Origin of the sequence: Parapedobacter sp. GCM10030251, assembly GCF_042666505.1 — a bacterium.
In the GTDB taxonomy this organism is placed as follows: Bacteria; Bacteroidota; Bacteroidia; order Sphingobacteriales; family Sphingobacteriaceae; genus Parapedobacter.
On record NZ_JBHTDN010000008.1, the window covers coordinates 1 to 57,671 of the forward strand.

The window sequence follows — 57,671 nt, forward strand, 5'->3', positions numbered from 1 at the left end:
CTTCCCATCCCGAACAGAGCAGTTAAGCCCGCCAGAGCCGATGGTATTGCCGTAACAGGCGTGAGAGTAGGTCGGTGCCGGATTTTATAAGAAGCCCCGTTGCAGAATGCAGCGGGGCTTTCTTTTTGGGGACAAACAAACACCTGAGATTGTCTCGCCTTTTTTAAATACGGAATTTATTTTTGGATTATTAGGGGACAACGTATGCGCCGCGGTTGTGGCGTAAATGGCGTAGACTTATGCACAAGAGGCTTGGATTATTGGTAATCAAATGATACCTTTAAGGATGGTTTTACCTAGACGTGTTCGGTCAGGAAATTCGAAGTGACAATAACGAGTATGAATCATAAAAAATGCCTTTTTTTGTTTGGGACTGCAGGGGTGCTGACGGTTGCCTGTATGGATGCAGGAAAACAAGAGACTGGGCAGAAGAGTGAAGTTGATAGAGATAGTGCGGTAACCTGCGTGGCACATGGAATTCCTTCGCGTGCTGCGGCTATAGCGGAATCCAAAATAGCGCATAGCTTTCTAGGGTCGGATGATGCGCCGATGGTTTATATCAAAGGCAGGACTTTTCAAATGGGGACGGATGATTTTGAGGACGCCCGTCCGGTGCATGAGGTAACCGTAGATGGCTTTTGGATGGATGAACATGAGGTAACCAACGCACAGTTCTCTCGTTTCGTGTCGGCTACGGGTTATCAGACTGTTGCAGAACGGCCCCTGGATCCGAAGGATTTTCCTAATGTACCGTTGGACGCACTTCAACCTGGTTCAGCCGTATTTACACCGCCGAATCATGCTGTGGGGTTAGGTAACCATCTACAATGGTGGCAATATGTGATTGGGGCCAATTGGCGGCAGCCTGAGGGACCCGGAAGCAGTATCAAAGGGCGCGAGAATGAGCCGGTGGTGCATATTGCATATGAGGATGCGGCTGCTTTTGCTAAATGGGCGGGAAAGCGGCTTCCTACGGAAGCGGAATGGGAGTTGGCCGCACGCGGTGGAGCTTCTAACAGCAAGTATTATTGGGGCGATGAGCTGAAGCCCAAGGGCAGGTGGGCGGCAAATGTTTACCAAGGCGATTTTCCGGTCCGGGACATTGCCGAAGATGGATATAGCGGTGTAGCTCCGGTTAAATCTTATTCTCCAAACGCCTTTGGCCTATATGACATGGATGGCAATGTATGGGAGTGGTGCTCGGATTACTACCGACCGGATTATTATAAAGGCAGTCCGAAGAAGAACCCTAAGGGACCAACTGATAGCTACGATCCAATGGAGCCGGGTGCTGTCAAACGTGTACAGCGCGGTGGATCGTTTCTTTGCAACGAGCAATATTGCGAGCGGTATGTAGCAGGTAGCAGAGGAAAAGGAGAAATAAGTAGCGGAAGTAACAACCTTGGCTTTCGGTGTGTGAGTGATGACCCCCCACCCACAAACTAGTGGCTATTATCACAAGAAGTAGGAGCACCTGAGGGACAGGCACTCCATACTTAACCCGATTGTAAACCTATGAAGAGAAACTTTAAAGCGCTGTTTCGAAGAATTGCTTGATCCGTTGAAAATCATGATGTAATTCCAGTACAGAACCAAACACGAGCAGTACAGGACCCGTGTTGTCAATTCCTTTTTCGTCGGCTACTTCGACAATGGTGTTAACTAAGCCGATGGCGATCTTCTCATTACCCATTGAGCCGTTTTGGATAACGGCTGCGGGCAATCCTCCCTTTCCAATTTCCTGATAGATAGCAACAATATCTGGTAATCTGTCAAATCCAAGCAGTACAACGACTGTGGCTTTGCTGCGAGCGGCGTCGTGCAGTTCAAGCGAGAGATTGCCCTTACTATCGGTGCCGGACAGAATCCATACACTCTCACTTGAGCCTTTATGCGTTACGGGAATGCCTTGTAACCCCGGAACGGATATCGCACTCGAGATACCGGGGACGATCGCCGTTTCGATACTGTAGGAAGCAGCATAGTTTAGCTCTTCATAGCCACGTCCAAAAACGAATAAATCACCTCCTTTGAGCCGGACTACATGACCGAAGTTCAGCGCGTAATCAACCATCAATTGATTGACGACGTCCTGCGAAAAATTCTCGTCGCCCGAAGGGTTGCCGACGTAGACTTTAATGGATTCTTGTGGCGCGTAATCTAGTAGGCGTTCATCCACCAACGCGTCGTATAAAATGACATTGGCTGTTCTTAGCGCCTTTACACCTTTTACGCTAATTAAGTCCGGATCTCCCGGGCCGGCACCCACTAACGTGATCTTGGGATCGACATATTGCTTTTCGGTTACTACTGACATGCGTTTCTTTTTTATGATAAATTAAAGCCGCGGCGATAATCGCATCGACGGGCTTGCCGGCAACCGACTAACCAAGGGAGTTCAAGGGCGTTGATAAACCCTTGTGTTCCCGCATCGTCGTTGCTTTCACAAAGCAAATATATATAAAGTCTATTAATTAAGTAGATTAAATTTTTTTAAATGACAGATTTTATTATAAATAATTGATAAATAAGGTATTAAAATCTGGTGTACACTGCCCACTGCCACACATGTGTCACGGCGTGCGGCGTAGAATTCCTCAAGAGGAATTGGTGCAGATACCCGGTTTCAAAATCATACCTTTCCGAAAATCGAAAGCCGAGGGATGCGTACGCGCGGTTTCGATCGAACCACTTTCCGTTAGTTGCATTTGCGTTTTGGATGTTAAAAAAGAGTTCGTTTTGGAGCGACACAAAGAGTCCTCGGCGGAAAGAGGGGGTTGAATGGGAGCTGAGCGGAACGATGCCCCGAATAAAATACCTTGCCCGTTGAGCGAATGCGGTTTCATCAGGTCGTTCAAGGAAGCGTTGTTCAAGCCGAAATCGGTGTTGGACCGGGACACCGAACAACGTTCCTCCAATGATGTATTGCTGCCAAATGCGGTGCTCGGTTAACCTGCGGGCGTTTGTCGCTAATTCGTGGGTTGCCAAAGTGGCGGCGTATCCCAAAGCTGCGGTATGGCGTTCCTTAACGTAATAATTGATGCCTGGACGGATAAGAAGCATTGAATAGTTACCCCAGTCAGTGCCTGCTCGAAACTGAATATCGTGATTCATGCCCCACTTTTCGCTAAATTTAACGTTATTGAACCATGCAAACCAGCTGTTGAAAGTCTGTTCTTGAGCAATAGCTGGTTGGGTAATAAAAGACAATGAAGCAACGGCTAAAACCAATCGGATGAAATGTGCGGAGTGGAAAAAAGGCATATTTTTGACGTGTATTATTTAGTACGGCGCTAAAATAATGTAAAAGAGCTAAAAATACAGAGGAATTGAAAAAAGGACCTTTCCACCGATAACGGAAAGGTCCTTCTTAGACGGCTATCCAGAGCTTGCGAAACGGTAACTAGTGACTTAGGTCAAAGCGATCTAAGTTCATAACTTTGTTCCATGCTGCAATAAAGTCGTTCACAAATTTTTCTCCCGCATCTGAACTTCCGTATACTTCAGCAATCGCCCTGAGTTCTGAATTTGATCCGAAGACAAGGTCTGCGCGGGTGGCCGTCCATTTCCGTTCACCGGTGGTACGATCCAGACCTTCGAATAATTCCCGATATTCATCCATTGCTTTCCAAACGGTACGCATATCAAGTAAGTTTACAAAAAAGTCATTGGTAAGTGTTTCGGGGCGGTGGGTCAATATTCCATGCGGGGTATTGTTAAAATTGGTATTCAATACACGCATACCGCCGACAAGAACGGTTAATTCCGGAGCTGTCAACGTTAACAATTGGGCCTTATCAATGAGCAATTCTTCGGTAGAGATGCTGTATCGCGTCTTCAGGAAATTGCGGAAGCCATCGGCCACAGGTTCTAAAACTGCAAATGACTCCACATCTGTCTGCTCTTGGGATGCATCCATACGGCCTGGACTGAAAGGAACCGCTACATGGTGCCCCGCATCTCTTGCCGCCTTTTCGACTCCTGCACATCCCGCTAAGATAAGCAGGTCTGCGAGGGAAACACGTTTTCCGCGGGATTGCTTGGCATTAAATTTTTGTTGGATATCTTCGAGTATAGCCAAGACATTGGCCAGTTGCGACGGATTGTTTACCTCCCAGTCTTTTTGGGGGGCTAAGCGAATGCGTGCACCGTTTGCGCCGCCTCGTTTATCAGAGCCCCGGAACGTAGATGCCGACGCCCAAGCGGCGGCAATGAACTGGGATATTGGCAATCCAGAATCCAGTATATCGGCTTTCAACCCGGCGATGTCCCGATCGTCGATTAACGCATGATCTACCACGGGAATAGGATCCTGCCAGATCAGTTCTTCTTTGGGTACATCGGGACCGAGGTAGCGTGTTTTGGGCCCCATGTCGCGGTGCGTTAATTTGAACCAGGCGCGAGCGAAGGCATCTGCGAACTCATCGGGATTTTCGAAGAATCGACGGGATATTTTTTCATAAATCGGATCAAATCGCAAGGCAAGATCGGTCGTAAGCATGGTGGGTAAATGCCGTTTAGATGGGTCGTGCGCATCGGGGATGATGGCATTGGCACCTTTGGCGACCCATTGATGTGCGCCAGCCGGGCTTTTCGTCAGTTCCCATTCATAGCCAAATAGGTTCCAAAAAAAGTTCGTGCTCCACTTTGTGGGGGTAGTCGACCAGGTAACTTCCAAGCCACTGGTAATGGTATCGCCGCCTTTGCCCGTACCGTAACGGCTTCTCCAGCCCAGTCCCTGCTCTTCAATATCCGCACCTTCTGGCTCGGCACCCACGAGTGATGTATCTCCGGCACCATGCGTTTTTCCGAACGTATGGCCACCGGCAATGAGTGCAACGGTTTCTTCATCATTCATTGCCATACGTTTAAAAGTTTCGCGAATGTCTACGGCTGCTGCCAGGGGGTCCGGATTGCCATCAGGGCCTTCTGGATTGACATAAATGAGCCCCATTTGCACGGCAGCCAGCGGATTCTCCAAATTGCGGCTATGGATATCCCCATCTGCCGTATCATCGGATACTAACACCGCACCTTCTTTCTTGATACCCTCCGAGCCATGAGCGTACCGCTCATCGCCTCCTAGCCAGGTCTTCTCAGAGCCCCAATAGATGTCCTCGTCGGGTTCCCAGGTATCCTCGCGCCCGCCGGCGAAACCAAACGTTTTGAACCCCATGGATTCAAGCGCAACATTGCCCGCTAGGATAAGCAGGTCCGCCCATGAAATCTTCCGCCCGTATTTCTGTTTAACAGGCCATAAGAGTCTGCGTGCTTTGTCAAGACTCACGTTGTCGGGCCAGCTGTTGAGCGGCGCGAATCGCTGCTGGCCCCGGCCTGCACCGCCCCGACCATCGCCTATCCGGTACGTACCTGCGCTGTGCCAAGCCATTCTTATAAAAAGCGGTCCATAATGGCCGAAGTCAGCGGGCCACCAATCCTGGGAATCGGTCATCAGCTCGTGAAGATCTTGCTTCACGGCCGCCAAGTCGAGGCTGTTAAACTCTTGGGCGTAATTGAAGGATTCGCCCATTGGATTAGCTGTTGGTGAATGCTGCCGCAGCATGTTTATTCTCAAATGATTTGGCCACCAATCACGGTTTTTTGTTCCCCGGCTTCCAGCTTGAGCCTTAATGGGTTGTTGGGATGTCGATTTACCGGAGAATGGGCATTTACCCAGGTCGTTTGCATTGCTTTCCATGACGTACGTTTTTAGGGTTTTAATTCATTGTCTTACTTCGGGTTATCAAATATATAAGGATTATCTGGAAGGAATAAATCATTAATACCGATAGACCATAGTTTGAATCGATAGTTGGTATTGTGAATATAAGTATTTTTTATTTCCATTCGTTCCTTTTAGCCATATACTAAGTTATTTTTGCAAGCGTGGAGCGACTAGCGGGAAACATCCTATCTTTATTGTCAATTTAGTCCGCTATTCTTATGACATTCGACTATATAACCAGACTGAAATTTTTGAGCGTGCTGGCCGCGATAGGCTTTATTGCATGCGATTCCATCGATAATTCGAAAGAGGATGGCCCCAGTCCTTACGGACCGATACCTACAGAGGCTCAGTTGAACTGGCATGAGCTGGAAATGTACTGTTTGATTCATTTTACACCCACTACCTTTCAGAACAAGGAATGGGGTTTTGGCGATGCCCCGGCTGATTTATTCAATCCGGGACATTTTGACGCCAATCAGATTGCCGCAGCTGCGAAAGCCGGAGGCTTCAATGGTTTGATATCAGTGGCCAAGCATCACGACGGCTACTGTTTGTGGCCAACGAAAACGACGGATTACAACATCTCCCAAAGTTCATGGCGTGGTGGAAAGGGCGATATGGTAAGGGAATTTATGGAAGCTGCGCATAGGCAAGGGATGCAGTTCGGTGTATATGTGTCTGCTTGGGATCGAAATTTCCCCAGCTATGGTGCTCCGGAGTATGCAGACGCATATCGGGAGCAGTTGCGCGAATTATACAGCGATTACGGGCCTCTGTTTGTGAGCTGGCACGACGGAGCGAACGGCGGCGATGGATACTATGGAGGGGCAAATGAAACTCGCCGTATCGATCGGGCTACTTATTATGAATGGGAGGAAAAAACTTGGCCAATCACGCGGAAAATGCAGCCCACGGCAGTAATTTTCAGCGATGTTGGCCCGGATATACGTTGGGTAGGGAACGAAAAAGGGATCGCCGCGGAAACCTCTTGGGCTACATTTACCCCGGTGGCGCCCGACGGTAGTAATCCTGCGCCTGGCCACATCGACGACCGGTTTTTAGGCAGTGGGCAGCGGGACGGTAAGTATTGGATTCCTGCTGAATGTGACGTACCACAACGTCCGGGATGGTTTTACCATCCAGAGCAGGACAACGAGGTAAAGACACCCGATCAGTTGTTCGATCTTTATCTTAAAAGCGTAGGCCGGGGGGCTGCGTTCAACTTAGGATTGGCTCCCAATATGGACGGATTGCTGCATCCAAATGACGTCGCTTCGCTGAGAGGGTTTGGTGAAAAATTGCGTAAAACGTTTGCTGAAAATTTTGCTTCCGGCGCGTCACTTGACGCCTCCAACATACGCAAAGGCAATCAGGGGGATTTTGGTCCGGCCAACCTATTGGATGATGACCGTTACAGCTACTGGGCAACTGACGATGACATAACCCAGCCCGAACTGGTGGTGAAATTGAAGGACGAGGCTACTTTTGATCTTATTCGTCTGCGTGAAAATATCAAATTGGGACAGCGCTTAGACAGCGTCTGGGTGGATGTATGGAAGGACGGGTCCTGGCAACCCCTAGCCAAGGCGACCAGCATTGGTTCTAGCCGGCTTATTCCGTTAAATGAACCCGTTACTGCGAAGCAACTGCGATTGCGATTGTTTGCTCCGGTTGCGGTGGCGCTCAGCGACTTTGGCTTGTTTAAGGAAGCAACCGTAGAATTTGCAACGCAGCGCACTGAACGAAGCGCCTTAAATCCATCGGAATGGAATATTGTTGACAATTCATTGAATGGGGGAGACCCGGCTTTGGCGTGGGACGGCGACGCAAAAACCCATTGGGTTACTGACGCAGTGGATTTGCCGAGTCGTTTCAGCATTGACTTGGGCAACCTGCATTCGCTCACGGGCTTGGGCTATCTGCCACGGCAGGATGGGAAGAAGACGGGTTTGATAAACCGCTATGTTTTTGAGATAAGCGTAGACGGAAGCCAATGGATAACCGCAGCCAGCGGGGAGTTTGCTAATATCGCAGCCAATCCGATTTTGCAACATGTGGATTTTGGCAAACCTGTGCAAGCGCGCTATTTTCGGTTCACGGCGGAAGCTGTGGCCAACACACCAAACAATCGATCGGTCGTGTCGATAGCGGAGTTTGAGATATACGGTAGTAAATAAGGTGAAAATCTGTTAGAATTGGGCGGCTATAAGCCGCCCAATAGATTCTTCCAACCTACGCGGTCGGCAATGATTTTTTCCAAGTCCGCTGCAGCAATCCGTTCCTGTTCCATGCTGTCGCGATGACGGAGTGTCACCGTATCGTCTTCAAGTGATTGGTAATCGACCGTAATACAAAACGGCGTACCGATGGCATCCTGCCGGCGGTAGCGTTTTCCGATCGAATCTTTCTCGTCATACTGTACGTTGTAATCTATTTTGAGCCGGTTGAGTATTTCTCTGGCTTTGTCTGGTAGACCATCTTTTTTCGTCAACGGTAGGATCGCCGCCTTCACCGGAGCCAACGACGGATGGAAGTGCAGCACCGATCGCGAATCTTGCTTGTCGGCCGTACTGAGATCCTGCTCTTCAAATGAATTACATAATACGGTAAGAAAAAGCCTGTCCAAGCCAATGGACGTTTCTATCACGTAAGGCACGTAATTCTGGTTGATTTCGGGATCGAAATACTGCATTTTTTTGCCCGAATATTTCTGGTGCTGGCTAAGGTCAAAATCTGTACGCGAGTGGATTCCTTCCACTTCTTTGAACCCAAACGGGAATTCGTATTCGATATCTACTGCTGCATTGGCGTAGTGAGCAAGCTTGACGTGGTCGTGGAAACGGTATTTTTTTGGATCGCCGCCAACAGCGAGGTGCCATTTCAGGCGGGTTTCTTTCCATTGGTTATACCAATCGAGTTCCGTGCCGGGCCGTACGAAAAATTGCATTTCCATTTGCTCAAATTCACGCATGCGCATGATAAATTGACGGGCAATGACCTCATTACGGAATGCTTTTCCGATCTGGGCAATCCCAAAAGGAACTTTCATCCGTCCGCTTTTTTGGACATTCAGAAAATTGACAAAGATGCCTTGTGCCGTTTCAGGCCGCAGGTATACCGTCTCCGCATCTTCAGCCGATGCTCCCATTTGGGTGGAAAACATCAAATTAAACTGCCTTACATCGGTCCAGTTTTTCGTGCCTGAGATGGGGCAAACGATGTTGTGTACTTCAATGAGTGCTTTAACTTTGGGAAGATCGTCGGCATTGAGTGCATCATCGAGATCGGCCTGCAGCTGTTGCGCTTCTTTAGCATTGCCGTCCGCTTCATAGCGCGCGATCCTATCTTCAATGAGTTGGTCGGCCCGGTAACGCTTTTTCGAATCCTTATTGTCTATCATCGGATCGTTGAAACCATCTACGTGGCCAGAAGCCTTCCAAGTAGTGGGATGCATGAAAATCGCGGCGTCAATGCCTACAATATTCTCATGCAACTGAACCATGGCTTTCCACCAATATGTTTTCAGGTTATTTTTGAGCTCGGACCCCAACTGTCCGTAGTCGTACACGGCACTCAAACCATCGTATATCTCGCTTGACGGAAATACGAAGCCGTACTCCTTTGCGTGTGAAATTACATTTTTGAAGAAATCGTCTGTCTGCTTACTCATAAGACGGCAAACTTAGATAAAATGTTCGTATTCGCGAAATACCTTCATTGAACAAAATGCCTGTAGCTTACCCTTTTTATTTCTGTTGGGCAGCGTAGTCTATTAAAGCAAACAGATATTGGACGGCGTTATCATAGCCTTCTGGTGTTTGGGCCACAAACTCTCCGGTCACGGTATTGCCTTTAATGCCATTTGATCGGAAATAAAAATCGCCGAGGTTACCGAAGATTTTGTGAAAAGCGATATAATTGTCAAGGGTCCGCAACTGTTCTTCAGGAATGTCTTCGGAGAGCTTTTTGGTACTCAATAGTCCTGCAAACCGGTTTTTAGTTAGTAGCGCCCGGTGGGCTTTATTAATGGATCCTTGTATCCGGTTGTCTCTTACGTTTTCCATTTCTTCCTTAGAGGTGCCTAAAAATATAATGTTATCTTTTCGGTATAAATACAAGTCGAAAGGTAATGTCGGTTCTTCGACGCGATAGAGGCCCCTGTCGCCACTCAGCAGCATTTTTTGTTCAAAGTAGTTGACAAAACGGTTATACAGACTAGCATTGTCCGATGAGAACATAGCGAGGAAATCGGGAATCGTTTCCATTCTGGTTTTTTCGACTTCCGTGTAGTTATAATCCTCGTCGTATTCGTAATCTGTATACGTCACCTCTTTCTCAGCAATGCCGTTTAATACGAATAAGCCATCCCCCTTAGCTACGCTGGCGATCGCTTCTTCGTCTAGAAGCAAAGAAACTATTTCGGCTCCCAGTGAAATTTCGTTTTCATATTGAGCAAATATTTTGCCGTAGGTATCATTCATCAATTTGGGCAGTTCTTCCAGGTAGGCCTTGCTATCCATAGCAAAACCAAAGAACCCGACCGCTTTATCACTATCCAGGTATTTCAGGAATTTGCGATTAAGTTTCGGTCGGTATATGCGTTTGAAGCTGCGAGCAAGGTTATCTGATACCTCCATTTCCGTACCCAATTTAAACCCTTCGCCATCGGCATAAAGGCCGGCATACACGCTGCCATAATAGCGGAATAATTTGCCGTCTCCACGCATGCCAAATAAGTCGGGCAACAAGGTGCTGTAAATAGCTTCCAGGTTGGAAAGCCAACCCGTCATCAACGCGTCTTTCTTTACGCTGCGGAGATAGGACCGATTGCTGAGGATGCTTTGATCGGCAGGGTGATTAAAAATGGACGCGGTATATTCACGTGCCCATACACCGGCCAGCGAATCTTTAATCCGGACATTTTTGGAATAAAAATCTTCATACGATGCAGCTTCTTCTGCATAAGCCGTTGTGTCTGTCCACCAGTCGGTTTCAGAATCAATTTCCGCAGGCTCATCTTCATATGCGACATCCGTCGCCACAGAATCTACGACAACCTCCGCGGCGTCCTCGGCTTCTGCGATGGCCTCCGTAGCTCCTTTAGGGTATTCTTCCAGGGTAGCCACAGGGGGAGCGGGGATGGTTTCGTCGACAACGGCGGTGTCGGATTCATCGAAATAATTTTCATAATCGTCGTAGGTAATGCCATATCGTTCTGCCACTTCTTCATTTTCAAAGTAGCTGTTTACCGGCGAACCCGTTGAAATACACAACACGCGATTATCCCACGCAAACGTCACCGGATCGTCGTCCAATAATTTGGTAAACCATTGTAGGGGGCCTTGTTGTTCAGTCTCTTCGGCTGCCGTAAAAATCCGTTCGAAGGCCGATACGTCCGAAAGAGGAATTGCTACCGTAAAGTGCGTTACGCTATCTGTTTTCGTGGTCCAGAAATAGCTCGAACTATTTAAATCGAATCCGTAGTCCGCAACGCTGGTGATTTCGGAAGCACCTATTTTTTCTCCCAGATCTACCAACGCTTTTCCGATCGTTGACTGGTCAAAATCCTTCACATGGGTGAGTTTGAAGAATTGCCCGGTTTGGATGTTTACAACGGCGAAGGCATCGTGCGGTATTTTAGTGGCAAGGTCCTGCGCGCTGAGCGTTGATGTTATCAGTGAGGCAAAGGCAATTGAAAGGAGTCTATTCATGGATCAATTTGCTAATTTAATTTGATTTGTTATGTTTCTTTTTCCGCTAATCAGATCGAGTACGGGGCTTTGGATCATAACCGCCGTCTTCGATGCAGCCAATTTTGCCGATGGATTGCTTTGTGAAAGCACGGCGCGGTCAAACCGGTAAATACTGGTATAGGTAGCGGTATTAAATATTTCTTTATCGGTATCTTTCAGTTTTTCAAATTCGGCCTTTGCCCTCGGTTCATAGACATACGTCCGGTTAAATGTCCGGCTCGTTTTATTGTATGTATAGGATGATTGATTGGAAGGCGTGATTTTCATTTCCGCAAATAGCTTGTTTGCGATTGTATTCAGATCTTCCACGTTGCTGAATGAAAAGCGAACGGTTGCTACAAATTTATCAAAATCAAGTGTGTGAGATACATTGGATATACCGGGGATCTTTTTTAGCTCCGCGGATAGTTCAATTAAATGGTTCCGGATATCAGTCTTGGAGGGTACCTTATATCCATTGACGCTGTCCACTAACATAATCGACGCAAGTTTGGATCTGCTTTGACTGAGATTTGCGGTAAATACCGCTGTGCCAGAACCATCTTTCTTGACGGTTATGTCTTCAATAAGCTGGAAGCAAGAAGTAAACAAGAGCAGGCAAGGGATCCATAGAATCAATCGAATTTTCATGTTTTACATACGTGAGCGCCCTTATGTGCGGGACTCGCCGCAAAGATAGGGATTGAACACCCATTTGTAAATCCCTTTTTTCAGGTATTTCCCTTCGTCGTTTTCCGTACGTTGTTAGGGCGACGGAAGCTCCTCGTCGGTTAAATTCAATTGCTTTTTGTTGGCTTCGTAAATGCGTACGGTAATGAGAAAGTAAGAAAGCAGCAGTGGGCCGTAGACCAGACCCATCACACCAAACAGCGGAATCCCGATGATGACACCCACTACCGTAATAATGGGATGAATGTCACCTACTTTTTTCGCAATGATCAAGCGAAGGATGTTATCAATGTTGATGACTACAACGAAACCATATACCAGCAACCCAATGGCTGCAAAATTATCTTCTTGGGTAAACGCATAGATGGCTGCGGGAACAAAAATAAGTGGAGGCCCCAAAAGGGGTACAAAGGCCAATATCGCACAGATGACTCCCCAAAATAAGGCATCATCAAAACCGAAAATCCAAAAGCCCAGTGATAAGGCGCCTCCTTGGACCAGAGCAATGAAGGTTTGTCCGATGACGTTAGAATAAGTAATATTGCGTAGCTCATGGCCAAATTTGATCGCATTCTCTATGCGGAAGGGTGAATAGCGGAGCAATCCGCGTTCAAATCCCCTAAAGTTGATAAATATGAAATACAGGAGAAAATACATAACGATGATATCCAGGAACAAGCCCGCTGCTCCGCTGACTAATGAAGTAAGGAGGCCGCCGAAGTAGGAGGCGCTTTTCTCCAGTTGTTCTTGCAGCAAGTCAGGTTTACCCAGTTTGTCACCCGCATATTCATTGATGGTATTGACCGTATTCTTTATCCATTCGGGATTTTTAACCAATTCTACGATTTTATTGGTCAACATGGTGCCTATTCCCAAAAACGGCAATACGATAATCAGAAATGAAATAACGATAATACATACGGCAGCGAGTGGCCTGCGCCATTTGAGACGTTCTACCAGCCAAATGTTCAGCGGGCGGAATATGGTGTACATAACCATCGTACCTAATAGCGCACCAATGATTCCCCGTACTGCATAGGCTATTACTGCACCTAATAGTAGTAATAGCACCAGGGTGATGATGTTACGCTCTTTTGGGGTGAATATCGAGTAGGACATACGTCATGCCGATTAATTTGGTTTACGACAAAACGTGGAACTAGAAATTTGGTTTTCGTTTTTCCAAAAAAGCACGTACGCCTTCTCTAAAATCGGGGGTTTGAAAACACTGGCCAAAAAGCGTAATCTCCGTTTCAAATCCAGGTTTAACGATGCCAAGACTGGCATTTACGGCCTTAATGGCTGCCGACACAGCGGTGCGCGACCGCGAAGCGATGCGTAGAAGAATGCCTTCCGCTCTAGCAATGAGTTCAAGCGGTTGAACAACATGATTTACAAGCCCGCATTCAAGCGCTTCACTGGCCGAAATCATATCCCCGGTTAAAATTATTTCCAGCGCCCGTCCTCGTCCAACCAGTTGTGTTAACCGTTGCGTGCCGCCATACCCCGGTATCAAACCCAGTGAGACTTCCGGTAAGCCCAATTTGGCGTTCGCTACGGCAATCCGCATGTGGCAGGCCAATGCCAGTTCAAGACCTCCGCCCAGCGCATAACCGTTAATGGCCGCTATAATCGGTTTATCGGCTTCGTGCATGAGATCGAAAACACGGGTTTGCCCTTCGTATGCCAATGCATAGCCCTGTTCGGCATTAAAATTGGAAAATTCGGAAATATCCGCACCGGCCACAAAAGCTTTGTCACCTGCACCAGCTAACACGATGCCGAAGACGGTATCGGCAGCCAAGGCGTCACTGAGCGCGTTATGTAGTTCAGCCAGTGTCTGTTTATTGAGCGCATTCAACTTGTCCGGACGGTTAATGACGATATGCCGGATACGATCTCTATCAGTGACGATTAAATTTTGGTAAGCCATGGTATATATCTTAATTCGTTAAAAATCTACCTTCAAGCTAAATCGTATGCCGCCCTTATCAATATTGGGATGATTAAGGTACGATAATCTTCGAACATACTCGATCCGCAATACATTGAGAATATTCTCGATGCCGGCGCTTGCTTCCATATAGGGTTTTCGTTCGAGGGTAAATGTGGTCGGATTGCCCTGTTGGTCTCTTGGCAACAGGAATACGTTTGGGTTATCGCCCGGCCTGTTTTCGGGCCTAACATTTCCGTATAGGAGTTTGAATCCGGTGACTTCGCGAATCTTCAATTTTTTGAGTAACGGGATCTTGTTGAAGAAGAAGCCATGGGGGCGGTATTCCGCGGCCAGCTTAATATACTGATCGCTGACGAATTCAAGGTTGTTCAATAGCGCATAGGAATCAGGAGCCAGCATATAGGTTTTACTGGCATTGGGTATATCCAACAGCGGGAACGGTACCGTCCCGAAGATATAACCGGTTCCGAACGTTACATCCGCCAGACCGAGCTGCGAAAGAAAAACACGTTTGAAGATGTCCAGCCGCAGGGCATGATAGCTATATTCGCTGCCGAACACACCGTTTACGCCTAAATTATACCGTAGATTGAATACCGGATACTCGTTGATAATGGGAGAACGCTCTAAATTCCGCTGGAAAAATTCCTCGTTAGGTGCCCAGCGGAGGTCCACTCCTATTTCTGACGTCTGCAGCGCTTTCAATGTATCCTGACCGGTTTGACCCGCTATAAAAAATAACTTTGCCGCTGGCGCTTGCCGTTGCGACGAAAAGAAAGTTTGGAGCGTGACGTGATTGCCAAATTCGACAACATGATTTATCTTAAATTGGTTGTGATAGGACCATTTATCCTGATCGCCGCTGCGGAAGGATCGAGAGAAGCTGTCGCCATTGCGGAAACCCAATAATTGGCCCGGTTCCCGGGCGTCCTGTTGATAGGTAATGTGCAGGTAGTGTGCGGGATATTCTCCGATACGCTTGCCATTCAGTGTATGGGCGACGCCCGTAAAAAATTTAAAGCGATCATCCCGAAATCCATAAGCACCGTAGGCCTCTGCATACAGTTTTTCCGAAAATTGGCGTGTCGTTCGACCGCTTAACCGGATGCGGCTGCCTTCCAAATCATTGAAACTGTACGAGTATTCCAACGGGCCGAATTCGATAGGGCCAGCATTGATATAGGATTGAGCCACGAGATACCCGACGCGCAATGTGCGTCTGAACGACTTATTATGCTGCAGGCTATCCAGGTTGATGTAGGTCTTTGTTTCGGCTTCGGTGAGTGGCAATGGGCGCTCATTTTTCCATTGATTTTCTGTTTGTTGTGTGGCATCGGCCAGTTTTATAAGTTGTTGGCCGGAGAAGGTACTCGCCGGGATTGCCGTATCCGTATTGTAATTGCTGTAGACGAGCGTCCGCTGTCCAAAAGCACCTCGTTTACCTTCAAACAATCCGAAATTGATCTTTACGTCCGAATGGGCAAGAAGGTAAACTCCGTTATTATGGCGGTGGAAGCGCAGGGAAACGGTCACGTCATTCACCCAATTAAGATTGGCCTGATGGTCTATCCAAATGTCTGCACGGCGTATTCCGTAATTGCCGTCTAATGTTACCTGCAGTTTGCCAGAAAACAGACGGTCCTCATTGTTTCGGGGTACAAAGGTCAATTCGACGAATTTTCCTTCCGCGTTGGATATGGTGTCGGTAATGAAAAATTTATAGAATAAGGGGGCAGCATCGGCCGTGGGACTGAGAAACGGCTTATTCAGAATTAAAATGTTGTTTTCATAAATGTCCACATCGCTGTGGAGGAACTTAAAATATGTCTCGATGTTTTCGTTATTTATATAACGTTTATCGAGTTCGGTTTTTTTATTGGCCGTTACAATCGTTTTTTCAGCTTTTGGGTGAAGCCGTCGATACCGATGGGACAGATTTTCTTCCAGGTAAATGGGCAACAGAGAACGTCCGGGCACGAGTGTCGTGTCTATGTTTTCAAACGCAAATCGGTATCCGCGGGTAAGTGCATTATTTGTAATGAATTTGGGGACGTCGCTGATTGCCATCATGATCTTTTCGTACACTTCAAACGAAGCATAATCGAAACGCGAAAGGCGATTCGCTTTTTTGTGTTCGATAACTTTTCTGATCAATTCGACTGCGGGATTGTCACGGTTGCGGTAACGTCCTTTTTCGCTGATTGTTACTTCATCCAGTATCTGCGCATCCTCCTCAAGTTCAACATCGATCGTCAACGGCGTCCCTTGCGGAAGCGATTTAAAAACGGGTTTATAGCCCAAGGCATTGAATTGTATTTGGGTGGCTGAACCAGTAAAAGTTAGTATATAACGACCTGAACTATCCGTAGATGTACCCTGAGATGTGTTGGGGAGGAATATACTGACACCGGGAATGCCCTCGCCGGTGGAGGCGTCGGTGACCGTCCCTTGGATGGTTGTTTGTGCAAAGGCGACGGTGAGCGAAAAGACGATAAGTTCCGCCGTAGCCAGTAATCTTATTAAATCCGCAAATCGCATATTCATAAAACCGCTCCGTCTATATTAACGTATACAACCGCACACAAGATACAATTGTTGCACATAATCCCAAAATGGGATACATATAACAGGCTCCCCACTTAAATAAGGGGGCGTTGGAGAGGTGTGGAAAGGACTTATCCGACCTTAACGGGCCTTTGCCTCTGATTTGTTAGCCGCTTCCCATTCCCGCTGGATGCGTCCACCTTCGGGATCGCCGTCGAAATCGTGGGATAAGTTAGATTCCCGGGTCTGCGAAAAGGGCACGATTTGGCTGATATAATCTTCGTGGTGTCCGGGCTTGCTGTAGTCGTAGGGCCAGCGGTAGACCGTCGGCAGCTCTTTTGGCCAATTGCCATGTAGGTGTTCCACAGGGGTGGTCCACTCCAACGTGTTTGACTGCCATGGATTGCCGTCGGTTTTTTTCCCCCGAAAAGCTGAGTAAACATAGTTGAACAGGAACGCAAGTTGTGCGAACCCCGCGATGATAGCAGCCCAGGAGATGAATTTATTGACGGAGAGCCAGCGCTCCATGAACGAAAATTCCGTAAATGCATAGTACCTTCTTGGGACTCCGTCGATGCCCATAAAGTGCATGGGAAAAAATACGAGGTATGCACATATAAAGGTCATCCAGAAATGCAGATAGCCGAGCTTTTCGTTCATCATTCGCCCGTACATTTTCGGGAACCAGTGATAGACGCCTGCAAGCATACCAAAAACGGAAGCGCATCCCATAACCAGGTGGAAGTGTGCCACGACAAAATAGGAGTCGTGTAAACCGATGTCCAGCGAAGAGTTCCCTAGGTAGATGCCTGTTAATCCTCCGGAAACCAAAAAAGACACGAAACCGATGGCAAACAGCATAGGCGGTGTAAACCGTATGTTGCCCCGCCAAAGAGTAGCCAGGTAGTTGAATGTTTTTATTGCCGACGGCACGGCAATGATTAACGTCGTGACCATGAAAACTCCTCCGAGGAAAGGATTCATTCCCGATACAAACATGTGGTGGCCCCATACCAGGAATGACAGGACCACAATCCCTATCAGCGAATAGACCATGGCATGGTAACCAAAGATCGGTTTCCGGGAATGCGTAGACATTACTTCCGAAACAATACCGAAGGCGGGGAGAATAGCAATATACACTTCAGGATGTCCCAGAAACCAGAAGAGATGCTCCCAAAGAATAGGGCTTCCCCCTTCATTTGGCATGATCTGCCCCTGAATAACTAAATCGCTGAGGTAAAAACTGGTACCGAAGCTTCGATCGAAGATCAGTAACACCAAACCAGCCACAAGTACAGGGAATGTGAGCAATCCTAGAACCGCCGTCAGGAAAAGCCCCCATACAGTAAGTGGCATTTTCCATAAATCCATTCCCTTGGTACGAAGGTTGAGCACCGTACTGATGTAGTTGATGGAGCCCAGTACGGACGAAATCACAAACAGGAATACGCTGATGAGCCACATGGTCATCCCCAGTCCGGATCCGGGTATCGCCTTGGGGATTGCCGACAGCGGCGGGTAAACCGTCCACCCCGCACTTGCCGGTCCGCTTTCTACAAAGAAGGATGCGATGAGTACTCCGCACGAAGCAAAAAACGACCAATAAGAGAGCATGTTCATAAAAGGAGATGCCATATCCCGAGCGCCGATTTGCAAGGGAATAAGCAAGTTGGCGAACGTGCTGCTGAGCCCTGCTGTCAATACAAAGAAAACCATTATCGTACCGTGTATGGTCACCAAGGCGAGGTAAAAATCCGGCCGGATACGTCCGCCTTCCGCCCATTTACCAAGAAAGACTTCCAGTATCGGAAAGTTTCCGTCAGGCCATCCGAGCTGGATCCTAAACAAGAGGGAAAGGAGCAGCGCAATGAATGCCATTGCGATCGAAGTAACCAAAAACTGCTTTGCGATCATTTTATGATCGCGGCTGAATACGTATTGGGAGAAGAAACTCTCCCGATGGCCGGAATCCCGGTCATGGGTAATCGTGATACCCGAATGAACTGAGTTTACCATAGCAATTAAATTTATGTTTAGCGATCGTCGGCGAAGGGGTTTCCCAAACCGAGCGGTTAACCAAAGCTAAGTATGCTATTTATACCACCGGGTGATTTGGATGAAATGATTTCATATCATCCATCAATAACTCGATGAACGCGGGAGTCTCCCTTTCACGAGAATCCGTAGGCGTTGCTTACCGGGCAGCAGGCTTCGGCTGATTTCCCTATTATCGCGGGTATGACGCAGATAACAACCTAAAATTTCTTTGTAGGTAACTATTCCGGTCATCTCTTCCGGCCGTGTATCCGAAGTAACGATTAGGAAGGGACTGGTACTTTTTGCCAGCAGTTCAGCAGCCCTGCCGAGATGATCTGATTCCGAAATAGTAAGGATATCCCGTTTGGCGAGGGAGGCAACGGGGGCCTCCAAATCCGCATCTATGGCGAAAATTTCTGGTACCGAAAGCACTCCTATAGGCGCGTTATTTTCGACTGAAAAGGTGACGAATCTGTGTTCGGAATGTGAAGCCCGATAGATTTTTCTGATTTCTCCAATGGTTTTCTGCGCAGCCTCCGGAATCACAAAAAGTTGTTTCATTACGCGGCGGACGGTGGTTTGCCTAAGAAGATCCGGCTCGTAAACTTCTGGTGTGGTAACTCCCCGGCGGGCGATTTTTTCGGTCATGATCGTATTTCTCATGAAGAAGAAGGAAATCAGGTAAGATCCCGTACATGCAGCGAGTAGCGGTACCAGGGCGCTAGACTGCGAGGTGGCCTCCAAAGCAAATAGAATACTGGTGAGATAGGCCCGTGATGCGCCCGCAAACATAGCCGCCATACCGATGAGGGCAGCCATTGATAAACTGACATTGGCACCGGGAAAAATGGATGTAGAAGCGATGCCCGCAATGGCTCCGCAGGCTCCTCCGATGGTCAACAGCGGAGCGAGCGTTCCACCCGACGTGCCACTTCCGAGGGCGATACACCAGGAAACAAATTTCAGCAACGCGAGGGGAATAAGGATGGCTAGCGACATGCTTCCGGAAAGTACGTTGGTTATGTTTTGGTATCCAACGCCCAGTGTGTACGGTGCAAAGTAGCCGACCAGCCCAACCGCTAGTCCGCCCAATGCAGGCCACCACATCCAATGTATCGGCAGTTTCTCAAACAAATCTTCTACATAATATACCGCCTTGGTCAAGCCAACGGAAGCCACACCAATCAGCACGCCTATTAAACTATACACTAACAAAGCGGAGTTGGAAGCTGCTGAAAGAATGGGCATCGGAAATACCGGGCCGGCCTCAAAAAGGAAATAATGCCCGGCCGCCCCGGTGATGCACGCCAATGCTACCGGCAAAATGGTTCGTGCCGAAAACTCAAATAGGAGTAGTTCTACTGCAAGGAAAATCGCCGCAACAGGCGTTCCAAAGATCGCAGACATGCCGGCAGTTGCCCCTGCCGCCAATAATGCTTTCCTTTCCCGGGGAGTTACCCGCAGGAATTGCCCAAGCGTGGAGCCAAATGCTCCTCCTGTTGCAATGATAGGACCTTCCGCGCCGAATGGCCCTCCCGTGCCAATGGCGATCGCCGACGAAATGGGTTTCAGTAACGTAGTTTTGGGCCTGATTCGGCTTTGATTTACCAAAATCTGTTCCATCGCTTCCGGTATTCCGTGGCCACGGATGGCCTTTGAGCCATACAACGCCATGAGGCCGACGATAACTCCCCCTATAGCCGGAATGATAAGTACCCACAATCCAAGTTGGTTGTCTGCCGGATCTTGGAAATCCAGTTTGAAATTTCCAAAGAATGAAAGATTCGTAACCAAGTGAATAAACGCTATTAGCAAGCGTGCAATCAGACTGACCGCCGCACCGATTCCCACGGCCAATAGGCATATCCAAACCAATCTTTTGGCCGAAAGACTGAATCCGGTCTTTCTATTGGTTTTATCCGTAGCATTAAAATCATCCAATGTTGGGGATATCGGAATGCTGTTTTTGATATGCCGACTGCTCATAAAAAGGCGGAAGTGTGTGCTTGCAAAAATACAAAATATATTTCAAATAATATTTTTTAACATTATTGACTTGATAAAGTATTGTTTTATATTGCTTGTAATATATTATAAAGTTTTGACAAGACGGAAGTGGCTTCACGGAAAATTTGTACTATTGTGTCAGAATGAACAATAAAGAGAGCGATGTCCCCTGCAATCTCCGCGATTGCCTTTTATGTAGGTTATGTCTTCCCGATTGGATTCCCGCCGTGGAAATCCATAGGAAAAACTTTCTGTTAAAAAAGGGGCAAAGAGTTTTTCGTGAAGGGGAACCCGTAACCGGCATTTATTTTGTTTATTCCGGCGTCGCTAAAATCCATAAGAAGTGGGGGCTGGAAAAGGAGTTGATTATCCGCTTCGCGGGGGCGGGTGACATTATGGGCCATCTTGGGTTAGGAAAAGAAGCCCGATACCCCGTTTCCGCGACAGCGGTGGAAAGCACGAAAGTTTGTTACCTGGATATGGATTTTTTTGAAAGCACCCTCCGGGTCAATTCGAATCTAACCTATACGCTGATGCGTTTCCTCGCTGATGAACTTCAGGAATCCCACCGTGGTATGCGTAATCTTGCCCACATGTCGGTTAAAGCACGAACTGCACAGTCGCTGGTTTCGTTGAAAAAGCAATTCGGCACAAAGCCTAATGGAGCAATCGCCGCTATTATCAGTCGCCAGGATATTGCCTCCTTTGCCGGAACCACTTATGAGACGCTTTTTAAGATGCTGAACGAACTCACCGTTGAAGGGTGCATCCGATTGGATGGAAAAAGCATTACGATTCTCAACGAGGACAAGTTACGCGCCATCATCCAGATAGACAGTCAATGACAAACTTGTGAGGGGATTTGATTTGTCGGCGGTTTATGGCTGTTTTTGTATTCCTGTTGTCTTTCGATCTTAATTGTCACCACGTTTGATGGCCCTGAATAATAGAATAATGCTTAAACCAAAGGGAATCGAACGATATCGACACAAACCAGACCAGAAGCAAAAAATTTGTAGCCCATAGGGGAATCGAACCCCTCTTTCCAGAATGAAAATCTGGCGTCCTAACCGATAGACGAATGGGCCATTTTTTATGGACTGCAAACTTAGATAAATTCGTTTTTATATCCAAACGAATTATGTAGGATCAAGGGCATTCATCAAGTTCTTTTTGTTCCCTATAACAAATCAAAACCGATGTCTTTACGAAAATATTTTCCTTCGAAATAAATCCGGCCCGCATCAGCCGTGGCCTGCTGTAACGCCTCAAATAACGTGTCCTCCAACGCAGTGACCGCCAATACGCGTCCTCCGGCGGTTTGTACGACCCCCTTTTCTTCGCGGGTGCCCGCGTGGAATACTATGGAATCCTTTACATTTTCCAGGTTATTGATTGCTTTACCGGATTCATAGGTTCCCGGATAGCCGCCTGAGACAACTACCACGGTCGCGGCGGTTTTCGAAGAAAGCGTAAAAGAGCGTTCAAACAAGTCGCCCGCTGCTACTCCTTGAAGTAAGTCCACCAAATCACTTTCTATACGGGGAAGCACGCTTTCGGTTTCGGGGTCGCCCATGCGTACGTTGTATTCGATGACATAGGGATTTCCTTCTACGTTCATGAGCCCGATAAAAATAAAGCCTTTATAGGGTATGCCGTCCCGTTTCAGTCCCTCAATCGTAGGAACGATGATTCGTTGTTCCACTTTGTCCATAAACACATTATCCGCGAAAGGTACGGGAGAAACGGATCCCATGCCTCCCGTGTTAAGCCCTGTATCGCCTTCGCCGATACGTTTATAGTCTTTTGCAGACGGAAGCACCTTATAGGTATTACCGTCCGTTAGTACAAAGACGGATAGTTCAATACCGGTCAGGTATTCTTCAATCACGACTTTGTTGCTTGCCTCGCCGAATTTTGCGTCTTCTAACATGGCCTTCAGCTCGGATTTTGCTTCGTCAAGGGTTGCACAGATCAGCACGCCCTTGCCGGCCGCCAGTCCGTCTGCTTTAAGAACGATGGGCAGTTTTTGCGTCTCCAAATAAGCTAGCCCTTCCGCTAATGTGGACCGGTTAAATGATCGGGAAGCCGCCGTCGGAACGCCATGGCGGACCATAAACTGCTTCGCAAAATCTTTGCTGCCTTCCAATTGTGCGCCTTGCCGCTGCGGACCGATAACCGGGATATGCCGTAAGTCAGCCCGCTCTAAAAAATAATCATGTATACCTTTTACCAGGGGCTCCTCAGGTCCGACCAGCACCATGTTTATCTGCTTATCGAGCACAAAGTCAGCTATCCCTTCAAAATCCGAGACCTGGATGGGCACATTTTGACCGTATTGACCGGTACCGGCATTGCCGGGGGCGACGTATAGTTGAGCTGTCTGTTTACTTTGGGCAATTTTCCAGGCAAAAGCACTTTCCCGTCCGCCTGAACCGATAATTAGGATGTTCATCTTGCAAAGATATTTTTTTTGCCTATATTTACCACTATCGGCGTCTGAATAAACCGGGCCGGACTGGCACATATGTATCGTTGGCTAACCATATTGATCTTGTTTTTGTTTTCCCTCAAGGCAACGTACGCCCAGGAAGGTGCTATTGCAGGTGTTTTGGAAAAGCTGGGTAAGTATGCTGAAAATTATCCCCGAGAAAAAGTTTACTTGCACATGGATAAGCCTTATTATACCGTAGGGGACGATATATGGTTTAAGGGGTACGTGACTATCGGTGCTTATAACTATCTTTCCGGCCTCAGTAAAATCCTGTATGTGGATCTCATTAACCCGGACGAGAAGATCGTTCAATCCATCCGGGTGCCATTGATTTCGGGGGTCACCATGGGCGATTTTCAGTTAGCGGATTCCTTGGCCGAAGGCAATTACCGTATACGCGCCTATACAAATTGGATGCGCAATTTTGACTCGGATGGATTCTTTGATCGGGTATTGCCCATCGGAAATGCGCGGACGGATTCGCTGCTTACCCACAGCTCCTTTTTCTACGAGAATTCACCGGTACATACCGTCAACGCGGAAATCACTTTTACGGACGCCAAAGGGGGGCCTATGGCCGACATGGATGTTAACTACGAAGTCGTCATGGAGGAGCGGAATATTGGACGGGGAAGGGAAAAAACCGATGAACAAGGACGTATCGGGTTCGATTTTGTCAATAAGCAACCGTTCAACCTGAAAACCGGAAAAATCAAACTTACGGTATTGACGCCCCAAGATCAAACGATCCGGAAAGTCATTCCGCTGAAAACCACATCACAGACCCCCAGCATTCAGTTTTTTCCGGAAAGTGGCCATCTCGTTGCCGGCAATCTCGCCAAGGTGGCCTTCAAGGCACTGCATCCGGATGGCCTGGGCATCGACGCAGTGGGTTATTTGGAAGATGACAAGGGGGTGCGTATTGCCGAATTTGAGACAGCGCACGCAGGGATGGGCAATTTTAGTTTTATACCGCAAGCGGGAAGTACCTATACGGCCAAATTGACTTATGAAGATGGAGGCAAAGCAGAGCAGGTATTACCTGCGGTACAAGCTTCTGGGTATGCGTTGGCGGTAAACAACGAACTAGAAAAGCAGGTCTTTGTGCAGGCGTTCGCGTCGGATGATCTGGTAAAAGGGCAGCAACTCATGGTGTTGCTTCAGCGGCATGGAACCGTGTTTTATGCGTCCAAGGGAAAGCTTACGAAAAACGAACTGGTATTCTCGATTCCGCGCGAACACTTGCCGGCAGGCGTCGTGCAGGTAACGCTGCTTTCGCCCGAAATGAAGCCTCTGGCCGAGCGGGCGATATTCAATATCAGTGAACAGTCGATGCTGCCGATATCTGTAAGTACTGATCAGCAGGTTTATGGGCCAAGACAGAAAGTAGCTGTACAGATTACCACAGGCCAGGAGGCCGACTCCAGCCGTATCGCTGTACTTTCTGCCGCGGTGGTCGATTTGGCTAAGGTGCCGATAGACTCCACAACGCGCGAAGGAAATATCTACGCCTCACTGTTGTTGAGTTCCGACATCAAAGGATACATTGAAAACCCGGAATATTACTTTGAAAACCAAGACCTCTCCAAGCGTAGGCAGTTGGACAACGTCATGCTCACCCAGGGATGGAGTCGTATCTCTTGGCAGGACCTGATGGTTGACAAAATCCCGGCGATTACCTATCCGCCGGAGCAAGATTTACGCATCAGCGGTTTGGTAACCAAGCGAGGAAGTAAAACCCCGGTTCCTAACGCGACCGTCACCATTCTTTCTACCAGTAATGTTACGGCTATCGTGGATACCGTTACCGATGAGCAGGGACGATTCGCGTTCGACCGATTGCTTTTTTTCGACGACACCAAATTCGTTGTACAGGCCCGTGATGAACGTGGTCGGAAGCATGTGGATATTCACCTTGATGAATCGCCACGGCAACAGGTAACACGTAATCGAAATACCCCCGATGCGACGATCGATGTAAACCAGTCAATTAGTGCGTATCTCAAGAATACCCAGGAGCAATTTCAGGAAATGGAAAAATACGGCCTCAAGGAAAAGAGCATTTTGTTACAAGAAGTTAAAGTAACCCGGGAGGCCTCAAAAAACAAGGTTAAGCATTCCAGCAACCTCAATGGCCCCGGCAACGCCGACCAGGTGCTTACCGCGGAGGACCTGACCATGGGATGCTCGTCGTTGGCTATCTGTTTACAGGGCAGATTGGTGGGGGTGATGTTCCGGAATGGGATACCCTATTCTACGCGCTCATTCGATCAACCCATGCAGGTTGTAATGGACGGTATGTTTATGGAAGGCGATGCGTTAGCGATGATCAACCCGTTCGATGTGGAAACCATCGAAGTGCTGCGCGGTATTGGGAATACTGCGATTTATGGATCAAGAGGTAGTGGAGGGGTAATCATTATTACCACCAAACGCGGTGACGGCGGCGGATACAACCGCGACCTGTACACGCCGGGTATTGTTACGCATAGCCCTCAAGGATACTATGAAGTGCGTGAATTTTACGTCCCGGACTACGGGGCTCCGGTGGATTCACTGGCAAACATGCGAGATCTTCGTACCACTATCCACTGGTCTCCGAATGTCATAACGGATGAGTCCGGCCAAACCTCTTTCGAGTTTTATACGGCCGACAATCCTGGTACCTATCGGATAGTCGTAGAAGGGCTGGATCTGAAGGGCCGGCCGGGGGGCAAGGTACATTATGTGACAGTTAAATAAGCACTATGAATTTTGTTACAGTTACGGTTGATCAGCGGATTTCCCATATCTATTTGGATCGGGGCAAGTCAAACGCACTGGATCAACAAATGATCGAAGAACTCCGGCAAACGATTATTGAAGCAAGGGAGAACCCTGCTATAGAGGGAATCATTTTGCATGGCAAAGCAGATTTCTTCAGTGCGGGTCTTGATTTGGTAGCGTTATACGAATATAACGAGGACGAGGTCCGTCGGTTCTGGCATACGTTTCTCGATTTCGTCCGCACGCTCGTATCTTTTGATAAGCCGGCGGTGGCCGCTATCAGTGGACACAGTCCAGCGGGGGGGTGTGTAGTGGCCATCTGTTGCGATTATCGGATCATGGCCCAAGGCGATTACATCATCGGTCTTAATGAGATACCAGTGGGTCTCATTGTGCCGGAAAGCATATTTCAATTATATGGCTTTTGGCTGGGGCAAGCCAGGGCATATCGCTATTTGCTGGAAGGAAAATTGCTTAATCCGCGCGACGCATTGGAGGTGGGGTTGGTGGATGAGGTAGTCGATATCAAGAGTATCCGTACCACTGCCGAACGACAGATCGGTAAATACACACAATATGAGCAGAACGCGTGGCGGCAAAGCAAGCGTCATCTCCGGCGATCGTTGATCGCACAGTTTGAGGCCGACCAAACCGACGCAATTGAAGCGTTGCTTAAACGATGGTGGTCTCCGGCCACACGAACCATCCTGAAGGCAATTATCGACAACCTAAAAGGAGGAAAATGATGGAGATACAGGGTGCTTTGCGCGACGGGGCCCTACAAGGTAAGACCATTGTCGTCACCGGCGGTGGCACGGGGCTGGGACGAGCCATGGCCACCTATTTTCTGCGGTTAGGCGCACAGGTTGTCATTGCAAGCCGTAAGCAGGAGGTGTTGGAAAAAGCTGCGGAGGCCATGGCCGCCGAAACGGATGGGCAAGTGCTGCCAGTTACCTGTGACGTGCGCGATGTGGATGCCGTTGAGCGCCTGCTTGCAACTACGCTTAACCGATTTGACCGGGTGGATGCCCTCCTTAACAATGCCGCTGGTAATTTCATTTCACCTACCGAGCGCCTCTCTGCCAATGCTTTTTCTACCATCATCGACATTGTGCTGAAGGGAACAGCCAATTGCACCCTTACATTTGGTAAACATTGGATCGCACATGGCCAGTCGGCCAGTATACTTAACATCATTACCACATACGCCTTTACCGGATCCGCGTACGTGGTGCCCTCGGCAGCGGCCAAGGGTGGGGTGTTGGCCCTCACGCGGTCGTTGGCGGTCGAATGGGGCAAATACGCAATCCGGAGCAACGCGATTGCCCCAGGCCCTTTTCCCACCCAGGGTGCGTGGGAACGATTGTTGCCGGGCGATCTGGCCCAGCAATTTGACTTCAAAACCCGGGTGCCGCTTAAACGTGTGGGAAACCATCAGGAGCTGGCTAATCTTGCTGCGTTCCTTTTGTCAGATTTTGCCGGTTACATCAACGGCGAGGTCATTACCATCGACGGAGGCGAGTGGCTTCAGGGCGCTGGCCAGTTCAGTGGTCTCGAAGCAATTCCCGCAAACTTGTGGGATAGTTTGGAGAAAATGACGAGGCAGGCGAAATGATACTTTTATTTTTTAAAGAAATTCAAGTAAATAGAAATCACGAATACAATCCCAAAGCTGACAGCAGTAAGGGTATCAATCCATCCGGAATTTGTGTCTAGGCCAGTTAATTTATCCACCTGATACTTGATGAACGAATTGGGCAGCCCCGTTTCACCTAATTGGGTTTTGACTTGCCATTGCCACTCGGTAAGCGGGCAGTAACCGATGCCATACCAAATGCCTAGTAAAAGCCATGAAGCCGCCGTGAGCAGGACGCAATACAAATGCCAGCGGCGGGTAGCACGCCAAATCCAACCTATCAAGTTAAATCCGATGATAAGGACATGCAGTAGGGTGTATGTCATGTCAAGCCAATAGAGCCACATAGGCGAGATAAAAACGAAAGCCATGCCAAAACTCCAATTCGTTCCAAGATAACGACACGGTTGTCCCAAATTTTGGTGCATCAATTATGAAATCAAATCGCGGAGGGATCAATTTTCCGTTTGCCGACTACATCAATACCTCTCATCGCTTATAGTGTATTCGATACACTATCGTCTGTTTATTGAGTAGTTATGGCTTGCCAATAAAATGTTGTAAATTAAAGAATTATAATTTTTCTGTTAATAAAATGAGAAATCCATTTCGGAATGATGTAGGGATGTGTTAGCTGATTTCTTGGTAGGTCAGGCCATACATCACATTTTTGCAAAACATAAAAACTCGTCGAGGGTTTTCAATGTAGCCAATTAAGCCAGTGTTTTGCTGGCAAAGGGGGTAACACACATTAATTAGATAACCAATTAAATTGAGTAGCAACATGAGGAATTTATTTACATGCTTATTGGCACTGTTTACATTGTCCTTTACGGCGTATGGGCAGCAGAGTCGGGTAAGCGGGAAGGTAACCGATGCGCTGACATCCAGCGGGATTCCTGGGGTGACCGTAATGGTGAGAGGTTCTACTACGGCCACCCAAACGGATGCGGCGGGCAATTATACGATTGAAGCAGCTAATTCGGATACGTTGGTTTTCCGGTCCCTGGGGTTTGCCATGCAGGAGATTCCGATTGCGGGCCGGACTACCATAGACGTAGTACTGGAAGACGAGGGCACCGAATTGGAGGAAGTGGTGGTGGTGGGTTACGGTACACAACGCCAACGGGATCTGACTACCGCGGTAACTACCGTGCGGGCAGATGATATTGCGAAGACGCCCACCGCTACAGCCATGCAGTCCTTGCAGGGACGGGTGGCCGGCGTGCAGATCGTGAGTGATGGTGCCCCCGGAGCATCACCTACCGTCCGACTGCGGGGTATCGGCTCCTTCGAAGGGAATGCCGCACCGCTGTATGTCGTCGATGGAATGTTTTTCGATAACATCGATTTCTTGAACCCCAATGACATTGAGACCATCTCCGTGTTGAAGGATGCTTCAGCATCGGCGATTTATGGAGTTCGTGCCGGTAACGGTGTCGTGCTGATTGAAACCAAATCGGGCGCTTACAATAAGCCTGGTGAGATCGTGTATGACGCCTATTACGGTATTCAGAATCCGCAGAACGTGTTGAAGATGGCGAATGCCCAACAGTTCGTACGGTACATCAACGAAACTGGAAGCGCTGCGGATATTGCCTTGATACAAAATGCTATACAACGGTATGGTAGGAGTCGTATAGACCCGAATATACCGGACGTTAATACCGACTGGTATAACGAAATCATGAGCCCCGCTCCGATCCAGAATCACAACCTTTCGTTTAATGGCGGGGGTGAGAATACGCGCTATTCCATTGGCGGCAGCTATTTTAACCAGGAAGGGCTCCTTGATTTGCAACGCAATAATTACCGGCGGTTGAACTTTCGCGTAAAAGTGGATAGCAAGGTAAAAGATTGGTTAAACGTTGGGGGTAATTTCAACGTGAGTACAGCCCGGCAGTATAATGGCGAAAATACGGCCTGGTTCCGGTCGTATTTTGCGGTACCGATCTTGCCGGTATATGACGATGGGAATGCTAATGCTACACCGGTGAAATATGCCAATGCGCAACAGATCGGTTATCGGGGCAGCCAGAATCCGTTTTATCCGCTGGAATACATTGATAACCGAAATCACGTGGCTAAGTTGCTGGGCAACTTTCATGCGGAGATCAATGTGTGGGAAAACAAGATCAAACTCCGCACGCAGTATAATTATGGGTTGAGCTTTGTAAACACCAGACGCGTAGACTTCGAATACCACGACGGGGTGACGCAGCATCAGTCGGCGATCCGTAGGCAAAACACGGCGGATTACGATCAGGTATGGGATAATTTCCTAACGTACGACGACAACTTTGGTAAACATAACCTGAATGTGGTGCTGGGACAGTCTTATCGTAGCGAATATAGCGAGTTGTTATTTGCTCGCGGTACGGCGATCAGTCCAGCACCCTCGCGTGCGGCAGAGCAGTATTGGTATCTACAAAACGCAACTGATTTTGACCTGAATCAGATTGGCGATGCCGACGGCGGCACCCTAAACGCGAACCTGCAGTTTTTGTCTTTTTTCGGCCGGGCAGCATACAACTACGATGACCGCTACCTATTGTACGGCACATTCCGCCGTGATGGCAACAACAAGTTTCAGAAAACTTGGGGTAATTTCGCTACCATCGGGGCCGGATGGGTCTTGTCTGAAGAGGATTTCTTTGATGTGGAAGGGATCGATTTCCTGAAGTTCAGGGCATCATGGGGGCAGTTGGGTAATGACGCTATCAGCCCATCCGTAGGATTGCCTACCGTACAGGAAAACAATGGTGCAATTGACGGGACCCGGGTAATCGGTAGGCGACTGAATCCGACATTTGACTTAATCACCCAGTGGGAGACGACGGTTGAGAAGAACTTCGGTTTGGATGCCCAGTTCCTGAACAATCGGCTGTCGTTGGAAGCCGATTATTTTATCCGGGACACGCGCAACCTCGCGGTGACCATTGTGCCGCCGGTATTTGCATCCGCTGAGCGCCGAAGTGTGGGAGAAATCCGGAACCAAGGCCTGGAGCTGAACCTCAATTGGCGCGATAACCTATCAGAGGATTTCTCGTATAATATCGGCGGGAATATCGCAACATTGAAAAACAGAGTGCTGGGCCTCGGTGGTGCCGATGCCTTGAATGCAGGCTCGGCTGAGTTCCGGCAGCGCTCCATCATTGGCCAGCCTTACCAGGCGTTTTATGGTTATGAGGTAACCGGTGTATTTGACAATGCGCAACAAATTGAAAACACCTATAATGCGGATTTCATTTCGCAGCGAGGCTTGGTTCCCGGGGACTTGATTTTTAAGGATCAGAATGGCGATGGTATCATCGACGACCGGGACCGCGTTGTATTAGGTTCATACCTGCCCGACTTCACCTGGGGTGGCAACCTAGGTTTCCGGTACAAAAAGCTCGAGTTTGCCGCATTGCTGCAAGGCCAACTGGGATATCACATCCTGAACCGCAAACGGGGTGAAATGATTTTCACCAATGACACGAACATTGACGCCGACCTGGCTACCAACCTATGGACGGAAGAACGGGGCTCGTCGAAGAATTATCCGTCGGCCTCCGGCTTGCGGAGACCGTGGAATCAAGTGATGAGCACCTACTTTGTGGAAGAGGGCTCTTACTTCCGGCTGCAAAACGTACGCTTGTCTTACTCGTTTTTGGGTAAGGAAATCAACGGCGTGACCTGGCCAGAAACCCGGGTTACGCTCACCGCAGAGCGACCCCTCACGGTGTTTAAATACAACGGCTTTAACCCCGAAGTGGCCAACGGCGTGGATCGGGAGGTGTATCCCATACCCGCTATCTATACCTTGGGCGTAACCATTAAACTGTAAAGCATTAAGGAAAGACATTATGAAAGCGATACGAAATATCCAATACGGGGCGATGGTTTTCTTTGGACTATTGCTCGGTTCATCGTGCAGTGGTTTGTTGGATGAACCGCTCGAAAATCAGCAGATCGTTGAAGGAACGGATTATACCCAAACCCAAAACATGGTGTTGATGCTGTATGGCGCGTATAACCAATTATATGATTTTGGCTGGGAGGTTTACCCAACCCTCAGTGTGCGGGGTGATGACATCGACATCGGCGGACGCGGCGATCAACCGTTATTTGCGCAGGCAGATAGTTTTCGGTACGACCGCAATTTCTGGGCGATGAACAACTCATGGACCAGCCTTTACAGCGACCTGATTTATTGGCAGGGGGCTATTGAGGAAATCCAGAAATACCAAGAGGCGGGCGCTAATCCGACGACGGCGCAGCAATACATTGCAGAGATTAAAGTAATGCAAGGGTTTGAGTATCTTCAGTTGGCGCGCTTATGGGGTCGCATCCTGATCATCCCCAGTTCCCAACCACGGGACCTGTTCAATGTAGAATTGTCCAGTTTCGAAGAGGTCATGCAGCATATCTCCACGTTAATGGACGAGGCGATTCCGCTGCTGCCCGACATGCGGCCCAACCAGCGTTCGGACGTGCGCGGCGGCGTAACCCGCTATACGGCGCTTGCCGTAAAGGCGCTCGCCAACCTCGAAATGAAGAATTATCCGGCAGTGGCCGATGCCACGGGTCAGATTATCAATAGTGGTCTGTTTATCCTGGAGCCGGATTTTTACCACCTGTTTAAGCTTCGCGGTAAGCTTAATGACGAAAACCTGTTGGAATTCCAATACTCGGACTATGGTACGGCTACGGGTACATCCAATAAGTATTTGTGGGATTTCTTCGGCCCAACCAGCTGGACGCCGGCTCGCGGCGGTGCCAGTGGAGGCTGGGGCTTCTGGGAACCCAGTATGAAGTATATCCAGTTTATGCTCGGCCGCAATGAACGCGAACGTCTGGAAACGACGGTGATATTCACGCCCGCCGGCATATCGGATTTACGTAATGCATATCCCAATGCACCGGAATGGATATCCAATACCACTGCGGATGGCGACGTCTTCAACAACAGCGTCCGGACCAAGTTCTACAGCGGCAAGCACTATTGGCCTTCGACGATGCTTACCGAGGGGCGTACGGCGTATGGCGAAAACAAAAACTTTACCGTTATCCGGTATGCTGAAGTATTGTTGATGCATGCCGAGGCATTAACCAGCGGTGCCACAAGTTCAGTGATGACCGCGGATGCGGCGGTAAATGCAGTACGCAGCCGTGCAGGCCTCGGTCCGTTGGCCGGTGTTACACTCGATCAGGTATTGGATGAAAAATTGGCGGAGTTTGCCGGCGAATGGGGCATTCGGTTTTACGACGTAGTACGCCATGACCGCACGGCCGAATTGTCTTACGGCGGGCGTACGTATGATGCGGCAACCGATCGGTTCTATCCTTATCCGTTGGAACAGCAAGACCTGCTGCCACAGTTGAGAGATGCAAATTAACAAACCGACTATAGATCACAGAACATGAAAAGGACTAACATATTGCTTGGTGCGGTGCTGTTTATCGCCGCAGCATGCCAAGACGGCTATATCGATGATATCCAACCGGTACAACCTGGCGCAGATGAGTCTGCGCCAGCTATAACGATGACCTATCCGCTGGAAGGTACGCTGATCCGGGTGCGCGAAGATGTGACCGCCATTGATGTCCGCTTTACGGTAACGGATGATATCGAAATAGCCAACATCGTGGTGGAGTTAAATGGTGGACAGATTGCTCAATTCAATGACTTCTTGGACTACCGCAAAGCGGTAACAACGTTTGCCTATGATGAGGTCGCCACCGGCGAGCATACCCTCTCCGTAACGGCGACAGACGTGGCCGGAAAGTCTACAACGCAATCCGTCAACTTTGAAAAGGTAGCACCGTATCAGCCCATTTACGAGGGCGAGTTATTTTATATGCCTTTTGACGGTGAAAACACCGAGCTGGTTTCTATTACCAATCCGACCCGCGTGGGCGATCCGGGATTTAACAACGCAGGCAAGAAAGGAAGTGCTTATGCCGGCGCCACCGATGGTTACCTTACCTTTCCTACCAATGGTCTAACCAATCCGGAGTTCAGTGCATCGTTTTGGTATAAGCTGAATGCGGTGCCAGACCGTGCCGGTATCTTGGTAATCGGCCCTCCGGGTCCAACCAATAACAACCGGACAGGGGGTTTCAGGTTGTTCAGGGAAAACGCAGGGGGAAAACAACGGATTACACTCAATGTGGGTAACGGGACGGCCGACAGCTGGTTTAACAGCGATGCGGCTTATCATTTCGATCCGAGTTACAGCGAATGGATACATGTGGCATTTACGATCTCGGATAGTGAATGTGTGCTATACATCAACGGCGAAGTGGCGGCAAAAGGTGAGTTTACGGGAATCAGCTGGGCCGACTGCGACATCCTCTCCATTGGCTCAGGTGCACCGCGGTTCTCCGAATGGGGCCACCTGTCAGACCTAAGTCTGATAGACGAGTTGCGCATCTTTAATAAAGTACTGACCCCCGCGGAGGTGCAGACGATAATCGGCGCAGATTGATGCTTACAACGAAGAACGGAGGCGTACCGATGCGATGGTTTTATATAGTCTTTGCCTGTTTGCTGGCGGGATGTAAGAAAGATCAGGTCGGTACGCTCACGCTTTTACAGGTATCGGTTGGCGAGGTGGCTTTACCGCTCGACGGGACGGTTGCGGAAGGATTGCCGCTCGACCGGAGTATCACCTTGATGTTTTCGCAGCCGGTGGATCAGTCGACAGCGAATACTGCCATCCGCCTGACCCGCGATGGCCAGCCTGTGGCGGTAAGCTTGGCGTTTCTTTCTGGCGGAGCTCATGTGGTGGTGCACCCAAGCGGCCCGTTGCGCAGCAACACCATATACACCCTGGTGGTTTCGGAACAACTCCGGAGCACAGGCGGCGGCCAAGGACCGGTTTATGAGGTTCAGTTTGAAACCCTGATAGAAGGCCTGCAAGTCGTCGGCATCGAGGTGGACGGCGAAAATAGAGTGCAAGATCAGGTACTGGCCGATATACCCCGCGATTTGCAAATGACACTCCGCTTTTCCAGTCCGGTTGATGACGACGCTCTGCAGGGGGCTGTCTCTTTGGCTGGAGATGGGGGCACGGCCCCGATCCAGCTCAATCTGGCTGCCGACAAACAATCGGTTACCGTGCTGAGCAGCACACCACTGAAAGGGCTCACCAAATACGAACTGCGTATCTCGGATGCATTACGGGGACAGGCGGGTGAGGTTTTTCCTGGCTTGAGCAAAGCACTCTATACCGCCGTGGACCCCACGCCGAAGTTTCCGGTTGTTTCGGATGAAGAATTGCTCACCCTGGTACAACGGCAAACATTCAACTATTTCTGGGACTTTGCCCATCCAGCCAGCGGGATGGCCCGTGAACGGAACAGTTCGGGCGACTTGGTTACAAGCGGTGGCTCGGGTTTTGGCGTCATGGCGCTGATTGTGGGGATGGAAAGGGGATTTATCTCGCGCGGCCAGGGTATCGAACGCCTGGAACGCATGATCAGTTTCTTGGAGACGGCCGATCGTTTCCACGGTGCCTGGTCACATTGGATGAATGGCAATACCGGTGCGGCAATGCCGTTCAGTGCCAACGATAACGGCGGTGACCTGGTGGAAACGTCGCTATTGATGCAAGGGCTTATTGCGATGCGCCAATACCTCAGGGCGGCTGTCCCCACTGAAAAGCAACTGATCGACCGCATCAACGGGCTATGGCAAACCGTGGAGTGGGATTGGTACCGGCGGGATGGCCAGGATGTACTGTATTGGCACTGGTCGCCGGATAAGGGCTGGGCAATGAACCTCCCGATCCGGGGATGGAACGAGAGCTTGATTACATACGTATTGGCGGCTGCGTCGCCGACGCATAGTATCCCGAAAACTGTTTATACCAGCGGCTGGGCGAGAAATGGCGACATACGCAATGGGGCGACGTATGAGGGTATCCCACTGCCGCTCGGTGCCGAATACGGCGGACCGCTGTTTTTAAGCCAATACTCGTTCCTCGGTATTGACCCGAGGGGCTTAAGCGACGAGTATGCCGACTATTGGACGCAGAATGTGAACCACTCGTTGATTAATTATCGGTACTGCGTACGAAATCCGCGCAGTTATGTGGGCTATAGTGAAAATTGCTGGGGGCTTACGGCCAGTGATAACCACGAAGGGTATTCTGCCCATTCGCCCACAAACGACTTAGGTGTAATCACCCCTACGGCCGCACTTTCTGCGTTCCCGTATACGCCGGATCAATCGATGGCGGCATTAAAGTTTTTCTACTATACCCTGGGTGATAAGCTTTGGGGAGCTTACGGGTTTTATGACGCCTTCAATATTACGCAACAATGGGTTGCCGATTCATACCTGGCCATTGATCAGGGGCCCATCATTGTGATGATTGAAAACCACCGCACCGGCCTGCTGTGGGACCTGTTCATGAGTGCACCCGAAATTAAGGCCGGCTTAAATAAACTGGCATTTGAGAGCCCGAAACTTTAACACGGATTGATTTTATGAACAAGCTAGTAACCCATATTTTAGTAGCAGCAACAATAGGTTTTGCAAGTTGTAACGGCTCATCACCCAAACAAACAGATAACCGTGCAGCAACCGTATCCGATGATTCGCTATCCGATGATTCGCTGCTCACGCTCGTGCAACGCCAAACCTTCCAATATTTCTGGGAGGGAGCAGAGCCTGTTTCAGGCCTCGCCCGTGAGCGCATTCATATCGATGGCGAATACCCGCAGAATGATCAGGAGGTCGTTACCATCGGCGGCAGCGGCTTTGGCCTGATGGCGCTGCTGGTTGGCATCGAGCGGCAGTTCATCACGCGGCACGAAGGGGTGGAGCGGTTTGAGCAAGTAATCGGCTATCTCGAAAAAGCCGACCGGTTCCACGGGGCTTGGCCACATTGGTTGGATGGGCCAACGGGCAAGGCCAAGCCGTTCAGTAAAAATGACAACGGAGGAGATCTCGTAGAAACCGCCTTTATGGCGCAGGCATTGATTTGCATAAGGGAGTACTTCCAGCAGGGTAATGAACAAGAAAAGCAATTGGCTGCACGCGCCGATGCCCTCTGGAAATCCATTGAGTGGGACTGGTATCGCCAAGGGGGACAAAACGTGCTTTACTGGCACTGGAGTCCCACGGCGGGCTGGGCGGCCAACCACCCCATCAAGGGCTATGACGAGTGCCTGATCACCTACGTCCTTGCTGCTTCTTCGCCTACCCATGGTGTTCCTGCTGAGGTGTATCACAAGGGATGGGCGCGCAGCGGCGCTATCAAGTCGATGGCCGAACGGTATGGACACCCCCTTATCCTCAAACACAATGTGCCGGACAGCAACGGGGTGGGGCCACTGTTTTGGTCACACTACTCGTACCTAGGGTTAGACCCTCGAGGGTTAAAAGATGAGTATGCGGATTATTGGGAGTTAAACCGTAATCATGCACTTATCCACCGCGATTATGCCATCGAAAACCCAAAAGGGTTTAAAGGATACGGCGAACACGCATGGGGATTTACGGCCAGCTATTCCATCAAAGGGTATGCGGCGCATAACCCCGATAACGACCTGGGTGTCATCTCGCCTACCGCAGCATTGTCGTCTTTTCCGTATACGCCCGAATACAGCATGGACGTAATACGTTATCTTTATGAACAACTGGGCGATAAGGTTTGGGGAAAATATGGCTTTTATGACGCATACAGCGAAACCGATAATTGGTTTCCGCAACGTTACCTAGCCATAGACCAAGGGCCCATACCGGTGATGATTGAGAACCATCGCAGCGGGCTGCTCTGGAAGCTGTTTATGGGAGCGCCCGAGATCAAAGCGGGACTGAAGAAACTGGGCTTTGAAAGTCCTAAGATTTAACGGTGATAGGAAGATTTTTACGCCTGCTGCGATGCCAGCCTAGGAGATCGTAGTGTAGCGACGGAGATCCAGATGGCATCGCAGTTGGCCTAAAATGAATTGGGAATTTGGAAAACCGTATAAATAGCGAACGGCAAAAAGCAAATAACGAAAAGCAAACAAAATGAAGCATAATTGGAAATATTGCTGGCTGATTGCGATCGCATCGATACTGTGCGGTGGGATGGGCAATGCGCAGACACCCCGGACCTATTGCAACCCGATAAACATCGACTATGGTTACACGCCGATTCCCAATTTTTCCGAATGGGGTCGGCACCGGGCGACGGCCGATCCGGTTATCGTCAACTACAAAGGCGACTATTACCTGTTCAGCACCAACCAATGGGGATACTGGTGGAGCAGTGACCTCTCACAATGGAATTTTGTATCCAAAAAATTCCTGCGCCCTTGGAATGGCGACGTGTATGACGAGCTGTGCGCTCCGGCGGTAGGCATTGTGGGCGATACCATGCTGGTCTTCGGTTCTACGTATACCGATAAGTTTACGTTGTGGATGAGCACCAACCCCAAGGAAAATCACTGGCAACCGCTTATCGACTCTTTTTCCATCGGGGGCTGGGATCCGGATTTCTTTACGGACGATAATGGCCGCTTCTACATGTACAATGGCAGTAGCAACCGCTATCCGCTGTATGGCATCGAGCTCGACCGCCGGACGTTTGAGCCTATCGGTGCCCGCAAGGAGCTGTATTTCCTGGAAGACTGGCGTTATGGCTGGCAGCGATTCGGTGAGTATATGGACAATACGTTCCTCGACCCGTTTATCGAAGGGGCACACATGACCAAGCATAACGGGAAGTACTACCTGCAATATGCCGCACCGGGCACCGAGTTCAGTGGCTACGCGGATGGCGTGGCCGTGGGCGACAGTCCGCTGGGGCCGTTTACCACACAGTCAGATCCACTGAGCTATAAGCCGGGGGGCTTTGCACGGGGCGCCGGCCACGGCTCTACCTTCCGGGATAACGACGGCAACTACTGGCATGTGGCTACCATTGCCTTGGGGGTGAAAAATAATTTCGAGCGGCGGCTGGGCATGTGGCCGGCAGGCTTCGACGCCGATGGGGTCATGTACGCCAATACTGCCTTCGGCGACTATCCGCATTACCTGCCTAACGGGGCCGCCAATCATCTCGAAAGCCGGTTCACGGGCTGGATGCTGCTTAATTATAATAAGCCCGTGCAGGTGTCGTCTACCTTAGGCGCGGCTTATCCGGCCAACCACGCGGTAGACGAAAGCATGAAGACCTATTGGAGCGCTTCCACCGGCGATAAGGGTGAATGGATACAGAGCGACTTGGGTGAGGTGAGCACCATACATGCTGTGCAGATCAACTATGCCGATCAGGATGCCGACAGCGCTTTTCTCGGAAAGATGGACAAAATTTATCACCAATACATCCTGTCCTATTCGGAGGATGGCCGCAAGTGGCGTGTGCTAAAAGACAAAAGCCGCAACCAAACGGATATTCCCCATGAGTACGTCGAACTGGAAACCCCAGTGAAAGCGAGGTACGTCAAATTGGAAAACGTCCACATGCCCACCGGTAAATTTGCCATCAGCGGTCTCCGGGTGTTTGGCAAAGGCCAGGGAAGCAAACCGGCGTCAGTCGAGGATTTCATCATTCTGCGGACGGAAAAGGATAAGCGCAGTGCTTGGCTGAAATGGGGCCCTGTGGACGATGCGTATGCGTATAACATCTACACCGGCTTGGCGCCGGATAAGCTATATAACTGCATTATGGTGCATGGTGCCAACGAATATTACTACAAGGCGATGGACAGCCAGAAGCCATATTATTTCTGCATCGAAGCGGTCAATGAAAACGGGGTGTCAGTACGGAGCGAAGTAAAACGTGTTGATTAACTGGTGAAGAAATGAGAAAGATTGGCCTGTTTTTGGGATTGTTCGGGTGGTGCGTTGCAGCACTGGGACAATCGACGGACAAACCCGTTAACGTGGTTTTCATTTTGAGTGACGACCACCGGTATGACTTTATGGGATTCATGGATAAAGTGCCGAATCTGGAGACCCCAAACATGGATCGCATGGCCCGGGAGGGCGCTCATCTTCAGCATGCGTTTGTTTCTACGGCGCTCTGTTCGCCTAGCAGAGCCTCCATCCTCACGGGTCAATACGCGCATACGCATACCATTGTAGATAACAATGCACCGTTGCCGGAAGGCTTGACTTTTTTTCCGCAGTATATGCAGGAAAAGGGGTATAAGACCGGGTTTTTCGGCAAATGGCATATGGGCAACGAAGATAGCGGTGTACAGCCTGGCTTCGACCAATGGGTGAGTTTCCGGGGGCAGGGGGTCTACTATTCGCCTACGTTTAACATCAACGGAAAGGAAATCAAACAACCCGAAGGCAGCTATACCACGGATCTGTTGACCAACTACGCCATAGACTGGCTCGGTACCTTGGATCGCGATCAGCCCTTTTTTCTTTACCTGTCGCATAAGGGCGTTCATGCGGAGTTCAATCCCGCGGAACGGCACCGCGGCAGCTACCACGATATGCCCATTGTCTGTCCGCCTTCCATGTACCTCACGGCAACCGATAGCAGCAGACGCGTAGGCATTGAAACACCCTATGACGGACCGGTTAATCTCGATGGCATTCCGGATTGGGTAAGGAAGCAGCGTTACAGCTGGCATGGCGTAGATTACATGTACGACGGACAGATCGTTTTCGAGGATTTTTATCGGCAGTATTGCGAGACCTTGCGGAGCGTGGATGAAAGTATCGGATCGGTAATCGCGTGGCTTGAGAAAGAAGGGTTAGCCGAAAATACGCTGGTGCTTTACATGGGCGACAATGGCTTTCTGCTCGGTGAACAGGGATTGATCGATAAGCGCAATGCCTATGAGGCGTCGATGCGCGTGCCGCTATTGGCGTGGTCACCGAAATTCATCAAGCCGCATACACGGGTTGACCAGATGGTGATGAATGTGGATATCGCACCTACCGTGCTCGATTTGGTGGGCATTAAAAAGCCTGAACAGATGCAAGGGTATTCCTTTTTGCCGTTGCTGCAAGGTAAATCCATTACTGGCTGGCGTGAGCGCGTTTTCTACGAATACTATTGGGAGTGGGCATTTCCGCAAACACCTACCATTTTTGCTGTCCGCACCGACCGCTATAAATACATTTTCAATCATGGATTGTGGGACACCAATGAACTGTATGACCTGCAATCCGACCCCTACGAGATGAATAACCTCATCCGGGATGCGGGATCGCAGGAAATAGCTGGGCAATTAAAAAAAGAATTGTGGGACTGGATGGCGTCTACAGGCGGGATGCAGATACCACTCAAAAGGATTGAACAGAAGCGCATCGATCACCGTTATCGCGGAACGTATTAACTAACATTAAATTTTCAACACATGGACACACAGACGAGATGGCTAGTGATTGCTGCCGTCCTACTTTTGGGTATACATACAGTCAACGGACAGCAACGCGCTCGCGACATGGATCACTTTATAACAGACCTGATGGCGCAGATGACCATCGACGAAAAAATCGGCCAGCTCAACTTGGTTACTGCGGGTGAGGCGACTACGGGCGCCGTGGTCAGTACGGATGTGGAGTCGAAGATCAAGGAAGGCAAAATAGGCGGAATATTCAGCATGACGAGTGTGCCACGCATCCGGGCTGCACAGGAATTAGCGGTAAACCAGTCCCGACTTAAGATTCCCATCCTCTTCGGCCTGGACGTTATCCATGGTTACAAGACCATTTTTCCCATCCCATTGGGGCTTGCAGCCTCTTGGGATATGGACTTGATCCAGGAGACGGCACGCATCGCGGCTATCGAAGCATCGGCGGATGGACTGAATTGGACATTTTCGCCGATGGTAGACATTTCGCGCGATGCCCGATGGGGTCGCATTTCGGAAGGCAGTGGCGAAGATACCTACCTGAGCTCGCGCATCGCCGAAGCAATGGTCCATGGCTATCAGGGAGACGATCTGGCCGCCGATAACACGTTGATGGCCTGCGTGAAACACTTTGCGTTGTACGGGGCCGCAGAAGCCGGGCGCGACTACAACACGACCGACATGAGTCTCCACCGCATGTACAATGAATACCTGCCACCCTACAAGGCTGCCATTGATGCCGGCGCCGGCAGCGTAATGACGTCTTTCAATGATATCAATGGCGTTCCCGCCACGGCCAACAAATGGCTCATGACGGAGGTGCTCCGCCAACAATGGGGATTCGATGGCTTTGTGGTGACCGACTATACCGCTGTCAACGAGTTGATCGAGCATGGGTTGGGTGATTTGCAGGAAGTTTCTGCGCGGTCGCTCAAAGCTGGAGTAGAGATGGACATGGTTGGCGAAGGGTTCCTCACTACGCTGAGGAAATCGCTGGATGAAGGAAAGGTCAGCGAAGCAGATATCGACCGCGCCTGCCGATTGGTGCTGGAAGCGAAATACAAACTGGGCTTATTCGAAGATCCCTTCCGCTACTGCGACGAGTCGCGCGCCAAGCAACTGATTCAACATCCTACTCACATGGCGAAAGCCCGCGAAGCGGCGGCGAAATCGTTTGTCCTGCTCAAAAATGAGCAGCAGCTCTTGCCCCTGAAGAAGCAGGGTACCGTGGCACTAATCGGGCCGCTTGCCAATACGGGCAGCAACATGCCCGGTACTTGGAGCGTCAGTGCCGACTTGGAAAACACGCCTTCGCTGCTGGAAGGGATGCGGGCAGCCTTGGGCGATCGGGTCAACCTCGTTTACCATCAGGGTTCCAACCTGGTGGCGGATGCTGCATACCAGGAGCGGGCCACGATGTTTGGCCGCACCATACCGCGTGACGAGCGGCCCGAAGCGGAGGTTATCGCGGAGGCGCTGGAGGTAGCCAAGCAGGCCGACGTGGTGATCGCGGCGCTGGGCGAAAGTTCGGAAATGAGCGGCGAAGCCTCTAGCCGGACCGATATCGGCATCCCGGCCGTGCAGCAGCGGCTGCTATCGGAACTGCTGAAAACCGGCAAACCCGTGGTGTTGGTGCTGTTTACAGGCCGGCCATTGACGCTCATTTGGGAAAACGAGCACGTACCGGCGATACTGAACGTTTGGTTTGGCGGTACGGAAACCGGCAAAGCCGTGGCCGACGTGCTGTTTGGCGATGTGAACCCTTCGGGCAAACTGCCGGCTACGTTTCCGCAACATGTCGGACAGCTGCCGCTCTATTACAGCCACAAAAATACAGGACGCCCCTTGGCCGATGGACAGTGGTTCCAGAAATTCCGTTCCAACTACCTCGATGTAAGTAACGATCCGCTCTATCCGTTCGGGTACGGACTTAGCTATACCACATTTACATACGGAAAGCCGGTGTTGAATACCGATACGCTCGAAAGGAAGGGAAGCCTACAGGTAAGTGTTGAGGTCAGCAATTCCGGTAGTTACGCGGGCGAAGAGGTGGTGCAGCTGTACATCCGGGATTTGGTCGGATCGGTAACCCGGCCCGTCAAAGAGCTCAAAGGATTTCGGAAAATCCAATTGGCGGCCGGACAGTCTCAGCGGGTGGTGTTTGACATCACCGAAGAAGACCTCAAATTCTATAACGCCGATCTGGAGCATGTAGCCGAAGCTGGTGAATTTGCGGTCTTCGTGGGCACCAACTCGCGCGATGTCCAAGAAGCTCGTTTTTTCCTAAAGGATTGAGATGCCTGAAGGATGGCGATTCCTGAAGGGGCACAACCGACGATGGTCAATTGAATATCAACTCATTTGCCAGTAACGTTTCGTCCGCGCTGATGCTGTGCGGCTTACCGGGATAGATTTCGGTGGTCACCTCGGCGCCCAGATGCTTCACGATGGCTACGCTTTCCTCAATCCGATGCAAGGGAACGTGCGGGTCATGGTCGCCTGAGGTAATCAGAATGGGCGTGCCTGCAAAATCGCCCCGATAGTTCGATGCGGCCAATGATTCGCCGATGAGTCCGCCGGTGAAGGCAACGATGCCGCCATACCGTTTGGCGTGCCGGGCCGCATACTCCAATGTAAGGCATGCACCTTGGGAAAACCCCACGAAATAGAGGTTTGCCGGCGGAATGCCGAGTTTGTCGGTTTCGGCAACGACGTCATCCACCAACGCCAAGGCAGAATCCAGCGATGGCTGATTCGCTTCCGCGGGCGCCAGGAAGCTGTAGGGATACCAGGAATTGTTGGTCGCCTGGGGCGCCAGCAGCAAGGCATCCTCCAGCTGCAGATGTCGCTGGAGGGAAAGGATGCCCTGCGCGGTGCTGCCCCTTCCGTGGAGCAGCACTACTGCTTTTTTGGCGTGTGCAGCCAATTTGCCCGCTTGTATGATTTGTTTCTCGTGTGTATACATGATTAATCCAATTGAGGTAAAACCTGCTCAATGCGATCACGGTAGCCTTCGTATTGCGACGGCAGTTTTAAACCGCTTCCCAATCCGGCTACGGTTTCGTCCGTTGCGAATCCTGGATTATCGGTGGCAATTTCAAACAGCACGCCTCCCGGCTCGCGGAAATAGAGCGAGTAAAAATAGTTGCGGTCTATCTTCTCGGTGATGTGGAGGCCTTGCTCGATCACTTTTTCCCGGAAATGCATCAGCGTAGCTTCATCGGGTACGCGGAAGGCCACATGGTGTACCGATCCGCCGGCCACTACGCCAATCGCTTCACCGGGTGCTTCGACAATATCCACCAGGGCAGCCTCTTTCACTGCGTCCGTGGTAAACCGGTGCCGGTTTACTTCGTGAAGCATTGACCGGTAGCCAAAAACGTCGATGAGGATCCGTGCGGTGGCGTCCATTTTGTTGGTGGTGATGGTAACGTGGTGGAAACCACGAATGGCGCGTTCAGCGTTTACCGCTTCGGTTGTCCAAGGCTTGCGCGTGTCTACTGTCTGCGGTACCGTAAGCTCCAGTTTGAGTCCGTCGGGATCGAGAAAGGTGAGGTACTGCTCACCAAATTTCTCGGCGACGTTATTGAGGATAACGTTGTTGGCCTCGAGGCGCTCTTTCCAAAAGTCAAGACTTCCGGACGGCACGGCATAACCGATTTCGGTAACCTGCTGCGTACCCCGGCGACCCTGCCTCACCCGGTTGCCCCACGGAAAAAAGGTAAGGATGGTGCCTGGCGTACCGACTTCGTCGCCGAAGTAAAAGTGATAGGTTTCGGGATCGTCAAAATTGACCGTCTTTTTCACCAATCGCAAGCCCAGTACGCGGGTGTAAAAGTCATAGTTGCGCTTGGCATCGCCTGCGATGGCCGTAACGTGATGGATCCCTAAAATTTGCTTTTCCATGAGTATTTCCTCCCATATGTTGATACAAAGGTAGCCGGCCCGCAACTTCTGTACATTAATCTAGGACAAGAAATTCCACTCCGATGTTTGGAAGTGAAGTGGAAAAAATTGTAAGTTTGATGGATATGGAAACCTTTAACAGGCGGTTGGGCGATGTCTAATTTTACGGCAATTAATGACTACGTAAATCGGTGCGGCCGCTTTTCCGCTGACGACATTGCGGTGTTCAATAGCTTGCTTAAGCCCAGGACTGTGAAAAAAAAGCAGTTACTGCTGCGGGAGGGCGAGGTGTGTGACTTCGAAGCGTATATTGTCAGCGGTTGCATCCGGAGTTATTATATTGACGAAAGCGGGAGTGAAGTGATCCTGCAGTTTTCAATTGAAGATTGGTGGGTAAGTGATATTGGCAGCTTCCACGAACGGAAGCCTAGTTTGCTGTATATCGAAGCCATGGAAGACAGCGAGTTGCTGACGCTCAACCCGGCTCGTAAGGAAGAGTTGCTGAGCCGTGTGCCCCAGTTTGAGCAGGTGTTCCGACTGATGATCCAACGTCATTTGTCTGCTTTGGAGCATCGGCTCATCCGTACCATTGCTAAAACAGCGGAAAAACGTTATCTCGAGTTTTTAAAACAGTACCCCAAAATCGCGTTGCGTGTACCCCAACATTACATTGCATCCTATCTGGGTATGACCCCGGAATTCCTAAGCAAGATCAGGCGCCGATTGGCGACTCAAAAGAATTAGATCGATGATACTTTACAATGCAAAAGCGGCATCAAGTTTCCCATGCTTGTTGCCGCTTTTCGCAAAAAAATAAACAAATAGGTTTATAACTGGTTAGCGAGTGTTGTCCCGTTTTAAGACATGGAGGTCTACCATCAATTTATGTTTACAATATCGAGTAATTCATGATTCACTTACTTGCCAAACTAAGTTGAAAGTGCTTGAATCAAACCATTTTCCCCTGTCGTGGCTACAAACGTAGGAATATAAATGATTACTGCAAAAGGTTTTTTTAAAAATAAGTGAGTAAACACTCACCTTAGGTTTGCTTTATTCCTTTTAGCAGGAAAAAACGGCCTCGAATGGTGTTTTGCGTTAAAATACGCGTCAACCGACCGAAATCCCCAAGCTATTTGTATTTTTGGTGTCGAGAACAATTTAGAACTTCCGTGAAGAAACTTGTGGGAATTACGCTATGAAAATCTGGCAAAAAAATACCGATGTAAATCAGTTTGTGGAGTCGTTTACCGTTGGCAATGATCGATTGCTTGATCTGCAGCTGGCTGCTGCGGATATCCTGGGTTCCTTGGCGCATACCCGGATGTTACACCGCATTGGCCTATTGAGTGGCGAAGACCTAAATGCGGTTCAGGACGGGCTCAAGCAATTGTACCGCGAAGTGATGAGAGGCGAATTCACCATCGGGGAAGGGGTGGAAGATGTGCATTCGCAAGTAGAACTGCTGTTGACCCAACGTATCGGCGAAGCCGGAAAGAAAATTCATAGCGGCCGTTCCCGGAATGATCAAGTATTAGTAGATCTTAAACTGTTTTTTCGCACCGAAATCGAAAAGCTGGTAAAAAACACTGAAGTCTTGTTTGAGCAACTGATCGGCTTGAGCGAACGGCACAAGCATGTGCTTCTGCCGGGCTACACACATTTACAGATTGCGATGCCCTCGTCGTTTGGGCTTTGGTTCGGCGCGTACGCGGAGAGTTTGGTAGATGATCTGGAGCTTTTGCAGGCCGCATGGAAAGTATGTAATAAAAATCCACTGGGCTCCGCTGCCGGATATGGGTCTTCCTTTCCGCTGAACCGGCAGATGACCACCGATTTGCTTGGATTTGACAGCCTCAATTACAACGTCGTCTATGCACAGATGGGGCGTGGTAAGACCGAGCGCATACTTGCACAAGGCATGAGTGCGCTAGCGGCTACCCTCGCCAGGTTGTCGATGGATGTTTGCTTGTACATGAACCAGAATTTCGGGTTTATTACCTTTCCGGACCACCTGACAACCGGTTCCAGCATCATGCCACATAAAAAAAATCCAGATGTCTTTGAATTGATACGCGCACGCTGCAACAAAATACAGGCGTTACCCAATGAAATTGCTCTGATGACCACCAATTTACCCTCCGGATATCATCGGGATTTACAACTGTTAAAGGAAAATCTTTTCCCGGCTTTCGGTTCGCTAAATGAATGCTTGCAAATCACTGCATTTATGCTTGAAAACATTCATATAAAAGAGGGTATTTTGGACGATCCCAAGTACGACTACTTATTTAGCGTAGAAGTGGTCAACAACGAGGTGCTTAGCGGTGTACCATTCCGGGAGGCGTATCGCAACGTAGGCCTGGCCATCGAAGCCGGTACCTTTAGGCCACAGAAAGAAGTGAGCCACACGCACGAAGGAAGTATTGGTAATCTCTGCAACCCCGAAATCCGCCAAGCATTTCACGGTGTCGTGTCTGCCTACGGATTTGATCGGGTAAACGAAGCGTTGCAAGCATTAGTAGCATAGTTTTCGGGCTTTTAGCTGCCCTTATCTATGTTCGTCATAGAGCCACACGCGCAATAATGAAATCAACTGATCGATGTCTACCGGTTTCGAGATGTAGTCGGATGCGCCGGCGGCAATGCATTTTTCGCGGTCTCCCATCATGGCTTTGGCCGTGACTGCAATGATGGGCAGGTGGCTAAAGCGACCATCGCTTCGGATTTTAGCGGTACTTTCATAGCCATCGAGGTGAGGCATCATCATGTCCATAATCACAACGTTGGTCTCGGGATGCTCCTCGAGTTTTTGCAGGGCTTCTTGTCCATCTATAGCCGATACAACCTGCATCCCAAGTTTCTCCAGCGTTTTGGTTAGTGAGAAAATATTTCGGATGTCATCGTCGGCAATCAGCACCGTTTTCCCATGCAATACATCTTGGGCGGATAGTTGTAGCTTGCCGGTCTGGGTGATATCCTCTTGCTGCGTTTCCACCAGGTGCAGGAAGATAGCTACTTCATCAATAATTCGCTGATAAGAGTATGCAGTTTTGACTACAATGGAGTCCGCGTATTGTTTGATCCGCATTTCCTCCGTCGGAGAAGGGTTTCGGCCGGTAAAGACGATAATGGGTACTTCTTCGAGCCCGGGATTTTGTTTTATCGTCTCCAATAAATCATATGGATTTTTGGTGGGTATGCCCATGTCCAATATCACGCATTCCGCTTCGTTGTTCAATAGGCTGTTTACGCTTTCATCAATCGAGTGTTTCACGCTCGAAGAAATCTGATGTGATTGGAGGAAGTAAGCTAACGCTTCGGCATGCTTGGCATTTTCCTCTACAATGAGTACTTTTTTCGTGCCTTCCGCCCAAATTGTTTCAAGCTTCTTAAACATTTCCTGCATATGCTTGATCGCCAGTGGCTTGCTAAAGAAGTCCGCCGCCCCGTGTGCACGGCTTTCTTTTTTGGCTTCCAGCGATGACATGACGTGTACAGGTATATGTCGGGTCGTAGGATTTGATTTCAACTCCTCCATAACCTGCCATCCATCTTTGATCGGTAATTTGATGTCCAACAAAATAGCCTGTGGATGGTACTGGATAGCTAACGCCAAAGCCTCATCACCACGTACTGCTACAACCCCTTTGTAATGTTGGTTACGGGTAAACCGGAGCAATTCGCGGGCAAAGGAGGTGTCGTCTTCGACGATTAGAATGACTTTATCTTCCGGATCTATACGATCCCGATCATCCGGAAGAGGTTCGGGCACTACGGGCGCCAGATAAGGAGAAGGCGGAGATAGCGGCTGTTCCGGCGTCTCCTGTTCTTGTTTTTGATGCTGGGGTCTCGCAATTGGCACAGTAAACGTAAATGTGCTGCCTTCGCCCGGGTTGCTGTCAACGTAAATTTCGCCACCTAAAAGACGGGCGAGCTGCCGGCTTATCGAAAGGCCCAAACCTGTGCCACCATATTTCCGCTTGGTAGAGCCATCCCCTTGTGTGAACGCTTCAAATATCAGAGAGCGCTTATCGGACGGGATGCCCGGACCGGTGTCCTCCACGGTAAACGCCAACAAGGCGGGGTCTTGGTCGCTTTTTCCGACAGATAAGCTGACGTGACCTTTCGAGGTAAATTTCAATCCATTAGAGAGCAAGTTTTTCAGAATCTGTTCCAGTTTCATCCGATCGGTATCGATCAGAAACCCATCCGGTAAGTCGTTTGCGATTTGAAGCTTGAGGCCCTTGTCTTGCGCGACAGGCATAAAGGTACTCTCCATATTGTTAAGCACGTCGGCCACGCTCACCGGTGTATAATCAACGTCCATTTTGCCGGCTTCAATTTTGGAAAGATCAAGCAATTCGTCGATAAGCTGTAGCAACCCATTTCCGGAATTATAAATTACGCGGGCAGACTCCGTTTGATCTTCGGTGAGGTTCTGTTCACTGTTTTCGGCGAGGTAACGTGAAAGCAACAAAATCGAATTCAGCGGCGTCCGCAGTTCGTGCGACATATTGGCCATAAACTCCGTTTTATACTGCGAACTCTGCTCCAGTTCTTTAGCTTTTGCGAGGATTTCAGCATTGCGTTCACGAATCATCCGGTTCCGCTCTTCCAAGTCAAGATTGTATTGCTGAAGCTCCTCCTGCTGTGCCTTGAGTTCCTCTTCGGACGCCTGAAGTTTTTGGGCGTGCGCTTCGAGCTCAATATTCAGGCTTTCCAGCTCATCGTGCTGTGCTTGTAGTTCTTCGGCCTGCGATTGGGTTTCTTCAAGTAATTCCTGTAGCTTTTTACGACTTTGAGCGCCGAAAATAGCCGTGCCGATATTTGATGCCGCCACACTGAAAAAGGCAAGTGACTGTTGGGAAAACGGCTGTAAAGCTGCTAGTTCTATGACGCCGATCACTTCCCGCTCGTTGAAAATCGGAAAAGCAATCACCCCTGCGGGTTTGATGCTGCCGGTCGCGTGCGATACGATGACTGAGTGAGCTTCAATATCCGTAAGCACAATAGCCTTTTTATCTCGCAGCGATTGACCTACGATCCCCTGACCAGAAGCAATATCCGTAGCTTTGTCCGTTTGCAGTGCATACCCGCTTTGTAACGTCAGGCGATCATCGTTCACAAGATACACGGCCCCCGTGTGGCTGCCGGTATACTCGGCCAGAAAGGTAATGATATCTTGGCAAATGGTTTCTATCTGCTTGTCACCAACCATTTTTTCATTCAGATCGGCCACCCCGCTTTGCAGCCATTCGTTATTGGCGAGGCGCTCAAAAGACAGCGATAGCGACTCCGCCATCCGGTTAAGCGAACCGGCTAAACTCCCCAGGGTATCTTTCTCGTCGTCGTTGATCCGTATCGAATAATCGCCGGCGGAAATTTGGGCAGCGATTTCCCGTATAATGGAAAGTCGTTGTTTCGTTTGCCGATCCTGTTCTTTCATCGCGTTGTGTAGCATGCTACGTTCGGCCATATCCCGTACAATCCGTATGTAAAATACCACGGCAATGAGGATGGCTAGTAGTGCCGCTAGAACAATGACGCCGGGCGTATAACGTGCAAACCGGTCACGTATTTCCGTTTGGGTTTGTAACTGGCCGTTCGCTTCGGTTATCATCTGGTTTGCCAGTGTACGGATATCTTCCATATAGGCACGGCCGGTCTCCATGTCCTTTTCGTCGAAGCTACCGGTTTTTTCTTTGGCATCGATCAGGACATTCATGCGCTCGATGCGCAGACTCAAAGCCGCTTTCAATTTTTGAGCCGCTTCCAACTGGACCGGATTGTTTTTGATTTGAACAATCACCTCATCCAGCAATTGGTGTGACCGTTGGCAGGCTGCGGTATAGGGTTGCAGATACAGAACATTGTCTGTAATCAGGTAGCCTCGTTGGGCGGTTTCGGCTTCCTGAATGCTTGACACCACTTGTTCCAGTGAGCGGGTTGTCTGATTCGTCTGGCGCACCAGCGCCGAATTTTCAAGTAGTCTATCGATGCAGACGTAGGCGATCAGCGAGCTGAAAATCAGTAAGAGAATTGACAGGCCGAAGCCGATTTTCAGATTTCTGTTGGTGTTGCTTTTCATGCGACTGAAGGGTTAGCAATCGGTTTTCTTTGGGTCGATGGGCAAGGTGAAATAGAAGGTGGACCCTTTCTGTGGGTTGCTTTTTACGCCGTAGGCTCCGCCGTGGAATTTGACGATTTCAGCGCATAAGTAAAGTCCCATTCCCATTCCGCGGTATTCGGCAATCGATTGCTGGGTTCTGTAAAATTTTTTGAAGAGATTGGCTTGGTCTTCTAAGTCGATGCCAATCCCGTTGTCTATCACACATATCTCTACATTACGGGTTGTTTTCCGGATGGTCACGTATATGGTTTCGGTTTCCGGCGAGTATTTGGCGGCATTGGAGAGGTAGTTAAGAATCACCTGTTCAAGCCGCAGTAAATCTCCCCGTAAAACAATGTCTGCATCTCCCTCTCGGACGACCTTCCTTTCGGGGTTGCTTTGGATGAAAATATCCAACGCGCCGTCCACCAACTGATTGAGGTTAAATTCTGCCACGTTGAAATCGAGCATACCGGCTTCCATTTTTGCCATATCAAGTAGCGCATTCATCATTTGATTGAGCTTTTCGATTTGGCTATCTGCTTTGTTGATAAATTGGAGAGCATTTTCTTTCCGGTCGTTATGCACGGCCACGCCGGCAAGCTGAATATAAGCCTTCACCGAAGTTAACGGAGTTTTTACTTCGTGGCTCACCATGCCCATCAGCTCATCTTTTTTTTCTTCCAAACGTTTGCGCTGCTCAATTTCATTGCGTAACTCTTCCTGCGTACGCGCCAGTTCCTTGGTCTGTTCCTGAAGTTTAATAAAGGTACGTATTTTAAGAACGAGTATGTCCGGATCTACCGGCTTTACGAGGTAGTCGTGTCCTCCGGATGTGTACCCTTTGGTGATAAACGCCTTGCTGACATTTACAGCTGAAAGAAAAATTATGGGCAGTTCGCTGGTTTTGCGGATTCCGGAAATCGCTTCCGCCACTTCAAAACCGTCCATGCCAGGCATCTGCACATCCAATATGACAAGTTGGTACTCATTTTTTAGTACCTTTTTCAATGCTTCTTCTCCCGATAGGGCCGAATCCACATCAAAATGCTGGGACACGAGGATCTTGCTCAGGGCGGTGATGTTCTCAATCTTGTCGTCTACAATCAGTATCATAGTCTAAAGGTTGCTAAAATTAACCCTTTCTCACGAAGATCCATAACTTTAACGACCGCAGGCTGCTAATCCAGCACCTTTTTTACTTAACTATCGAGAAACGATAGATTGTTTCCGAATGAAATACCTGTCCGGGCAGAAGTAGCGTGCTAGGGAAATCCGGTTGATTCGGCGAATCCGGGAAATGCTGCGTTTCAAGACAGAAAGCGCCGTGTTTTTCATAGTAAGTTCCTCGTTTCCCCCGGTCGTTACCCCGCAGGAAATTACCGGTATAGAGCTGTAATCCCGGTTCGGTGGTCAATACATCCAAACGGATACCCGTATTGGGTGATATGGCGGTAGCAGCAGGTAGCTGTGCCGTAGTTACGTCTGCGTTGAGTACGTAATTGTGATCATATCCATTGCCCTTGGCAAGTTGATCGTTTGGGTCGGTAATATGCTGCCCCATGGGCTTGAGTTTCCTGAAGTCGAAGGGCGTATTTGCCACGGATTCGGATGTACCTGTCGGAATTTGATGAATATCTACCGGCAAGTATGCGTCGCCATGTATTTGTAATTGATGATCCAGCACATTTCCTTCACCTTCGCCGTTGAGGTTAAAAAAGGCATGGTTGGTCAGGTTGATTACGGTGGGTTTATCGGTTTCGGCACGGTAACTGATGACCAATTCATTGTCGTCTGTAAGGCGGTATTTGACCATGACAGACAACTTCCCTGGAAACCCCTCCTCGCCATCGGCGGAAATGTAATAAAAGTCGGCTTTTTCCTTATACACCACCCGCCGGTCCCATACCCGTGTGTTAAAACCCCCAACGCCCCCATGTAATGCGTTCGGCCCATTATTGGGTTTTATGTAAAAGGTTTCTCCATCAAGGGTAAAGCGGCCATTGGCGATGCGGTTGGCAAATCGCCCAACCGTTACCCCATGGTATGGTTCGTCTGCAGCGAGGTACTCCTGAATGGTGTTGAATCCCAATACCACATCGGTTGGATTGCCCGATTTGTCGGGTACGAGAATACTCACAATACGAGCGCCAAAATCGGTCAAGCCCACAACCATGCCTCTGTTGTTTTCCAATGTGATCAGGTGGGTTGGCTTACCTGCCACGTGGTGTTCAAAATCGTGCGCCTTCGGCAGTCGGTAGTGGGTCATCGTATCTCTATAGTTAGCGGTTAAGGCGGGCTGTACCTGCCGAAATATTGGCTATATAAGCCTGTGTCGTTTTATTGGTTTTTTGATAATATGCGCGTGACACTTCATTGACGACCCGATCTACTTCTTCTGCCTTGACCAGGTTGATGGTGCAACCGCCGAATCCACCGCCCATCATGCGCGCGCCCAACACGGCCGGGTCGTCACGTACCAAATCCACCAAAATATCCAGCTCCTGACAGCTTACCTCATACAGATGCTGTAATCCGCCGTGTGTATCAAACATTCGCTTACCAAACGATTCGAAATCGTCTTTTCTCAGATCATCGCATCCATCCTGTAGGCGCGTTATTTCCGATACCACGTAGTAGCATCGGTTATAGACCACTTCATCCGCTGGTTTTACATAGCGGTCCAGCTGTTCCAGAGTCGCGTCCCGCAAGCTTCTCACCTCCGGATGATGTTTTTGAATAAGCGATACCCCATACTCGCATTGTTCACGTCGTTCATTATACGCTGAGGACGCTAAGGAGTGCTTTACCTGGGTGTCAAACAGTACGATGCGCAATTCAGGGTTATTGAAAGGGATGTACTCGTGGGAGAAATCTGCGCAATCCAATTTGATCAATCGATGTTCCTGCCCGAAAACACTGGCAAACTGATCCATTAAACCGCATTTGACGCCTACAAAATCATTTTCCGCTGCCTGTGCAGCTAAGGCGAGATCGAGCCGATTGATGTCAAGATCAAACAACTCATTGAGGGCAAATCCGGTGGCGCATTCCAGTGCTGCAGATGACGAAAGCCCAGCACCCTGCGGAATATCCCCGGCAAATACGATGTTAAAACCCTGCAAGGTATGTCCCCGCTTGATCAATTGCTGGGCGACGCCCAAGATGTAATCCGGCCACAGAAGCGGTGAGCGCTCCAGCTCATCCAATGTCGTCGCATACGATTGGCCTTGGTCCAGCGAGTGGAGATGTATGGCGTTGTCATCCCGCTTGCCGATCGCCAAAACAATGTTTTTGTCGATGGCCGCGGGTAATACCAATCCGTTATTGTAATCGGTATGCTCACCGATGAGATTCACCCGTCCCGGTGAGCGCACCAGCAGGGGCGTATCGTTAAAAAGTTCCCGATAGCTTTCATGTACCGCGTCTTGCAGATTCACTGCTGTCGTTGTATCCATCCGTGTTTATAAATTGAGCGCTAAAAATACAAAAAAAAACACACGTGCCGACCATAAACTGCATACCGGTTTTTTCTCCGCGATGATTATCAAAAGGAATTCCATTGCTCCGCTAAGCAGAGCAATGGAACCCATTAGTTTATGGGCGGCAAAAACGAGTACTCCTTGCCGTACTCCAGCATTTGCCCGTAAAAATCATGCGTGTATTCCAGCTTCACATCGGTGATTTCCCCATTTTCTTCCACGGCAATCAGCTTCGGTTGGACAAAACCTTTGTAGGGTTTCAAGTTCAATTTGGCGTAGCGTTCCAGAACTTCTTTGTGTAGTTCGGCGTTTACCTTTACGCCATACGTCTCGACAAGACTTTTTCCGGTTTCGTAATCTCCTTCCGATTTAATGCGCTGGATTTCGCGTAATAGCTCGCCAAATAAGGTGCGCAGTTTCTCATAGTCATTGATCTGTACATAGTTCTTCCCATCTATTTTTTCAAACGATACTACGTTGTCCGCCTTACCTTTTTCATACACCCAATATGCGTTCAGTGCCCGGTTGCGCATGTGGGCTTCCTCGATCTGGTCGCCAGGTTTAATGCGGGTTAATTGCGTCATCAGGCCATTCATGAGGTAACTATCGTATTCGGCTTTACCTACCTCCAGCGAAGGCATAACGCCGATTTCTACCAGTTTGGGATCCAAGATGTAATACAGAGCCACGAGATCTGCTTGCTGAACCAAAAGCGCCCGGCGTATTCTTTCAGTTTTGCCCATTCATTTCCGCTTTTCTCGGTTTTCGGGTGGTTAAAAATGGCCTCCAGCGTTTTCCGGATCGTCAGGTTGTTTTTTCCGCGCTGGTCATAAATAATATCCCTGCCGGATAAGGCCGCCTGATACAGGTAGTATGCCAATTTTTTCTGCTGAAGGCTCAACTGGTCAAACCCCGGTACTTCGTAGCGCAGGATCTCCAGATCGGCAAATTCATCGATTTTTACCGGGGCCGATGTCGGGTCGGCACGGCTTGTGTCATTTTCGGGTGAATGGCAGGAATAGAGGGTAGCCACGGCTACGGAACTTGCTAATAGCATCGAAAATTTAGTGCTAAATTTTTTCATAACGTAAACATTCATTCGTGCATTGAACCAATTGGTGATTGATTTTATGCAAAGAAAATAAAAAAATGACGGATAATTTTCGTATCCATCATTTTTCGCCGGGCGCCTTAGCAGGTTCCGTATTCTTACGATTCGTAAGCCGCTTGCAATGGCGCGATGTCCAACTTCTTCATGCTGAACATACATTGCAGTACGCGGCTAACCTTTTCTGGATCGGGATCTAGTATCATATCATTCAATACAACAGGGACCACCTGCCACGATATCCCGAATTTATCCTTCAGCCAACCGCAAACCTGGGCGTTTTCGTCTCCTCCTTCGCTCAGCTTCTCCCAATAATAGTCTACCTCCTCCTGAGTGTCACAATTGATCACAAACGATATCGATTCGTTGAACGTGAATAACGGTCCTCCGTTTAACGCAACAAATTCCTGTCCTTCGATGATGAACTCGATGGTCATGACGGAACCTTCCGGTTTTTGGTGGTGTTCGTATCCATCCTTGGTATACCGGCTAATCCGGCCAATTTTAGCGTCTTTGAAAACCCACGTGTAAAACTGAACGGCTTCTTCTGCTTGGTTATCGAACCACAGGTTTGGGGTGATTTTCTGGCTTGAAATCCGCTTTTCCATGATGCTATTTTTTTAACGTGATGAATATTCCTTTGAACCATACAAACATAGTAGGTATAAAAGCTCCTCGGAATAGGAGAAAGAGACAATATTGCGGGGCAAATGCGACATGTTGAAATACGTGCAATAATTTGTAGATTTGGCTGAATTCATAAGCCTATGTTGCGTATTCTGATGTGTTTAATAGGGGCCTCGTGCCTATTGCCCCATAGCGGCGTTACACAGACCATTCAGTTCCAGCAGCTAAACGTGGAAGATGGATTGTCGCACAACCATATTACCGCCATCGTGAAAGACAAGCGCGGATTCCTGTGGTTCGGTACACCCGCTGGCCTTAGCCGGTATGATGGGCATGAGGTCAAGGTATTCCGCCATGCGGCCAATCAGCCACATAGCATCGTTGATAGCGATATCCTCGATTTGTTTATCGGTCCATACCAGCAGCTATGGGTAAAAACAAAGCTCGGCATGAATATATACGATGACCGCCGGGAACAATTCGTGCGCAATGTAGACAGTGTTTTGGTGTCGATGGGGCTGCCCATTGGCGAAATATCGGATATCCGTCGTACGGCGGAAGGCAGGTGCTGGTTTTTGCAGGTTGGCGGGGTGGTCTCCTGCTACGAAGAACAAAGCAGGGAGGTTTTGTCGTATCCTTGGATTGATTCCGAAGCCCCCGTCACCGGAATTGCGCTGGACCGATCGGGAAAGGCCTGGGCGGTCGATCAAAAGGGAGCGGTTTACCGGTTGGCGCGTGGGGCTACGGCCGAGTATCGGTTGCAGGGTGAGGCCGTTGGCAATCAAGAGGGGGCCGATTTCCAGCTATTTATGGATCGTGAAGGTCATCCGTGGGTATACGCAGCGAGTCTCCCGATGGGCGTTTATTGGTGGCCGGAAAGGCAGGCTCCGCCCCAGCACCTTACTACCGAATCCACCGGCCTACCGCTGAATAACCAAATCATTTTCGGAATTGCCGAAGATACCCGCGGCAACGTCTGGATCGCCACGGATCATGGGGGAATCAATCTGGTGGACGCCGAACGTCGCCGGATTTCTTATTTGCAGCATGATGAATACAACGACCGGACCATCAGCCAGAATAGCATTATGGCTATCTACTGTGATGCAGAAGGCATCATGTGGACGGGCACTTTTAAGCGTGGAGTCAGTTACTACCACCCCAGTCAGATCCAGTTTCCGTTGCATCAGCGGCAACGAGGGAGAGGAGAAGCGGTGTTACCATTTGATGACATCAACCAGTTTGTGGAAGATCGGCAGGGAAATGTTTGGATCGGTACCAACGGGGGTGGACTCATCTATTATGATCGTCGCGCCAATCGATTCACCCAATATCGTCACGATCCCAAGGATCCGCATAGTCTTGGCAGCGACGTGATTGTGAACCTCTATATAGACCGGGATGGCGTGCTTTGGATCGGAACCTACCACGGCGGACTTAACCGATTGGAAGGCGATCGCTTCGTGCGTTACAAGCTTGATCCATCGGACCCGGAATCCATTCCTGACAATAGCGTTTGGGAAATCTACGAGGATCGCCA

Annotated in this window: 39 protein-coding genes and 1 tRNA gene (1 of these 40 running past the window's edge); 17 read left to right on the plus strand and 23 right to left on the minus strand. The window is 49.4% G+C overall.

The window, feature by feature from the left end; all coding sequences use genetic code 11:
• Positions 1-339: 339 nt before the first annotated feature.
• Positions 340-1,446 (plus strand): formylglycine-generating enzyme family protein, encoded by a 1,107-nt coding sequence (locus ACFQRK_RS18725; protein WP_379009448.1) that lies wholly within the window; start codon positions 340-342, stop codon positions 1,444-1,446.
• Positions 1,447-1,528: 82 nt separating this feature from the next.
• Here the strand turns inward: ACFQRK_RS18725 and cobA are convergent, their stop codons facing one another.
• From cobA to katG, 3 genes are all read right to left on the minus strand, one after another.
• Positions 1,529-2,317: a uroporphyrinogen-III C-methyltransferase gene (cobA, locus tag ACFQRK_RS18730; protein WP_379009449.1), complete on the minus strand. Its 789-nt coding sequence runs from the start codon at positions 2,315-2,317 to the stop codon at positions 1,529-1,531.
• Positions 2,318-2,535: 218 nt separating this feature from the next.
• A complete protein-coding gene (locus tag ACFQRK_RS18735; protein WP_379009451.1) occupies positions 2,536-3,264 on the minus strand; it encodes a DUF2490 domain-containing protein in 729 nt (242 codons plus the stop codon).
• Positions 3,265-3,403: 139 nt separating this feature from the next.
• Positions 3,404-5,698 carry a catalase/peroxidase HPI gene (gene katG, locus ACFQRK_RS18740; protein ID WP_379009453.1) on the minus strand — a complete coding sequence of 765 codons (2,295 nt, stop codon included), beginning with the start codon at positions 5,696-5,698 and terminating at the stop codon, positions 3,404-3,406.
• 245 nt (positions 5,699-5,943) lie between these two features.
• Here katG and ACFQRK_RS18745 point away from each other — a divergent pair, with 245 nt between their 5' ends.
• Entirely contained in the window at positions 5,944-7,905 is a 1,962-nt protein-coding gene (locus ACFQRK_RS18745; RefSeq protein WP_379009455.1) for an alpha-L-fucosidase, read from the plus strand.
• 26 nt (positions 7,906-7,931) lie between these two features.
• Here the strand turns inward: ACFQRK_RS18745 and ACFQRK_RS18750 are convergent, their stop codons facing one another.
• The 8 genes from ACFQRK_RS18750 to ACFQRK_RS18785 all read right to left on the minus strand — a co-directional run bounded on the left by ACFQRK_RS18750 (position 7,932) and on the right by ACFQRK_RS18785 (position 20,677).
• A complete protein-coding gene (locus ACFQRK_RS18750) occupies positions 7,932-9,398 on the minus strand; it encodes a glycine--tRNA ligase (protein WP_379009456.1) in 1,467 nt (488 codons plus the stop codon).
• A gap of 76 nt (positions 9,399-9,474) precedes the next feature.
• Positions 9,475-11,439, minus strand: coding sequence for a hypothetical protein (locus ACFQRK_RS18755; protein ID WP_379009458.1), 1,965 nt, complete (start codon positions 11,437-11,439; stop codon positions 9,475-9,477).
• A 3-nt stretch (positions 11,440-11,442) separates the two neighbouring features.
• Complete coding sequence (locus tag ACFQRK_RS18760; RefSeq protein WP_379009461.1) at positions 11,443-12,111, minus strand: hypothetical protein; 669 nt, start codon at positions 12,109-12,111, stop codon at positions 11,443-11,445.
• Positions 12,112-12,225: 114 nt separating this feature from the next.
• On the minus strand, positions 12,226-13,269 hold the full coding sequence (locus ACFQRK_RS18765; protein ID WP_379009462.1) for an AI-2E family transporter: 1,044 nt from the start codon (positions 13,267-13,269) through the stop codon (positions 12,226-12,228).
• A 40-nt stretch (positions 13,270-13,309) separates the two neighbouring features.
• The gene (locus ACFQRK_RS18770; protein ID WP_379009463.1) at positions 13,310-14,083 is read right to left on the minus strand and encodes an enoyl-CoA hydratase/isomerase family protein; all 774 of its coding nucleotides are present in this window, start codon (positions 14,081-14,083) and stop codon (positions 13,310-13,312) included.
• 18 nt (positions 14,084-14,101) lie between these two features.
• Positions 14,102-16,651 carry a DUF5686 family protein gene (locus tag ACFQRK_RS18775; protein WP_379009465.1) on the minus strand — a complete coding sequence of 850 codons (2,550 nt, stop codon included), beginning with the start codon at positions 16,649-16,651 and terminating at the stop codon, positions 14,102-14,104.
• Between the two features lie 141 nt (positions 16,652-16,792).
• The gene (locus ACFQRK_RS18780) at positions 16,793-18,568 is read right to left on the minus strand and encodes a cbb3-type cytochrome c oxidase subunit I (protein ID WP_379009681.1); all 1,776 of its coding nucleotides are present in this window, start codon (positions 18,566-18,568) and stop codon (positions 16,793-16,795) included.
• 225 nt (positions 18,569-18,793) lie between these two features.
• The gene (locus ACFQRK_RS18785) at positions 18,794-20,677 is read right to left on the minus strand and encodes a chloride channel protein (RefSeq protein WP_379009467.1); all 1,884 of its coding nucleotides are present in this window, start codon (positions 20,675-20,677) and stop codon (positions 18,794-18,796) included.
• Positions 20,678-20,841: 164 nt separating this feature from the next.
• Between ACFQRK_RS18785 and ACFQRK_RS18790 the strand changes: the two genes are divergently transcribed.
• A complete protein-coding gene (locus tag ACFQRK_RS18790) occupies positions 20,842-21,543 on the plus strand; it encodes a Crp/Fnr family transcriptional regulator (protein WP_379009468.1) in 702 nt (233 codons plus the stop codon).
• A 171-nt stretch (positions 21,544-21,714) separates the two neighbouring features.
• Here the strand turns inward: ACFQRK_RS18790 and ACFQRK_RS18795 are convergent.
• Positions 21,715-21,786 (minus strand) — tRNA-Glu (locus ACFQRK_RS18795).
• A 92-nt stretch (positions 21,787-21,878) separates the two neighbouring features.
• Positions 21,879-23,153, minus strand: a complete 1,275-nt coding sequence (gene purD / locus ACFQRK_RS18800) for a phosphoribosylamine--glycine ligase (RefSeq protein WP_379009469.1) — start codon at positions 23,151-23,153, stop codon at positions 21,879-21,881.
• A 99-nt stretch (positions 23,154-23,252) separates the two neighbouring features.
• Between purD and ACFQRK_RS18805 the strand changes: the two genes are divergently transcribed.
• Genes ACFQRK_RS18805 through ACFQRK_RS18815 form a run of 3 tightly spaced genes read left to right on the plus strand, consistent with a single transcriptional unit; the run spans position 23,253 to position 27,573 of the window.
• The gene (locus ACFQRK_RS18805) at positions 23,253-25,934 is read left to right on the plus strand and encodes a TonB-dependent receptor plug domain-containing protein (protein ID WP_379009471.1); all 2,682 of its coding nucleotides are present in this window, start codon (positions 23,253-23,255) and stop codon (positions 25,932-25,934) included.
• Positions 25,935-25,939: 5 nt separating this feature from the next.
• Positions 25,940-26,704 (plus strand): enoyl-CoA hydratase/isomerase family protein, encoded by a 765-nt coding sequence (locus ACFQRK_RS18810; protein WP_379009472.1) that lies wholly within the window; start codon positions 25,940-25,942, stop codon positions 26,702-26,704.
• Complete coding sequence (locus ACFQRK_RS18815) at positions 26,704-27,573, plus strand: SDR family oxidoreductase (protein ID WP_379009683.1); 870 nt, start codon at positions 26,704-26,706, stop codon at positions 27,571-27,573. Before ACFQRK_RS18810 ends, ACFQRK_RS18815 begins: the two co-directional genes overlap by 1 nt.
• 5 nt (positions 27,574-27,578) lie before the next feature.
• Here the strand turns inward: ACFQRK_RS18815 and ACFQRK_RS18820 are convergent, their stop codons facing one another.
• Positions 27,579-28,022, minus strand: a complete 444-nt coding sequence (locus ACFQRK_RS18820; protein ID WP_379009473.1) for a DUF2784 domain-containing protein — start codon at positions 28,020-28,022, stop codon at positions 27,579-27,581.
• A gap of 356 nt (positions 28,023-28,378) precedes the next feature.
• On the opposite strand from ACFQRK_RS18820, the gene ACFQRK_RS18825 reads away from it, so the two are divergent.
• From ACFQRK_RS18825 to bglX, 8 genes are all read left to right on the plus strand, one after another.
• A complete protein-coding gene (locus ACFQRK_RS18825) occupies positions 28,379-31,423 on the plus strand; it encodes a SusC/RagA family TonB-linked outer membrane protein (protein ID WP_379009475.1) in 3,045 nt (1,014 codons plus the stop codon).
• Positions 31,424-31,442: 19 nt separating this feature from the next.
• Positions 31,443-32,975, plus strand: coding sequence for a RagB/SusD family nutrient uptake outer membrane protein (locus tag ACFQRK_RS18830; protein WP_379009476.1), 1,533 nt, complete (start codon positions 31,443-31,445; stop codon positions 32,973-32,975).
• 24 nt (positions 32,976-32,999) lie between these two features.
• Positions 33,000-34,067, plus strand: coding sequence for a LamG-like jellyroll fold domain-containing protein (locus tag ACFQRK_RS18835; protein ID WP_379009477.1), 1,068 nt, complete (start codon positions 33,000-33,002; stop codon positions 34,065-34,067).
• Positions 34,067-36,058 carry a glucoamylase family protein gene (locus ACFQRK_RS18840; RefSeq protein WP_379009478.1) on the plus strand — a complete coding sequence of 664 codons (1,992 nt, stop codon included), beginning with the start codon at positions 34,067-34,069 and terminating at the stop codon, positions 36,056-36,058. Before ACFQRK_RS18835 ends, ACFQRK_RS18840 begins: the two co-directional genes overlap by 1 nt.
• Before the next feature lie 14 nt (positions 36,059-36,072).
• A complete protein-coding gene (locus ACFQRK_RS18845; RefSeq protein WP_379009479.1) occupies positions 36,073-37,440 on the plus strand; it encodes a glucoamylase family protein in 1,368 nt (455 codons plus the stop codon).
• A 163-nt stretch (positions 37,441-37,603) separates the two neighbouring features.
• On the plus strand, positions 37,604-39,370 hold the full coding sequence (locus ACFQRK_RS18850) for a family 43 glycosylhydrolase (protein WP_379009480.1): 1,767 nt from the start codon (positions 37,604-37,606) through the stop codon (positions 39,368-39,370).
• A gap of 11 nt (positions 39,371-39,381) precedes the next feature.
• Positions 39,382-40,878 (plus strand): sulfatase, encoded by a 1,497-nt coding sequence (locus ACFQRK_RS18855; protein WP_379009482.1) that lies wholly within the window; start codon positions 39,382-39,384, stop codon positions 40,876-40,878.
• 21 nt (positions 40,879-40,899) lie between these two features.
• Positions 40,900-43,191 carry a beta-glucosidase BglX gene (bglX, locus tag ACFQRK_RS18860; RefSeq protein WP_379009483.1) on the plus strand — a complete coding sequence of 764 codons (2,292 nt, stop codon included), beginning with the start codon at positions 40,900-40,902 and terminating at the stop codon, positions 43,189-43,191.
• Between the two features lie 46 nt (positions 43,192-43,237).
• On the opposite strand, the gene ACFQRK_RS18865 is transcribed toward bglX, so the two are convergent.
• Complete coding sequence (locus ACFQRK_RS18865) at positions 43,238-43,861, minus strand: alpha/beta hydrolase (protein ID WP_379009485.1); 624 nt, start codon at positions 43,859-43,861, stop codon at positions 43,238-43,240.
• Positions 43,862-43,863: 2 nt separating this feature from the next.
• Positions 43,864-44,802, minus strand: a complete 939-nt coding sequence (locus tag ACFQRK_RS18870) for a ring-cleaving dioxygenase (protein ID WP_379009487.1) — start codon at positions 44,800-44,802, stop codon at positions 43,864-43,866.
• A 153-nt stretch (positions 44,803-44,955) separates the two neighbouring features.
• Between ACFQRK_RS18870 and ACFQRK_RS18875 the strand changes: the two genes are divergently transcribed.
• Positions 44,956-45,546: a Crp/Fnr family transcriptional regulator gene (locus ACFQRK_RS18875; RefSeq protein ID WP_379009490.1), complete on the plus strand. Its 591-nt coding sequence runs from the start codon at positions 44,956-44,958 to the stop codon at positions 45,544-45,546.
• Between the two features lie 454 nt (positions 45,547-46,000).
• The gene (argH, locus tag ACFQRK_RS18880) at positions 46,001-47,332 is read left to right on the plus strand and encodes an argininosuccinate lyase (protein ID WP_379009491.1); all 1,332 of its coding nucleotides are present in this window, start codon (positions 46,001-46,003) and stop codon (positions 47,330-47,332) included.
• Between the two features lie 21 nt (positions 47,333-47,353).
• Here argH and ACFQRK_RS18885 read toward each other — a convergent pair whose 3' ends face one another.
• The 7 genes from ACFQRK_RS18885 to ACFQRK_RS18915 form a co-directional block, all read right to left on the minus strand.
• On the minus strand, positions 47,354-50,893 hold the full coding sequence (locus tag ACFQRK_RS18885) for a response regulator (RefSeq protein WP_379009494.1): 3,540 nt from the start codon (positions 50,891-50,893) through the stop codon (positions 47,354-47,356).
• A 12-nt stretch (positions 50,894-50,905) separates the two neighbouring features.
• Positions 50,906-52,030 (minus strand): ATP-binding protein, encoded by a 1,125-nt coding sequence (locus ACFQRK_RS18890; protein WP_379009496.1) that lies wholly within the window; start codon positions 52,028-52,030, stop codon positions 50,906-50,908.
• Between the two features lie 82 nt (positions 52,031-52,112).
• On the minus strand, positions 52,113-53,183 hold the full coding sequence (locus ACFQRK_RS18895) for an aldose epimerase family protein (protein ID WP_379009498.1): 1,071 nt from the start codon (positions 53,181-53,183) through the stop codon (positions 52,113-52,115).
• Between the two features lie 13 nt (positions 53,184-53,196).
• Entirely contained in the window at positions 53,197-54,372 is a 1,176-nt protein-coding gene (gene galK, locus ACFQRK_RS18900) for a galactokinase (RefSeq protein WP_379009501.1), read from the minus strand.
• A gap of 134 nt (positions 54,373-54,506) precedes the next feature.
• Positions 54,507-55,139, minus strand: a complete 633-nt coding sequence (locus ACFQRK_RS18905; RefSeq protein WP_379009502.1) for a hypothetical protein — start codon at positions 55,137-55,139, stop codon at positions 54,507-54,509.
• Positions 55,049-55,453: a hypothetical protein gene (locus ACFQRK_RS18910; RefSeq protein ID WP_379009503.1), complete on the minus strand. Its 405-nt coding sequence runs from the start codon at positions 55,451-55,453 to the stop codon at positions 55,049-55,051. Before ACFQRK_RS18910 ends, ACFQRK_RS18905 begins: the two co-directional genes overlap by 91 nt.
• A 152-nt stretch (positions 55,454-55,605) precedes the next feature.
• The gene (locus tag ACFQRK_RS18915; protein ID WP_379009505.1) at positions 55,606-56,112 is read right to left on the minus strand and encodes a VOC family protein; all 507 of its coding nucleotides are present in this window, start codon (positions 56,110-56,112) and stop codon (positions 55,606-55,608) included.
• Between the two features lie 159 nt (positions 56,113-56,271).
• Between ACFQRK_RS18915 and ACFQRK_RS18920 the strand changes: the two genes are divergently transcribed.
• On the plus strand, positions 56,272-57,671 hold the 5' end (the start) of the coding sequence (locus tag ACFQRK_RS18920; RefSeq protein ID WP_379009507.1) for a two-component regulator propeller domain-containing protein. The gene runs 1,510 nt beyond the window's last position; 1,400 of the gene's 2,910 nt are visible here — the first part of the coding sequence; its start codon is at positions 56,272-56,274; the stop codon falls past the right edge of the window.

Bases quoted from the DNA above. Each gene is read 5' to 3' on its own strand.
- ACFQRK_RS18725 (WP_379009448.1), top strand. From the start codon at position 340: ATGAATCATAAAAAATGCCTTTTTTTGTTTGGGACTGCAGGGGTGCTG.
- cobA (WP_379009449.1), bottom strand. From the start codon at position 2,317: ATGTCAGTAGTAACCGAAAAGCAATATGTCGATCCCAAGATCACGTTA.
- ACFQRK_RS18735 (WP_379009451.1), bottom strand. From the start codon at position 3,264: ATGCCTTTTTTCCACTCCGCACATTTCATCCGATTGGTTTTAGCCGTT.
- katG (WP_379009453.1), bottom strand. From the start codon at position 5,698: ATGGAAAGCAATGCAAACGACCTGGGTAAATGCCCATTCTCCGGTAAA.
- ACFQRK_RS18745 (WP_379009455.1), top strand. From the start codon at position 5,944: ATGACATTCGACTATATAACCAGACTGAAATTTTTGAGCGTGCTGGCC.
- ACFQRK_RS18750 (WP_379009456.1), bottom strand. From the start codon at position 9,398: ATGAGTAAGCAGACAGACGATTTCTTCAAAAATGTAATTTCACACGCA.
- ACFQRK_RS18755 (WP_379009458.1), bottom strand. From the start codon at position 11,439: ATGAATAGACTCCTTTCAATTGCCTTTGCCTCACTGATAACATCAACG.
- ACFQRK_RS18760 (WP_379009461.1), bottom strand. From the start codon at position 12,111: ATGAAAATTCGATTGATTCTATGGATCCCTTGCCTGCTCTTGTTTACT.
- ACFQRK_RS18765 (WP_379009462.1), bottom strand. From the start codon at position 13,269: ATGTCCTACTCGATATTCACCCCAAAAGAGCGTAACATCATCACCCTG.
- ACFQRK_RS18770 (WP_379009463.1), bottom strand. From the start codon at position 14,083: ATGGCTTACCAAAATTTAATCGTCACTGATAGAGATCGTATCCGGCAT.
- ACFQRK_RS18775 (WP_379009465.1), bottom strand. From the start codon at position 16,651: ATGAATATGCGATTTGCGGATTTAATAAGATTACTGGCTACGGCGGAA.
- ACFQRK_RS18780 (WP_379009681.1), bottom strand. From the start codon at position 18,568: ATGATCGCAAAGCAGTTTTTGGTTACTTCGATCGCAATGGCATTCATT.
- ACFQRK_RS18785 (WP_379009467.1), bottom strand. From the start codon at position 20,677: ATGAGCAGTCGGCATATCAAAAACAGCATTCCGATATCCCCAACATTG.
- ACFQRK_RS18790 (WP_379009468.1), top strand. From the start codon at position 20,842: ATGAACAATAAAGAGAGCGATGTCCCCTGCAATCTCCGCGATTGCCTT.
- purD (WP_379009469.1), bottom strand. From the start codon at position 23,153: ATGAACATCCTAATTATCGGTTCAGGCGGACGGGAAAGTGCTTTTGCC.
- ACFQRK_RS18810 (WP_379009472.1), top strand. From the start codon at position 25,940: ATGAATTTTGTTACAGTTACGGTTGATCAGCGGATTTCCCATATCTAT.
- ACFQRK_RS18815 (WP_379009683.1), top strand. From the start codon at position 26,704: ATGGAGATACAGGGTGCTTTGCGCGACGGGGCCCTACAAGGTAAGACC.
- ACFQRK_RS18820 (WP_379009473.1), bottom strand. From the start codon at position 28,022: ATGCACCAAAATTTGGGACAACCGTGTCGTTATCTTGGAACGAATTGG.
- ACFQRK_RS18825 (WP_379009475.1), top strand. From the start codon at position 28,379: ATGAGGAATTTATTTACATGCTTATTGGCACTGTTTACATTGTCCTTT.
- ACFQRK_RS18830 (WP_379009476.1), top strand. From the start codon at position 31,443: ATGAAAGCGATACGAAATATCCAATACGGGGCGATGGTTTTCTTTGGA.
- ACFQRK_RS18835 (WP_379009477.1), top strand. From the start codon at position 33,000: ATGAAAAGGACTAACATATTGCTTGGTGCGGTGCTGTTTATCGCCGCA.
- ACFQRK_RS18840 (WP_379009478.1), top strand. From the start codon at position 34,067: ATGCTTACAACGAAGAACGGAGGCGTACCGATGCGATGGTTTTATATA.
- ACFQRK_RS18845 (WP_379009479.1), top strand. From the start codon at position 36,073: ATGAACAAGCTAGTAACCCATATTTTAGTAGCAGCAACAATAGGTTTT.
- ACFQRK_RS18850 (WP_379009480.1), top strand. From the start codon at position 37,604: ATGAAGCATAATTGGAAATATTGCTGGCTGATTGCGATCGCATCGATA.
- ACFQRK_RS18855 (WP_379009482.1), top strand. From the start codon at position 39,382: ATGAGAAAGATTGGCCTGTTTTTGGGATTGTTCGGGTGGTGCGTTGCA.
- bglX (WP_379009483.1), top strand. From the start codon at position 40,900: ATGGACACACAGACGAGATGGCTAGTGATTGCTGCCGTCCTACTTTTG.
- ACFQRK_RS18865 (WP_379009485.1), bottom strand. From the start codon at position 43,861: ATGTATACACACGAGAAACAAATCATACAAGCGGGCAAATTGGCTGCA.
- ACFQRK_RS18870 (WP_379009487.1), bottom strand. From the start codon at position 44,802: ATGGAAAAGCAAATTTTAGGGATCCATCACGTTACGGCCATCGCAGGC.
- ACFQRK_RS18875 (WP_379009490.1), top strand. From the start codon at position 44,956: ATGTCTAATTTTACGGCAATTAATGACTACGTAAATCGGTGCGGCCGC.
- argH (WP_379009491.1), top strand. From the start codon at position 46,001: ATGAAAATCTGGCAAAAAAATACCGATGTAAATCAGTTTGTGGAGTCG.
- ACFQRK_RS18885 (WP_379009494.1), bottom strand. From the start codon at position 50,893: ATGAAAAGCAACACCAACAGAAATCTGAAAATCGGCTTCGGCCTGTCA.
- ACFQRK_RS18890 (WP_379009496.1), bottom strand. From the start codon at position 52,030: ATGATACTGATTGTAGACGACAAGATTGAGAACATCACCGCCCTGAGC.
- ACFQRK_RS18895 (WP_379009498.1), bottom strand. From the start codon at position 53,183: ATGACCCACTACCGACTGCCGAAGGCGCACGATTTTGAACACCACGTG.
- galK (WP_379009501.1), bottom strand. From the start codon at position 54,372: ATGGATACAACGACAGCAGTGAATCTGCAAGACGCGGTACATGAAAGC.
- ACFQRK_RS18905 (WP_379009502.1), bottom strand. From the start codon at position 55,139: ATGGGCAAAACTGAAAGAATACGCCGGGCGCTTTTGGTTCAGCAAGCA.
- ACFQRK_RS18910 (WP_379009503.1), bottom strand. From the start codon at position 55,453: ATGCTATTAGCAAGTTCCGTAGCCGTGGCTACCCTCTATTCCTGCCAT.
- ACFQRK_RS18915 (WP_379009505.1), bottom strand. From the start codon at position 56,112: ATGGAAAAGCGGATTTCAAGCCAGAAAATCACCCCAAACCTGTGGTTC.